Source organism: Streptomyces hydrogenans (genome assembly GCF_014656075.1).
Classification (GTDB): Bacteria; Actinomycetota; Actinomycetes; order Streptomycetales; family Streptomycetaceae; genus Streptomyces; species Streptomyces hydrogenans.
This window is the reverse complement of sequence record NZ_BNBS01000073.1, coordinates 1-41,597: the sequence shown is the minus strand read 5'-3', so window position 1 is coordinate 41,597 and position 41,597 is coordinate 1. Positions and strand designations below refer to the sequence as shown.

45 protein-coding genes and 1 other RNA gene are annotated in these 41,597 nt (G+C 74.2%); 21 read left to right on the top strand and 25 right to left on the bottom strand.

All coding sequences use genetic code 11. The features are described 5' to 3' along the window. Window positions 1-815 (top strand): bifunctional RNase H/acid phosphatase (locus tag IE321_RS26750; RefSeq protein WP_190224836.1); only part of this gene is annotated, 815 nt, incomplete at its 5' end. Between the two features lie 167 nt (window positions 816-982). Then, the gene (locus IE321_RS26745) at window positions 983-1,795 is read left to right on the top strand and encodes a GNAT family N-acetyltransferase (RefSeq protein WP_190224835.1); all 813 of its coding nucleotides are present in this window, start codon (window positions 983-985) and stop codon (window positions 1,793-1,795) included. On the opposite strand, the gene eda is transcribed toward IE321_RS26745, so the two are convergent. Together eda and yaaA are read right to left on the bottom strand one after the other, a co-directional pair. Next, window positions 1,770-2,429, bottom strand: coding sequence for a bifunctional 4-hydroxy-2-oxoglutarate aldolase/2-dehydro-3-deoxy-phosphogluconate aldolase (eda, locus tag IE321_RS26740; RefSeq protein WP_190224834.1), 660 nt, complete (start codon window positions 2,427-2,429; stop codon window positions 1,770-1,772). The two genes, IE321_RS26745 and eda, sit on opposite strands and share 26 nt — an antisense overlap. Before the next feature lie 63 nt (window positions 2,430-2,492). Next, complete coding sequence (yaaA, locus tag IE321_RS26735; RefSeq protein WP_190224833.1) at window positions 2,493-3,260, bottom strand: peroxide stress protein YaaA; 768 nt, start codon at window positions 3,258-3,260, stop codon at window positions 2,493-2,495. Window positions 3,261-3,398: 138 nt separating this feature from the next. Here yaaA and IE321_RS26730 point away from each other — a divergent pair, with 138 nt between their 5' ends. Continuing rightward, window positions 3,399-4,847, top strand: coding sequence for an RNB domain-containing ribonuclease (locus tag IE321_RS26730; protein ID WP_190224832.1), 1,449 nt, complete (start codon window positions 3,399-3,401; stop codon window positions 4,845-4,847). On the opposite strand, the gene IE321_RS26725 is transcribed toward IE321_RS26730, so the two are convergent. Together IE321_RS26725 and IE321_RS26720 are read right to left on the bottom strand one after the other, a co-directional pair. Next, a complete protein-coding gene (locus IE321_RS26725) occupies window positions 4,792-5,655 on the bottom strand; it encodes a hypothetical protein (RefSeq protein WP_229916552.1) in 864 nt (287 codons plus the stop codon). The two genes, IE321_RS26730 and IE321_RS26725, sit on opposite strands and share 56 nt — an antisense overlap. Continuing rightward, entirely contained in the window at window positions 5,642-6,418 is a 777-nt protein-coding gene (locus tag IE321_RS26720; RefSeq protein WP_190224830.1) for a MerR family transcriptional regulator, read from the bottom strand. Before IE321_RS26720 ends, IE321_RS26725 begins: the two co-directional genes overlap by 14 nt. An 88-nt stretch (window positions 6,419-6,506) precedes the next feature. Here IE321_RS26720 and rnpB point away from each other — a divergent pair. Continuing rightward, window positions 6,507-6,905: RNase P RNA component class A (gene rnpB / locus IE321_RS26715), an RNA gene on the top strand. 68 nt (window positions 6,906-6,973) lie between these two features. Here the strand turns inward: rnpB and IE321_RS26710 are convergent. The 5 genes from IE321_RS26710 to IE321_RS26690 all read right to left on the bottom strand — a co-directional run bounded on the left by IE321_RS26710 (window position 6,974) and on the right by IE321_RS26690 (window position 9,955). Further along, a complete protein-coding gene (locus IE321_RS26710) occupies window positions 6,974-7,267 on the bottom strand; it encodes a DUF6087 family protein (protein ID WP_190224829.1) in 294 nt (97 codons plus the stop codon). Window positions 7,268-7,284: 17 nt separating this feature from the next. Continuing rightward, window positions 7,285-8,448, bottom strand: coding sequence for an ATP-grasp peptide maturase system methyltransferase (gene tgmC / locus IE321_RS26705; RefSeq protein ID WP_190224828.1), 1,164 nt, complete (start codon window positions 8,446-8,448; stop codon window positions 7,285-7,287). Beyond that, window positions 8,445-9,404, bottom strand: coding sequence for an ATP-grasp ribosomal peptide maturase (gene tgmB, locus IE321_RS26700; protein ID WP_190224838.1), 960 nt, complete (start codon window positions 9,402-9,404; stop codon window positions 8,445-8,447). Before tgmB ends, tgmC begins: the two co-directional genes overlap by 4 nt. A 5-nt stretch (window positions 9,405-9,409) precedes the next feature. Further along, on the bottom strand, window positions 9,410-9,670 hold the full coding sequence (tgmA, locus tag IE321_RS26695) for a putative ATP-grasp-modified RiPP (RefSeq protein WP_190224827.1): 261 nt from the start codon (window positions 9,668-9,670) through the stop codon (window positions 9,410-9,412). A 78-nt stretch (window positions 9,671-9,748) separates the two neighbouring features. Continuing rightward, window positions 9,749-9,955: a hypothetical protein gene (locus IE321_RS26690; RefSeq protein WP_190224826.1), complete on the bottom strand. Its 207-nt coding sequence runs from the start codon at window positions 9,953-9,955 to the stop codon at window positions 9,749-9,751. A 347-nt stretch (window positions 9,956-10,302) separates the two neighbouring features. On the opposite strand from IE321_RS26690, the gene IE321_RS26685 reads away from it, so the two are divergent. The 3 genes from IE321_RS26685 to IE321_RS26675 are packed head-to-tail and all read left to right on the top strand — an operon-like array spanning window position 10,303 to window position 13,670. Continuing rightward, window positions 10,303-11,559 (top strand): helix-turn-helix domain-containing protein, encoded by a 1,257-nt coding sequence (locus tag IE321_RS26685; protein ID WP_190224825.1) that lies wholly within the window; start codon window positions 10,303-10,305, stop codon window positions 11,557-11,559. A gap of 16 nt (window positions 11,560-11,575) precedes the next feature. Next, window positions 11,576-11,929: a hypothetical protein gene (locus IE321_RS26680; protein WP_190224837.1), complete on the top strand. Its 354-nt coding sequence runs from the start codon at window positions 11,576-11,578 to the stop codon at window positions 11,927-11,929. Next, window positions 11,847-13,670 carry a serine/threonine-protein kinase gene (locus tag IE321_RS26675; protein ID WP_226651664.1) on the top strand — a complete coding sequence of 608 codons (1,824 nt, stop codon included), beginning with the start codon at window positions 11,847-11,849 and terminating at the stop codon, window positions 13,668-13,670. Before IE321_RS26680 ends, IE321_RS26675 begins: the two co-directional genes overlap by 83 nt. A 12-nt stretch (window positions 13,671-13,682) precedes the next feature. On the opposite strand, the gene IE321_RS26670 is transcribed toward IE321_RS26675, so the two are convergent. Further along, complete coding sequence (locus IE321_RS26670) at window positions 13,683-14,120, bottom strand: ricin-type beta-trefoil lectin domain protein (protein ID WP_043230603.1); 438 nt, start codon at window positions 14,118-14,120, stop codon at window positions 13,683-13,685. A gap of 149 nt (window positions 14,121-14,269) precedes the next feature. Here IE321_RS26670 and IE321_RS26665 point away from each other — a divergent pair, with 149 nt between their 5' ends. After that, on the top strand, window positions 14,270-14,602 hold the full coding sequence (locus IE321_RS26665) for a nuclear transport factor 2-like protein (protein WP_043230604.1): 333 nt from the start codon (window positions 14,270-14,272) through the stop codon (window positions 14,600-14,602). A gap of 259 nt (window positions 14,603-14,861) precedes the next feature. Here IE321_RS26665 and IE321_RS26660 read toward each other — a convergent pair whose 3' ends face one another. Beyond that, window positions 14,862-15,605, bottom strand: coding sequence for an SDR family oxidoreductase (locus IE321_RS26660; protein WP_190224823.1), 744 nt, complete (start codon window positions 15,603-15,605; stop codon window positions 14,862-14,864). Window positions 15,606-15,771: 166 nt separating this feature from the next. Here IE321_RS26660 and IE321_RS26655 point away from each other — a divergent pair, with 166 nt between their 5' ends. Then, on the top strand, window positions 15,772-17,403 hold the full coding sequence (locus tag IE321_RS26655) for an alkaline phosphatase D family protein (protein WP_190224822.1): 1,632 nt from the start codon (window positions 15,772-15,774) through the stop codon (window positions 17,401-17,403). On the opposite strand, the gene IE321_RS26650 is transcribed toward IE321_RS26655, so the two are convergent. Beyond that, window positions 17,390-18,391 carry a Gfo/Idh/MocA family protein gene (locus IE321_RS26650; RefSeq protein ID WP_190224821.1) on the bottom strand — a complete coding sequence of 334 codons (1,002 nt, stop codon included), beginning with the start codon at window positions 18,389-18,391 and terminating at the stop codon, window positions 17,390-17,392. The two genes, IE321_RS26655 and IE321_RS26650, sit on opposite strands and share 14 nt — an antisense overlap. 78 nt (window positions 18,392-18,469) lie before the next feature. Between IE321_RS26650 and IE321_RS26645 the strand changes: the two genes are divergently transcribed. From IE321_RS26645 to IE321_RS26635, 3 genes are read left to right on the top strand one after another with little or no spacing between them, the layout of a single operon-like run. Continuing rightward, window positions 18,470-19,768 carry a Bcr/CflA family multidrug efflux MFS transporter gene (locus IE321_RS26645; RefSeq protein WP_190224820.1) on the top strand — a complete coding sequence of 433 codons (1,299 nt, stop codon included), beginning with the start codon at window positions 18,470-18,472 and terminating at the stop codon, window positions 19,766-19,768. A gap of 15 nt (window positions 19,769-19,783) precedes the next feature. Continuing rightward, complete coding sequence (locus IE321_RS26640) at window positions 19,784-20,272, top strand: hemerythrin domain-containing protein (protein ID WP_190224819.1); 489 nt, start codon at window positions 19,784-19,786, stop codon at window positions 20,270-20,272. A 9-nt stretch (window positions 20,273-20,281) separates the two neighbouring features. Then, entirely contained in the window at window positions 20,282-21,265 is a 984-nt protein-coding gene (locus IE321_RS26635) for a small ribosomal subunit Rsm22 family protein (RefSeq protein ID WP_190224818.1), read from the top strand. A 3-nt stretch (window positions 21,266-21,268) separates the two neighbouring features. On the opposite strand, the gene ddaH is transcribed toward IE321_RS26635, so the two are convergent. Beyond that, the gene (gene ddaH / locus IE321_RS26630; protein WP_350812866.1) at window positions 21,269-22,099 is read right to left on the bottom strand and encodes a dimethylargininase; all 831 of its coding nucleotides are present in this window, start codon (window positions 22,097-22,099) and stop codon (window positions 21,269-21,271) included. 180 nt (window positions 22,100-22,279) lie between these two features. Here ddaH and IE321_RS26625 point away from each other — a divergent pair, with 180 nt between their 5' ends. Together IE321_RS26625 and IE321_RS26620 are read left to right on the top strand one after the other, a co-directional pair. After that, complete coding sequence (locus IE321_RS26625; protein ID WP_190224817.1) at window positions 22,280-22,903, top strand: TetR/AcrR family transcriptional regulator; 624 nt, start codon at window positions 22,280-22,282, stop codon at window positions 22,901-22,903. A 112-nt stretch (window positions 22,904-23,015) separates the two neighbouring features. Then, window positions 23,016-23,792, top strand: a complete 777-nt coding sequence (locus IE321_RS26620; protein ID WP_043230626.1) for a bifunctional DNA primase/polymerase — start codon at window positions 23,016-23,018, stop codon at window positions 23,790-23,792. 25 nt (window positions 23,793-23,817) lie between these two features. On the opposite strand, the gene IE321_RS26615 is transcribed toward IE321_RS26620, so the two are convergent. The 7 genes from IE321_RS26615 to IE321_RS26585 all read right to left on the bottom strand — a co-directional run bounded on the left by IE321_RS26615 (window position 23,818) and on the right by IE321_RS26585 (window position 31,247). Beyond that, the gene (locus IE321_RS26615; RefSeq protein WP_190224816.1) at window positions 23,818-24,846 is read right to left on the bottom strand and encodes an SCO2278 family lipoprotein; all 1,029 of its coding nucleotides are present in this window, start codon (window positions 24,844-24,846) and stop codon (window positions 23,818-23,820) included. Next, window positions 24,806-25,684 (bottom strand): iron uptake transporter permease EfeU, encoded by an 879-nt coding sequence (gene efeU / locus IE321_RS26610; RefSeq protein WP_043230629.1) that lies wholly within the window; start codon window positions 25,682-25,684, stop codon window positions 24,806-24,808. The genes IE321_RS26615 and efeU overlap by 41 nt, the downstream gene beginning before the upstream one ends. A gap of 18 nt (window positions 25,685-25,702) precedes the next feature. After that, the gene (gene efeB / locus IE321_RS26605; protein WP_190224815.1) at window positions 25,703-26,956 is read right to left on the bottom strand and encodes an iron uptake transporter deferrochelatase/peroxidase subunit; all 1,254 of its coding nucleotides are present in this window, start codon (window positions 26,954-26,956) and stop codon (window positions 25,703-25,705) included. Continuing rightward, window positions 26,953-28,110 carry an iron uptake system protein EfeO gene (gene efeO, locus IE321_RS26600; RefSeq protein WP_190224814.1) on the bottom strand — a complete coding sequence of 386 codons (1,158 nt, stop codon included), beginning with the start codon at window positions 28,108-28,110 and terminating at the stop codon, window positions 26,953-26,955. The genes efeB and efeO overlap by 4 nt, the downstream gene beginning before the upstream one ends. A 175-nt stretch (window positions 28,111-28,285) precedes the next feature. Then, window positions 28,286-29,158 (bottom strand): heme ABC transporter ATP-binding protein, encoded by an 873-nt coding sequence (locus IE321_RS26595; RefSeq protein ID WP_190224813.1) that lies wholly within the window; start codon window positions 29,156-29,158, stop codon window positions 28,286-28,288. After that, entirely contained in the window at window positions 29,155-30,246 is a 1,092-nt protein-coding gene (locus IE321_RS26590; protein ID WP_190224812.1) for a FecCD family ABC transporter permease, read from the bottom strand. The genes IE321_RS26595 and IE321_RS26590 overlap by 4 nt, the downstream gene beginning before the upstream one ends. Then, window positions 30,243-31,247 carry a heme/hemin ABC transporter substrate-binding protein gene (locus tag IE321_RS26585; protein ID WP_190224811.1) on the bottom strand — a complete coding sequence of 335 codons (1,005 nt, stop codon included), beginning with the start codon at window positions 31,245-31,247 and terminating at the stop codon, window positions 30,243-30,245. The genes IE321_RS26590 and IE321_RS26585 overlap by 4 nt, the downstream gene beginning before the upstream one ends. A gap of 137 nt (window positions 31,248-31,384) precedes the next feature. Between IE321_RS26585 and IE321_RS26580 the strand changes: the two genes are divergently transcribed. The 3 genes from IE321_RS26580 to IE321_RS26570 all read left to right on the top strand — a co-directional run bounded on the left by IE321_RS26580 (window position 31,385) and on the right by IE321_RS26570 (window position 35,321). Next, the gene (locus IE321_RS26580; protein ID WP_190224810.1) at window positions 31,385-32,806 is read left to right on the top strand and encodes an HtaA domain-containing protein; all 1,422 of its coding nucleotides are present in this window, start codon (window positions 31,385-31,387) and stop codon (window positions 32,804-32,806) included. A gap of 132 nt (window positions 32,807-32,938) precedes the next feature. After that, window positions 32,939-34,555 carry an HtaA domain-containing protein gene (locus tag IE321_RS26575; protein ID WP_190224809.1) on the top strand — a complete coding sequence of 539 codons (1,617 nt, stop codon included), beginning with the start codon at window positions 32,939-32,941 and terminating at the stop codon, window positions 34,553-34,555. Between the two features lie 88 nt (window positions 34,556-34,643). After that, on the top strand, window positions 34,644-35,321 hold the full coding sequence (locus IE321_RS26570; RefSeq protein ID WP_043229866.1) for a PhzF family phenazine biosynthesis protein: 678 nt from the start codon (window positions 34,644-34,646) through the stop codon (window positions 35,319-35,321). A 9-nt stretch (window positions 35,322-35,330) separates the two neighbouring features. Here IE321_RS26570 and IE321_RS26565 read toward each other — a convergent pair whose 3' ends face one another. Both IE321_RS26565 and map read right to left on the bottom strand, forming a co-directional pair. Then, window positions 35,331-35,981, bottom strand: coding sequence for a biliverdin-producing heme oxygenase (locus tag IE321_RS26565; RefSeq protein WP_043229865.1), 651 nt, complete (start codon window positions 35,979-35,981; stop codon window positions 35,331-35,333). 117 nt (window positions 35,982-36,098) lie between these two features. Continuing rightward, entirely contained in the window at window positions 36,099-36,956 is an 858-nt protein-coding gene (map, locus tag IE321_RS26560; RefSeq protein ID WP_043229863.1) for a type I methionyl aminopeptidase, read from the bottom strand. A 61-nt stretch (window positions 36,957-37,017) separates the two neighbouring features. On the opposite strand from map, the gene IE321_RS26555 reads away from it, so the two are divergent. After that, entirely contained in the window at window positions 37,018-37,248 is a 231-nt protein-coding gene (locus IE321_RS26555; protein ID WP_190224808.1) for a hypothetical protein, read from the top strand. 22 nt (window positions 37,249-37,270) lie between these two features. Here the strand turns inward: IE321_RS26555 and IE321_RS26550 are convergent, their stop codons facing one another. Next, window positions 37,271-38,581 carry an MFS transporter gene (locus IE321_RS26550; RefSeq protein ID WP_051842676.1) on the bottom strand — a complete coding sequence of 437 codons (1,311 nt, stop codon included), beginning with the start codon at window positions 38,579-38,581 and terminating at the stop codon, window positions 37,271-37,273. 66 nt (window positions 38,582-38,647) lie between these two features. Then, window positions 38,648-39,247: a hypothetical protein gene (locus tag IE321_RS26545; protein ID WP_043229861.1), complete on the bottom strand. Its 600-nt coding sequence runs from the start codon at window positions 39,245-39,247 to the stop codon at window positions 38,648-38,650. Between the two features lie 92 nt (window positions 39,248-39,339). Here IE321_RS26545 and npdG point away from each other — a divergent pair, with 92 nt between their 5' ends. Together npdG and IE321_RS26535 are read left to right on the top strand one after the other, a co-directional pair. Next, window positions 39,340-40,038: an NADPH-dependent F420 reductase gene (npdG, locus tag IE321_RS26540; protein WP_190224807.1), complete on the top strand. Its 699-nt coding sequence runs from the start codon at window positions 39,340-39,342 to the stop codon at window positions 40,036-40,038. A gap of 101 nt (window positions 40,039-40,139) precedes the next feature. Beyond that, entirely contained in the window at window positions 40,140-40,325 is a 186-nt protein-coding gene (locus IE321_RS26535; RefSeq protein ID WP_043229859.1) for a hypothetical protein, read from the top strand. Window positions 40,326-40,342: 17 nt separating this feature from the next. On the opposite strand, the gene IE321_RS26530 is transcribed toward IE321_RS26535, so the two are convergent. Beyond that, window positions 40,343-41,137 carry a site-2 protease family protein gene (locus IE321_RS26530; RefSeq protein WP_190224806.1) on the bottom strand — a complete coding sequence of 265 codons (795 nt, stop codon included), beginning with the start codon at window positions 41,135-41,137 and terminating at the stop codon, window positions 40,343-40,345. Between the two features lie 124 nt (window positions 41,138-41,261). On the opposite strand from IE321_RS26530, the gene IE321_RS42240 reads away from it, so the two are divergent. Further along, on the top strand, window positions 41,262-41,597 hold a 336-nt coding region (locus tag IE321_RS42240), incomplete at its 3' end, for an AfsR/SARP family transcriptional regulator (protein ID WP_229916550.1).

Here is a 41,597-nt window from a genome sequence, read left to right as displayed (position 1 = left end):
CCCTGGCGGGCACGGGCGCCGCGCCGGCGGGGACGGGTGCGCCCGCCGCCGATCCGGTCGCTGCCACCGCTGCCACCGCTGTGCCCACGGTGCCGGACACCGGCCCCCAGGACCCGTCCGCCGCCGCGCCCGCATCCACGGCGCCCGCACCCGCAGGCTCCGCACCCGCCCGCCCCGCACCTGACATGGCCGCCCCGGCCACGTTCGTGCTGCTCCGGCACGGAGAGACCGCGCTCACTCCCGAGAAGCGCTTCTCGGGCAGCGGCGGGAGCGACCCGGAGCTGTCCGAGGCCGGCCACCGCCAGGCCGCCGCCGTCGCCGACGCGCTCGCCGCGCGGGGCACGATCCGGCACATCGTCAGCTCCCCGCTCACCCGCTGCCGCCAGACCGCCGAGACCGTCGCCGCCCGCCTCGGGCTCGACGTGGTGATCGAACCGGGGCTGCGCGAGACCGACTTCGGCGCCTGGGAGGGCCTGACCTTCGGCGAGGTCAGGGAGCGGTACCCGGAGGACATGGACGCCTGGCTGGCCTCCGCGAAGGCGGCCCCCACCGGCGGGGGCGAGAGCTTCACCGCCGTGGCCCGCCGCGTCGCCGCCGCCCGCGACCGGCTGACCGCCGCCCACGCGGGCCGCACGGTCCTCCTCGTCAGCCACGTCACGCCCATCAAGACCCTGGTCAGACTGGCGCTCGGCGCCCCGCCGGAGTCGCTGTTCAAGATGGAGCTGTCCGCCGCCTCGCTCTCCGCCGTCGCCTACTACGCCGACGGCAACGCCTCCGTACGCCTCCTCAACGACACCTCGCACCTCCGGCGCTGACCGCGAGGGCCGGGAAAGCGCGAGGCCGGGAAGAACCGCGCGGACCGGGCAGGACCGCGAGGGCCGGGCAGGACCGCGAGGGCCGGGAAGAACCGCCCGGACCGGCTGGGACCGCGCGGCCCTCAAAAGGGTGGCGGGCGGCCCGTCGGGTGGCCCACCATCCAGCCATGAGCTGGCACTTCACCTCCGACCCCGCCGTCCTCCGCGCCGCCGCCGGGCCGCACCTCGCCGCCGACCCGGTCCGGAACACCGCCGTGCTGACGCTGATGGAGTCGTCCCCGCGGCTCGGCTGGTGGACGGAGCCGGACGGCCGGGTCACCGGCGTCGTCGCCGTCCCGCGCCCCGGGCTCCCGTCCCTCGGGGTGACCACCGAGGCGGCGGCCCGCGCGCTGGTCCTGCCGGACGGCACCCCGCCGAGGGAACTGCGCGGCGAGACGGCCGCGGTGGAGGCGTACCGGGAGGCCGCCGGCCGCACCGGGACGGTCCTCGCCCGCACGCGGCTCTTCCGGCTCGGCGAGCCGGTCCCGCCGGACCCGGTGCCGCACGGCCGCGCCCGCCTCGCCACCGCGGCGGACCTCCCGCTCCTGCGCGACTGGACCACCGGCTTCGCCCGTGCCATCGGCGAGGAGCCCGAGGACGACTACACCGGCTTCCTCACCGCGCGCGTCACCGAGGCCCGCCTCCACCTCTGGGAGACGCCCGACGGCCGCCCGGTGTCGATGGCCGCCGTCTCCCGCACCGTCGGGGGCCAGGCCCGCGTCCACCTCGTGTACACCCCGCCCGCGGACCGGGGCCACGGCTATGCCGCCGGTGTCACCGACGCCGTCGGCCGGGCCGCGCTCGACGCGGGCGCCGCCCACGTCCTGCTCTTCACCGACCTCGCCAACCCCACCAGCAACGCCCTCTACCGGCGCCTCGGCTACCGCCCGGTGACCGACCACCTCGGCATCCGCTTCACCGGTCCGACACCCCGGCCGTAGGCGCCCGCAGCCCCGCCGCCTCCCGCGCCAGGGCCTCCACCCGGCCCCAGTCGCGGGCGGCCAGCGCGTCCGGCGGCAGCATCCACGTGCCGCCGACGCAGGCCACGTTCGGCAGGGCGAGGTAGGCGGGGGCGGAGGCGGCCGAGACGCCGCCGGTCGGGCAGAAACGGGCCTGCGGCAGCGGGCCCGCCAGCGACCTCAGGTACGGGACGCCGCCCGCCGCCTCCGCCGGGAAGAACTTCAGCTCCGTGACGCCCTCCTCCAGGAGGGCCAGCACCTCGGAGGCGGTCGAGACGCCCGGCAGGAACGGCACGCCCGACTCCCGCAGCGCCCCGAGCAGCCGCCCCGAGCACCCGGGGCTCACCAGGAACCGCGCCCCGGCCCGCACCGCGTCCGCGACACCGGCCGCGGAGACCACCGTCCCCGCGCCGACCACCGCCTCCGGCACCTCGGCCGCGACCGCCCGCACCGCGTCGAGCGCGGCGGGGGTGCGCAGGGTGATCTCGATCAGCGGCAGCCCGCCGGCCACCAGGGCCCGTGCCAGCGGCACGGCGTCGGCGGCGTCCTCGACCACCACGACGGGGACGACGGGAGCGTGCGGGGCGAGCGCGAAGGGACCGGGGGTGCGGGACATGACCTCATCCTGACCGGCACCACCAGTCCACGCAACGACCGTTGCGCACCGTGCAACGAATGGTCAGTGGATCTCGTCCACCAGCACGTCCAGGGCCCCCGCCCTCGCGCCCGTCTCCACGACGTACCCGAGGTCCCGCAGCGCCTCCACCAGCTCCGCCGGCGTGCCCGGAGCCGCGTCCGCCTCCAGCAGGCTGCGGACGATCCGGCCCTTGGTCGCCTTGTTGAAGTGGCTGACCACCTTCCGGGTCGGCGCGTGCAGCACCCGTACCGTCGCGGTCCGCGCCGCCGTCTCGCCCCTGGGCTTCCACGCCGTCGCGTACGCCGCCGAGCGCAGGTCGAGCACCAGCCCGTCGCCGGCCGCCTCCGGCAGCACGGAGGCCATCGCGCCCCGCCAGTGGGCGCCCAGGGCGCCGAGCCCCGGCAGCTTCACCCCCATCGAGCAGCGGTACGACGGGATCCGGTCCGTCACCCGCACCGCGCCCCAGAGCCCCGAGAAGACCAGCAGCGAGGACCCCGCGCGCTTCCGGGCCGCCGCGTCCAGCGTGGCCAGGCCCAGCGCGTCGTACAGCACGCCGGTGTAGACCTCCCCGGCCGGCCGGGCGCCCGCCGTGCGCAGCTCGACGTTCTTCGCGACCTCGCCGCGCAGTCCCTCGCTCAGGCCCAGCACCTCGCGCGCCTTCTCCTCGTCGGCGGCGCACAGCTCGACCAGCTCGTCCAGCACCGCGGCCCGCGCCTCCGCGAGCCCCGGCAGCGACAGCGACTCCGGCTTGAGCGGCGCCCCGCGCCCGGAGGACGCCTTGCCTTCGGAGGGCGGCAGCAGCACGAGCACGGTGGTTCTCCTTCATACGGACCGGGAAGGGGGATGCGGCCCCGGATGCCAGCGTACGAGGTCCGGGCCGGGGTCCCGCCCCGCCGGGCGCCGGCCCACGACGTGCCGCCCCCCGCCGCCCGCCCTACGCTCGGTTCCATGCCCCGCCGCCACATTCACGTGACCGGCGCAGCCGAGGCTCCGCTGCGGGCCGCCCTGCGCGCACTGAGGACCGAGCTCGCGGTGCCCGAGGGCTTTCCGCCCGCCGTGCTCGCCGAGGCCGAGGCGGCCGCGAAGAACCCGCGCCTGCCCGCGTACGACGCCACCGACCTGCCGTTCCTCACCATCGACCCGCCCACCTCCACCGACCTCGACCAGGCCATGCACCTGGCCCGGCGGGCCGACGGCGGCTACCGCGTGCACTACGCCATCGCCGACGTCGCCGCCTTCGTCACGCCCGGCGGGGCGCTCGACGCCGAGGCCCACCGGCGAGTCCTCACCCTCTACTTCCCCGACGGCAAGGTCCCTCTCCACCCGCCGGTCCTCTCCGAGGGCGCCGCCAGCCTGCTGCCCGGCGAGCCCCGCCCGGCCCTCCTCTGGCGGATCGACCTCGACTCCGAGGGCCGCAGGGTCGCCACCGACCTGCGCCGCGCCCTGGTCCGCAGCCGCGCCAAGCTCGACTACGCGAGCGTCCAGAAGGTCATCGACTCCGGCACCGCCGAGGAACCCCTCGCCCTGCTCCGCGACATCGGCCGGCTCCGCGAGGAGCGGGAGGTCGAGCGCGGCGGCATCTCCCTGGACGTCCCCGAGCAGGAGGTCGTCGAGGTCCCCGGGGACCACACCTACACCCTCGCCTACCGGGCCCCCGTCCCCGCCGAGAGCTGGAACGCGCAGATCTCCCTGCTCACCGGCATGGCCGCCGCCGACCTCATGACCGCCGCGGGCACCGGCATCCTGCGCACCCTGCCGACCGCCCCCGACGGGGCCGTCGCCCGGCTGCGCCGCTCCGCCGAGGCCCTCGGCGTCGCCTGGCCGCACCACGTGCCGTACGCGGAGGTGGTCCGGCACGCCGACCCCACCGACCCCCGCCAGGCCGCCTTCCTCCAGGAGTGCACCACCCTGCTGCGCGGCGCCGGCTACACCGTCTTCACCGACGGCCGGCTGCCCGACCCCGCCGTCCACGCGGCCGTCGCCGACGAGTACACCCACTGCACCGCCCCGCTGCGCCGCCTCGTCGACCGGTACGCCTCCGAGCTGTGCGTGGCGGCGGTCGCCGGGACCGAGCCGCCCGAGTGGGTGCGGGCCGCACTGCCCGGCCTGCCCGACACCATGGCGGCGGGCTCGCGCCGGGCCAACACCGTGGAGCGGGAGAGCGTCGACATCGTGGAGGCGGCGCTGCTCAGCGGCCGGGTCGGCGAGCTCTTCGACGCGTACGTGATCGACGTCAAGGAGCGCGAGCCGTCCGTCGGCACCGTCCACCTCGACACCCCGGCGGTCGTCGCCCGGGTCGAGGGCGGCACCTCCGCGCTGCCGCTGGGGGAGTGGCTGCGGGTCAGGCTGTCGGAAGCGGATCCTGGCCGGGCGAAGGTGCTGTTCGCGCCCGCGTGACGGCGACGGCGTCCCGGACGGCCTCGTACAGCGCCTTCGGGTCGTCGGCGTGCAGCCGGACCGTGGTCACCGGCCGGACCCGCCCGAGCAGCCCCACGACGTCCACGGGCCCGCTCAGCTCCAGGGTGACGGAGGTCTGCGAGCCGACGGCCAGGTTCAGCTCGCCGTCGGCCTTCTCGTGGGTGAAGCGGTTCTCGCGGCGGACGGCGGCGATCCGCTCCAGCGGCACGGCCACGTCGACGTGGGCGGCCTGACGGACCCGCAGCCGCCCGTCGGCGAGCACGTGCGGCCGGGTCACGGCGGCCGCGTGCAGCCCGAGGACGAACAGCACCGTGTACACGTCGAGGACCAGCACGACCGCGTGCACGACCGGCCAGCCGGCCAGCAGCCACGACATCCCGACGGTCTCGACGAGACAGACGAACGCGAAGCCGTACATGAGGGCGGCCTGGTCCCGCGCGTGCGGGAACACGCCCGCCGCGCCCCCGGTCCCGTGCGGCCGCCGCGCGACCCACCGCCCGAGGCTCGCCATCAGCCGCAGCTCGTGCCCGATCAGCCGCAGCACCCGCTCCGGTACGAGCTCCGCCAGCGCCTCCCGCCGCGAGAGCCCCCGCCGCCGCAGCCGCACCCACACGACCGCCTCGGCGGCGAGCAGCCCGGCCGTCACCAGCTCCGCGCCGACCCACACGCCCCCGGGGATCCGCACCCCGCCGAGCAGCAGTGTGAGGAGCACCAGCTCGGCGGGGAGCGCCGCGTAGGCGACCGCCCGCAGCACCCGCAGCACCGGCCCCCGCTCAGTCCCGGTCACGCCCGTCACGTCCGCCCCTTCCGTCGATCCGCTCCGACACCAGCACCAGCGCGCGGCGCACGACGGCCGCCTGGGCGGGCGCCAGCTCCGCGAAGAACACGTCGGCGAGCCCGCCCGCCCCCTCGGCCGGCAGCTCGAAGCCGCCGATCCCGTCCGGCAGCGCCCCGGCGAGCGCCCGCGCGGCCTCCTCGACCCGGGGATCGTCCACCGGGGCGTCGACGAGCGCGTCGAGGAGTCCGTACACCTGCCCGGCACTCGCGGACACCTCGTGCATCAGTCCCATCAGCCGCGCCCGCTCATCGGCCGGCACGACCGTGTCGAGCAGGGTGAGGATCTCCCGGTCCTTCACGGCCATCGGCGAGTCCGGCAGCTCGCCGACCCCCGCGAGCAGCGCGGCCAGCTCCGGCGACACGGGCCCCTCGGCGATGAGCCGCCCGTCCCGCGCCGCGTCGAGCAGCCCCGCCAGCCGCGCCCGCCGCTCCCGGACGACCGCCTCCTGCCGGGCGAGGTCGGCGTCCAGCTCCTCCAGCACCTCCACGAGCTCCCGCCCCGCGTCCTCGGCGAGCACGTCCCGCACCTCGTCGAGGCCGAGTCCCAGCTCGGTCAGCCGCCGCACCCGGGCGAGCAGCACCGCGTCCCGGATGCCGTACTCCCGGTAGCCGTTGGCCAGCCGGGCGGGCTCGGGCAGCAGCCCCAGATGGTGGTAGTGCCGCACCGCGCGGGGCGTGACCCCGACGAGCGCGGCGATCTCGCCGATGCGCATGCCCTCAGTAGAAACCCTGACGTCGCGGCAAGGTCAAGCGCCGTCCACCCGGCTCCGTCCCGCCAGGTAGCATGGTCGGCACGGCAGACGAGCCGGGCGGGCGGCCGCGTGGAGATCCTCGGATCTCCCCGAGGAACGTCCGGGCTCCACAGAGCAGGGTGATGGCTAACGGCCACCCGGGGTGACCCGCGGGACAGTGCCACAGAAAACAGACCGCCGTGGGCCTCGGCCCGCGGTAAGGGTGAAACGGTGGTGTAAGAGACCACCAGCGCCTGAGGTGACTCAGGCGGCTAGGTAAACCCCACCCGGAGCAAGGTCAAGAGGGGACACCCCGGTGTCCCTGCGCGAATGTTCGAGGGCTGCTCGCCCGAGTTCGCGGGTAGACCGCACGAGGCCGGTGGCAACGCCGGCCCTAGATGGATGGCCGTCACCCCGACGACCGCGAGGTCCCGGGGAACAGAACCCGGCGTACAGCCCGACTCGTCTGCCCCTCAGGCTTCTGACCTGCGATATCGCAGGTCAGGGGCCTTTTCTCGTGGAATCGTGGGCATTGCGTCAGGGAGCCGGAGGTTTCCGATGTCTGCCGGTCCCGGGACCGAGCCTCGGTGACGCCTCAGGAGTGGCGGCAGCCTCGGCGTGGGGAAACAGGATGCGCCGTGCTTCCGCGAGGTTCGCCGCGAAGCCGTACGCCTCCCACAGATGGCCGTTCCACCGCTGGATCGCACGGGGCGCATCGGGGTTCAGATGCGAAGCCCTCGGGCCGTCGCCGGTCACGAGGGGCACGGCGCGAAGCTGCCCGATCCTCGCGTCGCGACGCTCGGCCCACTGGGAGAGCGGTTCGTCGTCCATGGCCGGAGCGTAGTGGTTCAGGTGATCCGGTGTTCCCAGCGCAGGGAGGGGACCTGGTCGATCCAGTACCGGTGGGACGCGGGCGTCACACGGAGCCGTACGGAGTCGATCCCCGGTGCCCCGGCGTCCTGCCAGGCGACGAGAGAACGCTCCACGTCGTCCCACAGGGCCACCGGGCCGCCCTGGCGAACGGTCCAGCTCTCGCCGTCGGCGAGGAACTCGGCGAACGACTCCTTATCCGGATCGAACAGGTACAGCATGGGCGACCCGTCACCGTCCATCGCGCGGACGAACTGAGCGCCGGGCGCGGCCAGCTGTGCCAGGAAGGCGGGCATCCATTCCTCAAGGACCGTAGGGGACATCAGAGCGGGCCGCTCACTGTCCGCGTACGCGGTCCGGGCGGAGAGATCGCCGGCCACGGGGGCCACTGCTTGGGCCCGCGCCTGCATGAAGGAGGAACGCCCGACGATCGGGCCTTCGGCGGTGCCGTCATCGCCGACGGCCAGTCTCGCGAGGCCGGTTCCCCACGGCCACGAGCCGACCGTGCCGAGGACGACGCCTCCGGGTCTCGTCTGCCTGATCCACGCGTACGGGATGCGGTGGACCGCGCAGGTGGCGATGACCCGGTCGTACGGTGCCCGGCACGGGTGGCCGAGGAGGCCGTCGCCCGTCACCGTCCACGTCGAGAAGCCGGCGACTTCGAGAGCGACATCGGCTCGGGTGGCCACCTGTGTGTCCACCTCGACCGTGGTGACGTTGTCCTCGCCGAGATAGTGGCACATCAGGGCTGTGGAGTAGCCGGTGCCTGTGCCGATCTCCAGGACTCGGTGGCCCCTCGCGAGGTCCAGGGTCTCGATCATGCCGACGACGGTGGCCGGGTCGGTCGAGGAGGACGTGGGCACGCCCACGACGGGTTCGCCGGCCTGGTCGGCGGTGAGGTGGCCGTCGAGCTGGGTGGTGAGGGTGTCGACGCTGTATGCGATCTTCAGCCAATCGTCCGGATCCGTGTCCGCGGCGGTGACGGGCCGCCAGGTCCGCCCCTCGTTCAGGAACACTCCCGGGTGGAGGAACCGCTCGCGGGAGACGGTCTCGACGGCCGCACGCAGCCAGGGGGACCTCAGGACGCCTTTGTTCACGAGGACGGTCGCCATGCGGCGTCGCTCGTATGCGGGGTCGGTCATCGGTGGTCTCCTCGTACGAGCAGGTCGGCGAAGGCGGCGGACATCGGGAGGCCGGTCTCGGTCTCCAGCCACCCCCACTGTCCGTTGGGATTCAGTTCCAGCCACCAGTAGTCCCCGGCGCGGTCGACCGCGAGGTCGAAGCTTCCCGACATCAGGTCCAGCCGGTCCAGGTAGGCGTGCAGTGCCTGGTCCACCCGGTCGGGCAGGTGCTCCACGGTGTAGGCCAGGGCGCTGTAGTCCTTGCGCCAGTCCAGGAGGTCGGAGTCGATGCGCACGGCGAACGTATGCCGACCTACGAGCAGTACGCGGACGTCGGCGACCTTGTCCACGCGGGCCTGGAACAGGTGGGGCGTGACCCGAACGCTGTCGTCGATCTCCTCTGGGGTGACGGGGGCAGCCCACCCCGTCACCGGTACGCCCTCACGCGTGTAGGGGGTCCATCGCAGCGTCTTGAAGATCGCCTGCCTCTGAGCCTGGACGAACTCGCGCGCCTCGTACGGGTCGTTGGTGACAAGGGTGGGAGGGATGGTGAAGCCGAGTTGCTGGGCGAGAACGAGCTGCGCGGGTTTGTAGTCGGCCGCGGCAACGCGCAGGGGGTGGTTGACCCAGAGCGGGGCGCCCAGGGCGTAGAGGGTGCCACCGAGTCCGTAGCGGACCTGCGCCGCCGCGAACCGGGAGTCATCAGCGGACAGGTGGGGAAACGTGGGCCATTCCGGGCGGCGCCAGTACACCGACCGGACCCGGGTCACATCAGCGGTTCTCGACGGGGTGCGCACCTGCCCGACCACCGGGGCCGGGCAGGTACCGAACCTAGCCGAGACCGTGAGGCTTTCGCCGATGTCGGCGGGGTTGAACCGGACCACCGGCACATCGCGCCGGTTGAGTTCGGCGATCACCATGTCGGCGGTGATGTCGTCCGCCTCGGTGGCCACCAGAACCGGCCTCTCCTCGCTCATGGTCATCAGTCCTGGTTGCTGTCCTGGTCGTGACCCTGGTCGTTCCGGGAGTCCGCGTTCGTCGTCGTGGAGGTCTCGGTGCCGGAGCTGGTGCCGTGCTTGCCCATCTCGATCACCTGCCCGGCACCGTCTCGGAACACTCCGAGCTGTGTCGTGGGGTCGATGGCGACCGTGGAGTGGGGTCGGCGGATGACCGTCGGGTAGGGCGCGAGTCGGCCCGCACCCCACGGCCGCGTGGGGGAGAGGAGTGCGACAGAGGTGGTCATGAGACTCCTTGGGCTGAAGGGGGTGGTGCGGGAAACCGCCTGCGCGGGGCGCGTGGACGGCGATCTGCGGGCCGCGACTCAGAGGCGAGCGGCCTGGATGTTGTCGGCCGCGGTCGTCCACTCGACTCCGGACGCGGGCCGGATGTGTGCGATGCGGATCGTGCCGTGGCTGTGGAGCTCGTGGGTGACGGCGACGAGCACACCCACCCCACGCGAGGCGATGTCACGGACACGCGTGTCCAGGAGCGGGTGATGCTCGTAGCCGTCGGAACCGACCGGGTTCACTCCTCCGGCTCCTTCCGGAACTCGACGCGGCGCATGAACCTCTCCCAGCCGCCGGCCGCCCGTACCCGCAGAGCCCGGCTCGGCGCACCCGGTCGGGGCTCCGGCGGCGTGTACGTACGGCCACTGGCGCCAGGGTTCCTGCGGGGCGGTCCGAAAGGTGTCACGTGGTCGCTCCTCTTCGTGGAGAGCTGTTCGGAGGATCCTTCGACCTCCGGACGGTGTGTGACCAGTGAACGACGATCCGTTACCTTCTCCCAGAGCGAGCCATGCGCAATATCCAGGCGTTTTACAGGCGTTGGCGCGTGGCGGGCATGAGCGCGTGAAAGGGTTCTCGTGAGGGGAGACCTATGACGTCGAGGCGTAAGCGATTCGCGGAACGGCGCGCGGCCCGGGGTTACTCTCAGGAGGAATGCGCAGAAGCGCTTTCGGTGGCCGCGTCCACCGTGGTTCGTTGGGAAAGCGGTCGCGCCACCCCGCGTCCCCACCAACGGCCGAAGCTCGCAGCGCTGTTGGGAGTGACCCTCCCCGAGCTGGAAGCCCTTCTCTCCGACGAGCAGCCGGCCGAGACCGCCGGGCTCTCCGCTGCCCCATCCCTCCTCCATGGTGATGATGACGACATGAAGCGCCGCGAAGTCCTGGGTCTGCTCGCCGTCACGGGCGCGCTGGTGGCTCTTCCCGATCCCTGTGAAGCCGCCCGAGGGCGGGCTGCGTCGACACGCTCGGATACCGGGGAGGCCCTCCACCGCAGCCTCTGGCAGGTCTACGCGCTGTCGGACTCCAAGCAGGTCGTCTTCCCCGCGGTGCGCGCGCAGCTCGACGTACTGGCGAAAGGACTGACCGAGCCCCGCACTGCTGCGGAGCGGTCCCGACTGTGCCGGATGGCGGCAGACCTCTACCAGCTCGTCGGTGAGCTGTTCTTCGACGCCAACCGGTACACCGACGCCGCCCAGTGCTACACACTGGCCGCCAACGCGGCCTACACCGGTGGTGACCACGACCTGTGGGCCTGTGCCATGACCCGCCATGCATACGTCGAGCTGTACGCGCGCCGCGCGCACGCCGCCCAACCCCTGCTCGATGCGGCGTTCCGCATCGCTCGGAGGGGCGACGACACTCTCTCCACCCGTCACTGGGTCGCGGCCGTCCAGGCTCAGGCGTACGCGGCTGTGGGCGAGCTCGACGCGTGCAACCGGGCGCTGGACGAAGCCGAGAAGGTGCACGCCCTCGATGGCGCTCACTCCCACAACGGAGGCTGGCTCCGTTTCGACGGCTCCCGCCTTTCCGAGGAGAGAGGAGCCTGTTACCTCCAACTGGGCCGCCCTGATCTCGCCGAGGAAGCGCTCACCGCAGCCCTTGCCCAGCCTTTGTCCCTGCGTCGACGCGCTGCTGTTCTGAGCGACCTCGCCGTGCTCGGGGCGTACAGGCGGGACATCGACCAGGTCGTGCACTACGCGGAGCAAGCACTCGGACTGGCCGACCGGTCGCATTCGGGATTCATCGGCAAGAAACTGGACGGGCTTCGGGGGCGTATTGCCCCGCTCATGTCCGATGACCGAGTCTCGACTCTTGATCACCGAATCGCGGCGCTTCCGCGCACCGCATGACGAGAGGGACACGCGCATGAATGACGGCCGGATCTTCCGCGAGGCGTGGATCGACGGTGTGAACAGGCACTATCCCGGCGAGCCGAAGCCCGGCTATGTCACGCCGTGGGACGAGACGCCCGCGTGGGAGCGTGAAGCCGCCGCCGCCGTGTACGGGCAGGTACGCGACTTCATCGAGATCAGCGGCGGATACGCGGCCCGGCTCACCCGCGAGCAGAAGGGCCGGTTCGTCGCGATCTGCTGGACCGCCCAGATGTTCAGGCACTTCGAAGACCCGAAGCCCGGATATGTCGCCGACTGGTCCGACCTGCCGGCCTGGCAGCGGGAGACGGACGCGGACATCTTCGAACGCATCGAGGGGACCGCCTGATCTCGTGAGCCACGATGGCCTCGTCCGGCCGACCCGGGCGGGGACGTCGTGTCGCTTGGCCGCCGAAGCAGCCACTGGAGGACCCTCTCCCTCCCGCAACCCGCCCGCCCCGCGCCGACGTTGGCCGTGGGGCGCTATCGTCTGCGTGCGCCGGAGGAGGGTGGGGGACGTGTGGGATCTGGGGGAGGGCGATCCGACGGAGATCGGGTCGTTCCGGTTGGTCGCGCGGCTCGGGAGCGGGGGGATGGGGAACGTCTACCTCGCCACCCAGGACGGGCGGGACGGGCACGTCGCCGTCAAGACGATCAGGAGCGAGTACGCGCAGGAGGACGGCTTCCGGCGGCGGTTCACCCGGGAGGCCGCGGCGGCCAGTTCGGTGCGGAGCCCGTACACCGTGCGGGTGGTCGGGTTCGACACGCGGGCGCGTGAGCCCTGGCTCGCCACCGAGTACGTGGAGGGGCTCTCGCTCCGCGACCACGTGCGGCGGCACGGGCCGCTGGCGCGCGCCGAGGCGGTCGAGATGGGGCTCGGGCTCTCCTTCGGGCTGGCCTCCATCCACCGGGCCGGCCTCGTCCACCGGGACCTGAAGCCGGCGAACGTGCTGCTCACCGACGGCGGACCCAAGATCATCGACTTCGGGCTCGCCTACGCCACCGACTTCAGCCACGCCACCCAGTCCGGCGCCGTCCTCGGCACGCCCGGGTACTTCTCGCCCGAACAGGTGCAGGGCCTGCCGGTCAGCGCCGCCTCCGACGTCTTCGCCCTCGGCGCCGTCCTGACCTTCGCCGCCTCCGGCGACCACGCCTTCCGGGCCTCCACGCCCGTCACCGCCCAGTACCACGTGGTCCACGAGGAACCCCGGCTCGCGGACGTGCCCGAGGAACTGCGGGAGCTCATCGCCGCCTGCATGCGGAAGGACCCGCAGGAGCGGCCCGCCCTGAGCGACGTCCTCGCCCACCTGACCACCCTGCGGTCCTACGGGCACAAGGAGACCGCCGCCGCCTTCCGCCGGTCCCCCCGGACCCTGCTGCGCAGGGCGGCGAAGGGCGGAGAGAGCGTGGAGGCCGCCGCCCCGGCGCGCCCCGACCGCACCGGGAACCGGATCGTCCTCGGCGCCTCCGCCGTCCTCCTGCTGGTCGCCGGAGCCGCCGCCGGGGTGGCGCTCTCGCCCACGCTGGACGCGATGGCCGGACCGGTCCCCGGGCCGCGGGCGTCCGCCGCGCCGGGGGCGTGGACCTCCCCGTCGCCGGACGACGCCCGGCCGGGGCGCCCGTGGGAGGCGAACCAGTACAACGCGAACCTGATCGACTCCCTCTCCTACAGCCCGGACATCCGGCGCTGCGTGATGGACGAGGGGGTGGGCGTGGACGCCAGCTCCCCGGGCTTCGGCATCTCGGTGTCCGAAGGGGCGTACCGGCACGGCTATCCCACCCGGGCCGTCGTCAGGATCACCGTCGACCGCGCGCAGGTCGGCGACCTCCAGCAGCCCGTCGTCCACCTGAAGCTGCCGGGCGACGCGGGGATCGTCTCGCTCACCGTCCCCCGCGGCCAGGACACCTGGACCTTCCGCTGGCCCGACGTCCTGAGGACCGCGTCGCGCGCCGAGATGCCGCAGCGGTACGAGGACCTGGCCCCGGAGGCGCTCCGGGGCCCCTACACGGTGACGCTCGTCCACTACTCCGTCATGGCCTGCGACGGCTTCATGGGCGATCCCCGGGGCGCGGCGGCCTCCCCGCCCTGACCGGCCCTCCCCTCAGATCAGCACCTCCACCGTCCAGTGCGGCTCGCGGTCGTCCGTGCGGATGACGACCGGCTTCGGGTCCGGGGAGCGGTCCTCGAAGAGGTCGCGGCCGAGGGCGAGGCCGTTCTGGGTGATGACGTACGTGCCGGTGGTGAGGGTGGCGAGGGAGCGCACGGGCGTGATGCCGTCGGGCGTGACGCGGTGCAGGCGCCAGACCGAGGCGGGGGTGGCGTCCGGGCGGACCAGGGCCTGGGCGCGGTCGGTGCCGGGGGCGGTGACGGTGTCCTCGGTGCCCTTGACCGTGAGGCGGTAGCCGCCGCCGTCCGCCTCGCCGAGCGCCCACTCGGCGCTGCGGTGCTCGTCGACCGGGAAGCCGACCAGCCTCCCCTCGTGGACCCCGACCGGGGCCCCCTTCGCGTACAGCTTGACGATCCGGTCGTGCTCCGACATCGCTCCTCCAGCGGGGAAGGGGGCCTGGTGCCCCCGATACTGCCCGGGGTGGACGCCCGGCCGCCGGAGGCTGTCGCGGGGCTCGCCCGACTGGCCCATCCCCGGCGCCGGAGCGGGGCGCGGGGGCGGCCGCCGGGTACGGCTGGGCCATGACCCTTCCTGTGGACCGGCTCAGCGAGCCCACCGTGCGCGCCTTCGTCACCGCGCTGAACGCCAACGACCGCGACGCCTTCTTCGGCCTCCTCGCCCCCGGGGCGACCATGTCCGACGACGGGTCCGAGCGGGACCTGCGGGAGTGGACCGAGCGGGAGGTGTTCGCGTCGCACGGGCGGATGGTGGTGGAGAGCGAGGACGACGGCGGCCTCGTCCTCGTCGCCACCTACAGCAACGACACGTGGGGGGCCATGCGGACGGACTGGCGGTTCACCGTGGAGGACGGGAAGGTCACCCGCTTCGAGACGGGACAGGCCGCCGCGGAGTGACCCCCCGGACCCGCGCCGCTCCCTGACACCGCGGACGGGGGACGTGGCGGCCCGTCGGCGGGGGAGTCGATCCGTCCGCCGGGAAGCGGTCCCGTCGGTGGGGGAGCCGCCACGTCCGCCGGGAAACGGCCCCGCAGGTGGGGAGTCGCCACGTCCGCCGGGAAGCGGTCCCGTCGGCGGGGGCGCCGGCCCGTCCGCCTCAGCCCCCGTCCCCTCGGCGGCCTCCCTCAGCCCCCGCCCCTCGGCCGCTCCCCCCGCCTCAACCCCGCCCGATGTACGGCATCGTCGTCGCCATCACCGTCGCGAACTGCACGTTCGCCTCCAGGGGCAGGGCCGCCATGTGGACGACGGTCGCGGCCACGTCCGCCGCGGCCATCACCGGCTCGGGCGCCAGGTCGCCGTTGGCCTGGAGGATGCCGGACTGCATGCGGGCCGTCATGTCCGTGGCCGCGTTGCCGATGTCGATCTGGCCGCAGGCGACGCGGTACGGACGCCCGTCCAGCGACAGGGACTTCGTCAGGCCCGTCATCGCGTGCTTGGTCGCCGTGTACGCGATCGAGTGCGGGCGCGGCACATGGGCGGAGATCGAGCCGTTGTTGATGATGCGGCCGCCCTGGGGGTCCTGCTCCTTCATGGCGCGGAAGGCGGCCTGGGCGCAGAGGAAGGCGCCGGTGAGGTTGACGTCGACGACCGCGCGCCAGGTGTCGTAGGACAGCTCCTCGACCGGGGTGCCGCCGCCCGCGAACGTACCGGCGTTGTTGAAGAGCAGGTCGACGCGGCCGAAGCGCGCGCGGACCGCGTCGAAGAGGGCCGTCACCTCCGCGGGTGAGGTCACGTCCGTCGGGGCGAGGAGGGTACGGGCGTCCGCCAGGCCCTCCGCCGTCTCTTCCAGGGGTGCGAGCCGCCGGCCCGCGAGGGCCACCGACCAGCCCGCCTCCGCGAGGGCCCGTGCCACGCTCCGGCCGATGCCCGAACCCGCTCCCGTCACCACTGCGACGCCCATGCCGAACCAGCCTTCCAGCTACGTGTCGCCCCCGGCCGGGAGCGTACGCCAGACGCGTGCCCCATGAACTCATCCGTCCGACACGTGGATGACCTGTCCTCGACAAGGCGATGTCGCCCCCGCCCCCTCGAATACCGACGGACACCAACCGTCAGGGGAGGGGCACATGACGCCCATATCGCAGCACAGCGACGAATTCCGCGCCGCCGCACGCCACTTCGGCCGCCGCCGGTTCCTCACCACGGCCGGCGCCGCCGCCGCGCTCGCCTTCGCCACCCAGCTGCCCGCCGCCGGCGCGGCCGCCGCGGCGGAGCTGGACGGGCGCCGGATCACCGAGGACCCGTTCACCCTGGGCGTCGCCTCCGGCGACCCGCTGCCCGGATCGGTCCTGCTGTGGACCCGGCTCGCCCCCCGCCCCTTCGAGCCGGGCGGCGGCCTGCCCGCCGAGCGCGTCTCCGTCCACTGGGAGCTGGCCCGCGACGAGCGCTTCGCCCGGACCGTGCGGCGCGGACGCGCCACCGCCCACCCGGAGTTCAGCCACACGGTGCACGTCGAGGTCGAGCACCTGGAGCCGGGGCGGGAGTTCTACTACCGCTTCCGCGCGGGCGACTGGACCAGCCCCGTCGGCCGCACCCGCACCGCCCCCGCCCCCTGGGCCCGCCCGGCGGAGCTGCGGATCGGCGCGGTGTCCTGCCAGGCGTACCACGACGGGTACTTCACGGCCTACCGCCACCTCGCCGACGAGGACCTCGACGTCGTCCTGCACCTCGGCGACTACCTGTACGAGTACGCCGTCAACGCCACCGGCGGCGCCCGCGCCTACACCGACCGCACCCTCCCGGCCGTCTTCAACCGCGAGACGGTCACCCTGGAGGACTACCGGCTGCGCTACGGCCTCTACAAGTCGGACCCCGACCTGCGGGCCGCGCACGCCGCGCACCCCTTCGTCGTCACCTGGGACGACCACGAGACCGAGAACAACTACGCGGGCGGCACCCCCGAGAACGGCGTCCCGCCCGAGGAGTTCCTGCTCCGCCGCGCCGCCGCCTACCGCGCCTACTGGGAGCACCAGCCGCTGCGCGCGCCCCAGCGCCCCGAGGGCCCGGACATGCGGCTGTACCGGCGGCTGCGCTTCGGGCGGCTCGCGCAGTTCGACGTCCTCGACACCCGCCAGTACCGCTCCGACCAGGCGTACGGCGACGGCTGGCAGGTGCCGGGGCCGCTGTCCGAGGACCCGGCCCGCACGATGACGGGCGCCGCCCAGGAGCGGTGGCTCCTCGACGGCTGGCGCGCCTCCGACGCCCGCTGGAACGTCCTGCCGCAGCAGGTCGTCCTCGCCGAGCGCCGGGACCGCTCCACCGCCGACTTCAAGCTGTCGATGGACTCCTGGGACGGCTACCCGGCCTCGCGGCAGCGGATCCTGGCGGGTGCCGAGTCCGCCGGGGTGGAGAACCTGATGGTCCTCACCGGGGACGTGCACGTCGGCTACGGCTTCGACCTCAAGGCCGACTTCCGCGACCCGGCCTCCCGCACCCTCGGCACCGAGATCGTCGCCACCTCGATCGCCAGCGGCAAGGACGGCGCCGACCGCCCGTCGAACTACGACAAGCTCCTGCAGGCCAACCCGCACCTGCGGTTCTTCAACGGGCGGCGCGGCTACGTCACGGTGGCCTTCGGCGAGGAGAGCGCCCGCGCCGACTTCCGTACGGTCCCGTACGTGACGACGCCGGGCGCCCCGGTCGCCACCGCCGGCTCCTTCGTGACGGAGGCCGGGAACCCGGGGCTCACGCCCGCGTGAGCGCGGCCTCCTGGGGGTAGCGGACGCCGACGCGGTCCCGCACCGCGTCGAGCGTCCGCATCACCGCGAGCGTGCCGTCGAGCGGGACCACCGCCGACTCGGTCGCGCCGGCCCGCAGGCAGCGCATCACCTCGGCGGCCTCGTGCCGCATCGAGTGCGGGTCGTCGGTGTTGGTGAACTCCTCGGGCTCGGCGCCCTCGCGCACCAGCGTGAACCGCTCGGGGAAGAAGAAGCCCCGGGGCACGTCGATCCGGCCCTTCGTGCCCGTCACCGAGGCGGTCAGCGGGGTGTCGGCCTCCAGCGAGCAGGACAGCAGCGCGGAGGCGCCCGAGTCCCAGCCGAGGAGCATGCCCGTGTTCAGGTCGACGCCCTCCGGGGAGATCCGCGCGTGCGCCTGCACCGAGTCCGGCTCGCCGAGCAGCAGCTGCGCGAAGGCCACCGGGTACACGCCCAGGTCGAGCAGCGCCCCGCCGCCGACCGCGGGGTCCCGCAGCCGGTGGTCGGGGCCGAAGGGTCCGGCCAGGCCGAAGTCCGCCTGGACGGTCCGCACCTCTCCGATCGCCCCGTCCCGGACCAGCGCGGCGAGCGTGCGGACCAGCGGGTTGCAGTACATCCACATGGCCTCCATGAGGAAGAGGCCGCGGTCCCGGGCGAGGCCGACCAGCTCCTCGGCCTCCCGGGCGTTCAGGGTGAACGCCTTCTCGCAGAGGACCGGCTTCCCCGCCTCCAGGGCGCGGCCGGCCGCCTCCCGGTGGGCGTGGTGCGGGGTGGCGACGTAGACCACGTCGACGTCCGGGTCGGCGAAGAGGCCGTCCCAGTCGCCGTAGGCCCGGTCGATCCCGAACCGGTCGGCGAAGGCCCGCGCCGACGCCTCGGTGCGGGACGCCACCGCCACCACCTCGGCGCCGTCCAGCTCCGCCAGATCCGTCGCGAACCGCTCGGCTATGCCGCCGGTCGCGAGAACGCCCCACCGCACCACGTCGTTCATGTCTGTCCACCCCAAGGGTCTCGATCCGCCCCGCCGAGCTGAGAGCATAGGCAAGGTTTCAACGAAACGGAGCAGTCGATGCCGGAAAGCGGCCAGAAAACAACACAAGGACACATAGCCGGACCGCCGTCGGTCGCCCCCGGCGCCGTTTCCGTCCCGGCCGCCCGGCGGGCCGGACTGCTCGTCACCCTCGTCCTCGGCGGACTCACGGCCCTCCCGCCGCTGTCCATGGACATGTACCTGCCGGCGCTGCCGGACGTCACCCGCTCGCTCACCGCCCCCGCGGCCACCGTCCAGCTCACCCTCACCGCCTGCCTCGCCGGCATGGCCCTCGGCCAGCTCGTCGTCGGCCCCATGAGCGACAAGTGGGGCCGCCGCCGGCCCCTCCTCGTCGGCATGGTCGTCTACGTCCTCGCCACCGCCGTCTGCGCCTTCGCCCCCAGCGCCGAGCTCCTCATCGCCTTCCGGCTCCTCCAGGGCCTGGCCGGCGCCGCCGGCATCGTCATCGCCCGGGCCGTCGTCCGCGACCTCTACGACGGCGTCGAGATGGCCCGCTTCTTCTCCACCCTCATGCTGATCTCCGGCGTGGCGCCGATCATCGCGCCGCTCATCGGCGGACAGATCCTGCGGATCACCGACTGGCGGGGCGTCTTCCACGTCCTCGCCGTCATCGGCGTCCTCCTCACCCTCGTCGTGTGGCGCTTCCTGCACGAGACGCTGCCCCCGGAGCGGCGCCAGGAGGGCGGCGTCGGCCAGGCCCTGCGGACCATGCGCGGACTGCTCGCAGACCGCGTCTTCACCGGCTACATGCTGGCCGGCGGCCTCGCCTTCGCGGCCCTCTTCGCCTACATCTCGGCGTCCCCGTTCGTCGTCCAGGAGATCTACGGCGCCTCCCCGCAGACCTTCAGCCTCCTCTTCGGCCTCAACTCCGTCGGGCTCGTCGCCGTCGGCCAGGTCAACGGCAAGCTGCTCGTCGGACGGGTCAGCCTCGACAAGGCCCTCGGCGTGGGCCTCTCCGTGATCCTCCTCGCCTCGACGGCGCTGCTCCTGATGACCACGGGCGTCTTCGGCGAGGTCGGACTGGTCCCGATCGCCGCCGGCCTCTTCGTCCTGATGTCCGCGATGGGCCTGGCGATGCCGAACACCAACGCGCAGGCCCTCATGCGCACCCCGCACGCGGCCGGCTCCGCCTCCGCGCTGCTCGGCACCTCCTCCTTCCTCATCGGCGCGGTGGCCTCGCCGCTCGTCGGCATCGCGGGCGAGCGGACCGCCGTCCCCATGGCCGTCGTCCAGGTCTCCTGCGCCGCCGCCGCCCTCGCCTGCTTCCTGCTGCTGTGCCGCCCGTGGCGCGTCGCCCGGGAGAGGACCGCGCCCTGATGTGACGATCCCGGGATGTGCCACTACTGCGGTTGCCGCGACATCCCGCTGATCAAGGAGTTCATCGCCGAGCACGAGGCCGTCACCGACCTCGGCGGCGACGCGGTCCGCGCGCTCGACGCGGGCGACCGCGCGAGGGCCGCGGCCCTCGCCGGAGAGATGGCGGTGCGGCTGCGCGGCCACTGGGCCGGCGAGGAGGCGGGCCTCTTCCGGGTCATGGCCGAGAACGAGGAGTACGCGGGGTACGTCTCCGCGCTCGTCGCCGAGCACCGCGAACTCGACGCCTTCCTCACCGCCCTCGACCTGGACGACCCCGCCCAGCGGACCGCCTTCGTCCGCGCCGTCGACGAGCTCCACGAGCACATCGCCAAGGAGGAGGACGGACTCTTCCCCGCCTCCCTCACCGAACTCACCGGCGACCAGTGGGACCTGGCGATGTCGGCCTGGAGCACGGTGCACGGCCGCCCGGTCGCCCCGGCCGGGACGACCGACGCCGGCGCCTAGACTGGGTCGGTGAACGTCTCCTCCGCCTCCGCCGAGTCCCTGCGCGCCGCCCTCGCCGGGCTGCTGGACGGGCTGCCGCCCTCGCAGACCACGAAGGCCGTGGACCGGCTGATCGCGCACTACCGGGGGACGACCCCGACCGACGCGCCCGTGCTGCGGGACCGGTCGGACGTGGCCGCGTACGCCGCCTACCGGATGCCCGCCACCTTCGAGGCCGCCCGGGGCGCCCTGGAGGCGCTGTGGGCGGCCGCCCCGGAGTGGACGCCCGGCACCCACACGGACGTCGGCGGCGGGACCGGGGCCGCGAGCTGGGCCGTCGCCGACGTGTGGGAGGGCGGGCCGCGCAGCACCGTCCTCGACTGGGCCGAGCCCGCGCTCGCGCTCGGCCGGGAGCTGGCCGACGGGGTCCTGGACGCCGCGTGGCGGCGCGAGCGGATCGGCACCGCGCTGCGGCTCGACGAGACCGACCTGGTCACCGTGTCGTACGTGCTCAAGGAGCTGACCGAGGGCGACCGGACCGCGCTCGTCGCGGAGGCCGCCCGCGCCGCGCGCGGCGCCGTCGTCGTCGTCGAGCCCGGCACCCCCGACGGCTACGAGCGGATCATCGCCGCCCGGTCCGTGCTGATCGACGCCGGCCTCACCGTCGCCGCGCCCTGCCCGCACAGCGGCGCCTGCCCGATCGAGCCCGGCACCGACTGGTGCCACTTCTCGGCGCGGGTCAGCCGCTCCTCGCTGCACCGGAAGGTCAAGGGCGGCTCGCTGCCCTACGAGGACGAGAAGTACGCGTACGTCGCCGCCACCCGCTTCCCCGTGCGCCCGGCGCCCGGCCGCGTCGTCCGCAGGCCGCAGATCCGCAAGGGCCTCGTCCTGCTCGACCTCTGCGCCCCGGAGGGACTCGGCCGCGAGACCGTCACCAAGCGCCACGGACCCCTGTACAAGCGGGCCCGCGACGCCGAGTGGGGCGACTCCTGGCCGCCCGCCGGCCAGGACTAGGGCCTAGGGCCGCAGCTCCTGGGTGCAGCACTTCACGCTGCCGCCGCCCTTGAGGAGTTCGCCGAGGTCCATGCCGAGCGGCTCGAAGCCGCGGTCCCGCAGCGGGCCGAAGAGGCCCGTCGCCGTCTGCGGGAGCAGCACGTGGCGGCCGTCGCTGACCGCGTTGAGCCCGAGGGCCGCCGCGTCCTCCTCGGTCGCCAGGAGGGCGTCGGGGAAGAGCCGGGCGAGGACGGCCCTGCTGCCGGGGGAGAAGGCGCCGGGGAAGTACATGACCTCGTCGGCCGCCTCGTCGAGGACGGACAGCGCCGTGTCCAGGTGGTAGTAGCGCGGGTCCACCAGCTCCAGGCCGATCACGGGCCGGCCGAAGAACTCCTGGGCCTCGCCGTGCGACAGCGGGCTGGAGCGGAAGCCGGTGCCGGCCAGGATCCAGGAGGCGGTCACGGCGAAGTCGCCCTCGCCCTCGTTGACGTGCAGCGGGAGCCCCAGGTCCTCCTCGGCCCAGCCGTTGCGGCGGAACCACGCGAGGTGCGCGTCGGCCTCGGCGGTCCGCTCCGGGTGGGCGAAACGGGCGCCGAGCACCCGGCCGCCGACGACGGTCGCGCCGTTGGCCGCGAAGACCATGTCCGGCAGTGCCGGGTCGGGGTCGAGGAGTTCGACGGTGTGCCCGAGGGCCAGATAGCGGTCGCGGAGGTCCTCCCACTGGGCGAGGGCGAGCGGCAGGTCGACGGGTTTCGTCGGGTCCATCCACGGGTTGATGGAGTACGTCACCGTGAAGTGCGCGGGTGGGCACATCAGGTAGCGGCGGGGCGAGGACTCGCGCGGAGTGGAGCGCAATCGGGCCTCCTCACGGACGGTGGCCCGCCGGGGCGGGCCGTGGATCGGTGGAGCCATGGTCCGCTCTCGCGGGCCCGCGCGCAGTGGACCGTTCGGGTGGTTCGTCCTGCGCACACCCGATCGACTTCCGGACGCCCACTGACGAGACGACCCGTCTCGCCCGATGGTAGATTCGGCGCCATGCCCGAGCCCAAGGCCCCCGACGCCTCCCGCCGCAGCGAGCGCTCCCGCCGCGCCATCTTCGACGCCGCCCTCGCCCTCGTCTCCGAGACCGGCTACGCGAAGACCACCGTCGAGGGCATCGCCGCCCGCGCCGGCGTCGGCAAGCAGACCATCTACCGCTGGTGGCCCTCCAAGGCCGCCGTCCTCCTCGACGCCTTCCTCGACCTCGCCGCCCGCGCCGCCGAGGAGGCCGGCGCCACCGGGGGACAGACCGAGCTGCCCGACACCGGCGACCTCGCCGCCGACCTCCGGCTCGTCCTGCGCGCCACCGTCGACGAACTCAACAACCCGCTCTACGACGCCCCCACCCGCGCGCTCGCCGCCGAGGGCTCCACCGACCCCGAGCTCGGCGCCCGCTTCACCGCCGCCCTCCTCGAACCCCAGCTCCAGGTCTTCGGCCGCCGCATCGAGGCCGCCCAGGCCGCAGGCCAGGCCGATCCGGCCGTCGACCCCCGGCTCGCCACCGAACTCCTCGTCGGCCCGCTCCACCACCGCTGGCTCCACCGCACCGGACCCCTCGACCACGCCTACGCCGACGCCCTCGTCGAGCACGCCCTGCGCGGTCTCACGCCCCGCCCGTGACGAGCGTGAGCGTCGTCACCGGCCCCCGGTTCCCCACTCCGGTCACCCGGGGAGCAGGATGGTGGGACCATGGGCAGAGCCGAACGGGCGAGCATGAGCTGTGAGGGGATAGATGGGCGACGGCATCGGCCGCTACCGCGGCACGGAGAGCAAACTCGCACAGTGGCTGCGCAGGCGCCCGAAACGCACCGCGGCCGACGACGGGAACACCCGCGAGACGCTGCTCCTGGCCGTCGCCGCCGCCGGACTGCCCCTGGCCCCCGCCGCCTATCCCGTCGGCTACAGCTGTTCCTGTGAGCGGATCGGCTGTCCGACCCCCGCCCGGCACCCGGTCTCCTTCGCCTGGCAGACCCAGTCGACCACCGACCGCGCCCAGATCGAGCGCTGGGCGCGCAACGAGCCCGAGGCCAACTTCATCACCGCCACCGGCATGGTCCACGACGTCCTCGACGTGCCGCTGGCCGCCGGCCGCTCCGCCCTCGAACGGCTCCTCGCCGAGGGCGTCGAGGTGGGACCGGTCGCCGAGTCCGCGGACAGCACCGGCGACGGCGGCCGGATGCTCTTCTTCACCGCCACCCGGGGCACCCCCGAGGACGAGGACGAGTGGTGGCCCTGCGAGCTCGACTGCCATCCCGAGACCATGGACGAGCATCCCGGCCTGCGCTGGCACTGCCGCGGCAGCTACGTCCTCGTGCCGCCCGCCCGGCTCCCCGGTGACGAGGCCGGCCACCCGGTCGTCGGCTGGGTCCGCGGCCCCGAGCACGCGCTGCCCGACCCGCTGAACCTCCTGGAGACCCTCACCGACGCCTGCGCCCGGCACGCCGCCGAGCGCGCGGCCGAGGGCGACGAGCACGCCGCCCACGCCGTCGCCTGGCCGCTCACCCGCTGAGCGCCGCCCCCGGCCGGGGGCGGGGTCAGGAGCCCTCGACGGAGACGACGCCCTGGAGGCGTCCGGCGAAGGTGACCGCGTCCTTCTCCGTGCCGGCGGGCTTCACCAGGACGACCTGGCTCGACATCCACTCCTTGGTCACCGTGTTCACGACCTCGCCCTTCATCAGGGCCTTGAGCTCCGGGCCCACCTTCGGGCGGTAGCCCTTGGCGGTCGTCTGGCGCTCGTAGTGGCGGCTGGCGAAGAAGACCAGCGCCCCGCCGTCCTTCGTCGCCAGCGCCAGCGGCGCGAAGTCGCCCGTGTCGGCGGGCCGGTCGATCCACTGGGTCGCCAGGCCCGGCCGCTGGGCCGTGCGGGCCCGCTTCTCGCGCCACTGGCTGGTGTGCGCGCCCGCCGCGAAGGAGCCCGTACCGCCGTCCTTGAGATAGTCGGCGTACCGCTCGCTCAGCTCCTCCGGCGCGATCGCCGTCGCCTTCGAGGCGGCCGGGAGCGGCACCTCGTCGCCCCGCTCCTCGGCGAACTCGGGCATCGCGTCCGGGCCGACGATCGCCAGGTGGGCCGCCTTCCACGGCCGGTCCGGGCCGTCCTTGAGGAAGGCGACGAGCCAGCGGTTCCCCGCCTGCGGGGTGCCGTCGTCGCGGCTGGCGTCGGCGTCCGCGACGAACCAGCGCGGCCAGCCCGCCTTCGCGGGGACCAGGAAGCGGGCGTCGCGCAGCTCCAGCGGCTGGTGCTTCGGGTTTCCCCCCGGCTGGGTCACCGACTTCGACTTGAGGCCGGCCTGGTTGATCGCCCCCAGTGGGCCGGTCACCTGAGCGGCGTCGAGCGTCGGGTCGTTGGCCTTGTCGGCCCGGTTGAACGCGGTGACGAAGGCGGCCAGCGCCGCCGACGCCTCGTCGGGCGTAGCCCCCGGCACGACCGCGGTCTCACCGTGGACGGTCACACAGCCGCTCGCCGTCAGCGCCACGACGGTCGCCGCGGCGAGGGCCGCCGGGGCCCCGCCGCGACGGGGCCTCTCAGACCGCCGGGTCTGCCGCTCCAGCCTCAGCCTTCTCATCGGTCGCCTTCTGCTTCTCCACGCGCACGGACGGACCCGACCCTATCGGGGCGAGGAAGAGCGCGAGCGTCGGGATCAGATACAGCGCCCACACCGTGACCTGAAGGACCGTCGGGTCGGGCTGGAAGTTGAACACGCCCTTGAGGAGCGTGCCGTACCAGCTGTCCGGCGGGACCGTCGCCGAGATGTCGAACGCCTTGTCGGCGAGCCCGCCGAGGAAGCGCGCCTCCTGGAGGTCGTGCACGCCGTACGCGAGGACGCCCGCCGCGACCACGACCAGCATCCCGCCGGTCCAGGTGAAGAACTTCGCCAGGTTGATCCGCAGCGCGCCCCGGTAGAACAGCCAGCCCAGCAGCACCGCCGTCAGCAGGCCCAGGACCACGCCGAGCAGCGGCGCGTGGCTGCCGTCGGAGGAGGCCCGTACCGACGCCCACACGAAGAGCGCGGTCTCCAGGCCCTCCCGGCCCACCGCCAGGAAGGCGGTGGCGACCAGCGCGCCGGTGCCCATGGCCAGGGCCGCGTCCAGCTTGCCGTGCAGCTCCGCCCGCAGGTGCCGGGCGGTCTTCTTCATCCAGAAGACCATCCAGGTCACCAGGACCACGGCGAGGATGGACAGCGAGCCGCCGAGCAGCTCCTGCGCCTCGAAGGTCAGCTCCTGGGAGCCGAACTCCAGGCCGGCGCCGAAGGCGAGCGCGATGCCGACGGCCACGCCGATGCCGGCCCAGATCGGCTTCAGCGCGTCCCGCCGGCCGGTCTTCACCAGATAGGCGATGAGGATGCAGACGACGAGGCTGGCCTCCAGCCCCTCGCGCAGGCCGATCAGATAGTTGCCGAACACGGCGGATACCTCCCAGGGTTACGAGAAAAGGCCGCGGCCCCACCAGTCGTCCGCGTCGCGGACGCCCGGCGGGACGGCGAAGACCGCCGAACCGACGTGCTGGATGTACTCGTTGAGCGCGTCCGCCTTGGCCAGCGCGGTCTGCACCGGGACGAAGCCGGACCGGACGTCCCGCTGGTAGGCGAGGAAGAACAGGCCCGCGTCGAGCCGGCCGAGGCCGTCCGTGCCGTCGGTGAAGGAGTAGCCGCGGCGCAGCAGGTGCGCCCCGCCGTTGGCGTCCGGGTGGGCGAGCCGGACGTGCGAGTCCGGCTTCATCGCCTTGAGGAACGGCTCGTCGTGCTCCTTCGCCTTCCCGACGGGCGCGCCCTCCTTCTTGTCCCGGCCGAAGATGTCCTCCTGCTCGGCGAGCGGGGTGCGGTCCCAGGTCTCGACGTTCATCCGGATCCGGCGGGCGACCAGGTAGGAGCCGCCTGCCATCCAGGCGCCGCCGCCGGTGGCCTCCTTCGCGCCGACCCAGACGTGCCGGTCGAGGGCGGCGGTGTCGGTGCCGGCGACGTTGCGGGTGCCGTCCTTGAAGCCGAAGAGGTTGCGCGGGGTCTGCGCGTCCGGGGTGGTCGAGGACGTCTTGCCGAAGCCCAGCTGGGACCAGCGGACCGCGACCGTGCCGAAGCCGATCCGGGCGAGGTTGCGGATGGCGTGCACCGCGACCTGGGGGTCGTCGGCGCACGCCTGCACGCACAGGTCGCCGCCGCTGCGCGCCGGATCGAGGTTGTCGCCCGGGAACCTGGGCAGCTCCACCAGGGCCCCGGGCCGCTTGTCCTTCAGCCCGAAGCGCCCGTCGAAGAGCGAGGGGCCGAAGCCGATGGTGAGGGTGAGGCGGGACGGCTTGAGGCCGAGGGCCTCACCGGTGTCGTCCGGCGGCGCCTCCGGGAGGCCGCCGTAGGCGCCCTCGCCGACCTCGCGTCCCGCGGTCATCCGCTCGGCGGCCCGGGTCCACTCCCGCAGGAGCTTCTCCAGCTTCTCGCGGTCGTCGGTGGTGACGTCGAAGGCGGCGAAGTGCAGCCGGTCCTGGACGGCGGTGGCGATGCCGGCCTGGTGCGGCCCGTGGAAGGGCACGGCGGCACCGCTGTCCGCGACGGGCGCGGTGGCGTCCCCGTCGCGGGTCAGCGCCGCGGCGCCGCCGGCCACGGCGGCACCGAGGGCGAGGCCGCCGCCGCCGGCGAGGACGGTGCGGCGGGCGGGGCCGCCCCCGGGGGTCGGTTCGGGCGTCACTTGACGACCGCCGCGGCGAGCTTGGAGAGCGGCTCGGCCAGCGCGTTGACGCCGTCCGACAGTTCCTTGCGCGCCGGGTCGCCGACCTTGTCGTAGGAGGTGAAGTCGTAACCGGCCTTGTCGGCGCGGTACTTGTCGAGCAGCGTGTTCAGCGCGGCGAACTGCTTGTCGAGTTCGGCGACGAGCGCGGCGTCGTTCTTGGTGGCGACCGGCCGGAGCAGGTCGAAGGACTTCTGCGCGCCCTCGACGTTGGCCTTGAAGTCGACCAGGTCGGTGTGGGAGTAGCGCTCCTCCTCGCCGGTGACCTTGCCGGTGGCGACCTCGTCGAGGAGCTCCTTGGCGCCGTTGGCCATCGAGGTGGGGGTGATCTCGGCGGTGCCGACGCGCTTCACCCAGTCCGCGAGGTCCTTGTCGAGGAGGTCGGCGAGCTGCTTCTCGCGGGCGGTGATCTTCTTGTCCTGCCAGAGCGCCTTCTCCAGGCGGTGCCAGCCGGTCCAGTCCTTCGCCGGGTCCTGGCCCTCCTCCAGGCCGTCCTCGCGGACGTCGACCTTCGGGTCGATGTCGCCGAAGGACTCGGCGACCGGCTCGGTGCGCTCCCAGCCGATGCGGGAGGGGGCGTAGGCCTTCTTCGCGGCCTCCAGGTCGCCGGCGCGGACGGCGTCGGTGAAGACCTTCACCTTCGGCAGCGTCTCCTCGGCCTGGGCCTGGACGTACTGGCGGTAGGCGGCGACGGCGGCGTCCATCTCGGCGGAGCGCTTCGGGGCGGCGGCGTCGCCGCCGGTGAGGGTGACGGCCTGGCGGATGCCGGCGCCGGTCATGCCGGGCTTGCAGACGATCGCGTACGAGCCGGCCTTGATCTCGGCGGTGAGCGTGGCCTTGGTGCCGGGGCCGATGTTCTCGCGCTCGGTGACGATCCGGTCGTCCGGGTAGAGGACGTAGACCTCGGTGATCTTGGAGCCGCGGTTCTCCACGTTCAGGGTGACGTGGCCGGCCGGGAACTCCTTCTTCGACACCTCGCAGGAGTCGTCCTTGGCGGTGACGGTGACGCCGTCGCCCTCCGCCTTGGCGTCGCTCTTCGCGGTGCATCCGGTGACGGCGGCCAGGACGGCGGCGCCCGCCAGGGCGGTGACGGCGGTGGTGCGGACGGCTCGCATGAAGGCTCCAGGACGGGGGGACGGGACGGGTGTGCCACTGAGGCGGACCTAACTTAACCGAGGCTTACCTCAGTCAAACCCGCCCGTCCAGTGATGTGACTCTCACGTCCGGCGGATCGGACACAGCGCGGTCACAGGTGCGCCATGACCGCCCCATCCCCGGGTCAAGCACCGGTCAAGCAGGGTGGTTTGCCCCGCTCTGCACCGCCTCCGCGTCCCGCCGGGGAACGACCTGCGGGACGCCCGTCCGCGGGTGCGGGAAGACCTCCACCGGCTGCCGGTAGACCCGGCTCAGCAGCTCCTCGCCGAACACCCCGGCGGGCGGCCCGTCGGCCGCCACCCCGCCCCCGTGGACGACCCCCACCCGGTCCGCGTGCGCCGCCGCGAGCCCCAGGTCGTGCAGCACGACCACCACCGCGTCCCCGGCCGCCGCCCGCTCCCGGCAGACCCGCAGCACCAGTTCCTGGTGGCGCAGGTCGAGCGCGGCCGTCGGCTCGTCGAGCAGCAGCAGCCCGGCCCGCTGGGCCAGCACACGGGCCAGCGCCACCCGGGCCCGCTCCCCGCCGGAGAGCGCGGAGAAGGGGCGCGCGGCGAACTCCGCCACCTCGGTCGCGGCCATCGCCTCCGCCACCGCCGCCTCGTCCTGGGCCTCCCGCTCCGTCCCCGCCCACGGCGCCCGGCCCATCCGGACCACCTCCGCGACCGGGAAGGGGAAGGACAGCTCGGCGGTCTGCGGCAGCACGGCCCGGCGCAGCGCCAGTTCGGGCGCGCTCCAGTCGCCGGCGGCCCGTCCCCCGATCCGTACCGTCCCCGCCGCGGGCGCGAGGTCCCCGGCGAGCACGGACAGCAGCGTCGACTTCCCGGCGCCGTTCGGGCCCACCAGGGCCAGCACCTCGCCGGCGCGCACCTCGATCCCGGCCCCGTCGAGGACGGCCCGGCGGCCCCGCACCACCCGCACCCCGTCCGCCGCCGCCACGACCGCGCCGCGCTCCGCCGTCGCCGGCAGCTCCCGGGTACGCCTCCTGAACACGCCGGTCACGCCCTTCACGCCCAACCACCCTGCTTCCGACGGGTCCTTCTGAGCAGCCAGAAGAAGAACGGGCTGCCGATGAGGGCGGTGAGGACGCCCAGGGGGAGTTCGGCGGGGGCCGCGAGGGTGCGGGCCGCCAGGTCGCCCGCGGTGAGCGCGACCGCGCCGCCGAGCGCGCTGCCGGGGATCAGGAAGCGGTGCCCGGGCCCGTTCGCCATCCGCAGCACGTGCGGGACGACCAGGCCCACGAAGGTGACGATGCCGGAGACCGCGACCGCCGCCGCCGTGAGCAGCGCCACCACCAGGATCAGCGCGATCCGCAGCCGCTCCACCTCCACGCCCAGGTGCCGGGCCGGCCCCTCGCCGAGCGCGAGCAGGTCGAGCCGGCGGGCGTACAGCGGGGCGACGGCCAGGCCGAGCAGGGCGCACGGCAGCACCGCGAGCACCTTCGGCCAGGTGGCCTGCGCCAGCGAACCGAGCTGCCAGAAGGTGATCTGGCTGATCTGCGCGTTGTCCGCGAAGAAGATGAAGAGCCCGATGAGCGCGCCCGCGAAGGCGGTCACCGCGATGCCGGTGAGGATCAGCGTGACGACCTCCGTCCGGCCGCCCGAGCGGGACATCGCGTACACCGCCACCACCGTGACCAGGCCGCCCGCGAAGGCGAAGACGGTGACCGTCCAGGTGCCGAGGAAGCCCGCGCCGAGCACGATCGCGCCGACCGCGCCGACGGCCGCGCCGGAGGAGACGCCGATGACGCCGGGTTCGGCGAGCGGGTTGCCGAAGACGCCCTGCATCAGCGCGCCGGCGCAGCCGAGGGAGGCGCCGACGAGGAGGGCGAGGACCACCCGGGGCAGCCGGATGTTCCACAGCACGCTCTCGGCGGTCCGGTCCAGCGCGTGCCCGCCGAGGCCGGTGCGGTGCTGGACGGAGGCGAGGACGTCGCCGAGCGGGATGTCGTACGCGCCGACGCCCGCGGACAGCAGGGCGAGCAGCAGCAGCGCGGCGAGCAGCCCGCCGGTGAGCAGCGCGGCGCGGCCGTGGCGGGGCGGCGGCGGGGCCGCCGCCAGCGCCGCGGGGAGCACCGGGCGTTCCCGTACGGCCGTCACTTCCCCTCCCCGTACAGCTGGTCCACGAGCGAGGCGAGCACGCGGTCGGTGCGCGGCCCGTAGTTGAGGAGGACGCCGTCGTCGACGGAGACCACCCGGCGCGCGGCGCCGGCCGGGGTCTCGGCGACGCCCGGGATCTTCACGAGTCCGTCGATCCCGCCGACGGACTCCAGGCCCTTGGACATGACGAGGATCGCGTCCGGCGCGGCGGCGGCGAGGGCCTCGCTGGTGATCGGGGTGAAGTCCTTCTCCAGTCCGGACTCCTTGCCCGCGTCGACCGCGCCGGCCGCCTCCAGGAGGGAGCTCGCCCCGGACCCGGCGCCGCCGAGGAGGTAGACGGCGGCGGAGCCGCGCACGTAGAGGAAGGCGACGCGCGGCCGGTCGGCGTGGGCGGGGATCTTCTCCCGTACGGCGTCGAGCCGTTCGGCGGTCCGCTCGCGCAGGGCGGTGCCGGAGGCGGGGACGCCGAGCGCGGCGGCCACGTCGTCGATGCGGGTGCCGACGTCGTCGAGGTCCTCGGCGGCCGGGACGACGACGAGCGGGACGCCCGCGTCGCGGATCTGGGCGACGGCCTCGGCGGGTCCGGTGGTGGACTCGGCGAGGACGAGGGTCGGCCTGAGGGAGAGGACGCTCTCGGCGGAGACGTCGTGGGCGCGGGTCACCACCGGCAGTTCCGCGGCCTGTTCGAAGGTGGCGGTGACGTCCCGGGCCACGACCCGGTCGCCGAGGCCGAGGGTGAAGACGATCTCGCTGAGCGAGCCGCTGAGCGGCACGATCCGCTCGGCCGAGTCGACGGTCACCCGCCGGCCGTCGGCGGAGGCGACGGTGACGGGCAGTCGGGGGGAGCCGGGGGAGGGGAGCGGTTCGACCCGGTCGGGGGCGGCCGCCGGGTGCGCCGCCGCGGAGGGGGCGGCCGGGGTGTTCCCGCCGCCGCACCCGGTCGCCGTGAGGGCGAGGGCGATTACTGCTGTCAGCGCTCCCGCGAGGCGAGTTCTGCGCACCGGGCACCGTCCTGTCGTTCCGCTGGGGGGAGTTCGTCGCCCGGCCGGGTCGGTTCTCGGGAGGAGGGTTCCGGCCGGGACGGGATGTAGCTTAGGTTAGCCTTACCTCACCTGCTAGCCCCTCGGAGGGGTGCTCCATGCTGCTGTCCAGACCCTGCCGCGCACTCGCCGTGACCCTGTTCGCGGCGCTGCTCGCCGCCCTCGTCCCGGCCGCCGCCGCCCACGCGGAGAGCCGCCCGGTGCAGGGCGGACGGCTGGACTGGGGCATCAAGTCCTCCTTCCAGAGCTACGTCACCGGGCCCGTCGCGCACGGCGGCTGGAGCCTCACCGGCGGCGCCGCCACGGTCGGCTCCCAGTACCGCTTCCACTCCGCGCGGGGCTCGTACGACCCCGTCACCGGCGCCTTCGAAGCCGCCTTCTCCGGCGGCGTCCACTTCACCGGACACCGCAAGGCCGACGGCACGAACGAACTCGACCTCACCATCAGCCGCCCACGGATCCGGATCCAGGGCGGCGCCGGAACCCTCTACGCCGACATGGCGAGCAAGGCCAAGGGCAGCGGCCGGACCACCGTCAGCTCCCAGGTCCCGCTCGCCACGCTCGGCCTCGGCGGCGTCGACATGCGCGGCGGGGCAGGTCCCGTCTCCCTCGCGAACGTCCCCGTCACCCTCACCGCCCAGGGCGCCGGCGCCTTCGCCGGCTACTACCCGGCCGGCACCGCGCTCGACCCGGTCAGCCTCACGGTCGACGTCGAGGCGGCGGCCCCCGCCGCCTCCCCGACGACCGCACCGGCGGCGACCCCGAGCACCACCCCGACGACGACCCCGAAGCCGAAGGCGACCGCCGGAGCCTTCCGCACCGCCGCCGTCGACTGGGGCGTCCGCCGCACCTTCCGCGAGTACGTCACCGGCGCCATCGCCCAGGGGAAGTGGACCCTCGCCGACGGAGCCCAGGACGGCGGGGCCCTCTTCCGCTTCCCCTCCGGCACCGGCCGCTACGACCCCGCCGCGGGCACCCTCGACGCCGCCTTCGCCGGCAGCGTCCGCTTCACCGGCAGCCACCTCGACCTCACCCTCGCCCGGGTCACCGTCACCGTGACCGGCGGCACCGGCACCCTCGCCGCCGACGTCACCAGCGCCGGGAAAACCGAACGGGCCGTCCCCCTCGTCACCTTCGCCGCCGGCCGCCTCGCCCCGGTGAACGGCCTCGCGGCCGTCACCGAGGCCCCCGCCGAGCTCACCGAGGGCGGCGCCCGCGCCTTCGGCGGGATGTACAGGGCCGGCACCGCGATGGACCCGGTCTCCCTCGCCGTCTCCGTCGACCCGGCCGCCGCGCTCCCCGCCCTGCCCGACCTCGGCAGCGCCCCCACGGACCCGCCCGCCGCCACGCCGTCCGCGAAGCCGTCGGCCTCCGCCGCACCCGTGACCGCCGCCGCCTCCACGGACTCCGGCACCCCCGCCGTCGTCTACGCCGGGATCGGCGCGGGCCTCCTGGCCGCCGCCGTCGTCGCGTACGCCCTCCTCCTCCGCCGCCGCACCGGGGCGACGCCCACCGACTGACCCACCCCCCCCTCGCCTCCCGTACGGGCCGTGCCTGACGCCCGCGCGGCGGCCCGCCACACCCTCGTACACCCCGAAGAACCCCCCCCGAAGCCCCCCGAACCCCCCGTTCCCGCCGAGGAGACACCCGACATGCCCACCCGCACGCGCCGCCCCGCCCTCCTGGCCGCCGCCGTCACCACGGCCGCCGCCCTGGGGGCCGGCGCCCTCACCCTCGCGCTCCCCGCGGCCGCCGCCGACACCGCCGCCCCGCCGATCCCCCTCGTGGAGGGCACCCTGGACTGGGGCATCAAGCAGTCCTTCCGCTCCTACCTCGCGCAGCCCTTCTCCAAGGGGAGGACGACGGTCGAGGGCGGCGCCACGCAGGCCGCCGGCAACGGCGTCTTCACCTTCGTCGACGGCACCGGCACCTACGACACGAGCGGCCACGGCACCGCCACCGCCTTCAAGGGCGGCGTCCACTTCGAGGCACACGAGGGCGTCCTCGACATCCGGATCTCCGACGTCCGCCTGAAGACCGCCGGTTCGGCCGCGCCCACCGGCGAGATCACCGCCGACGTCGTCACCAAGGAGAAGGACGGCACCTTCACCACCCGCGACGACGTCTCCTTCGCCGCGCTCGACATGAGCGGCGTCCGCCCCGGCCAGGGCGCCGGCGGCGCGATGGTCTTCAAGGACATACCCGCGAAGCTCACCGAGGACGGCGCCGCGGCCTTCGCCGGCTTCTACAAGGCGGGCGACGCCCTCGACGCCGCCACCCTCACCGTGAAGCAGGGCGCCGCCCCCACCACGCCGCCCACCACGCCCCCGACCACCCCGCCGACCACGCCCCCCACCACCCCGCCCACCACACCCCCGACCACCCCGCCGACGACGGCCCCGACGACGGCCCCCACCACCACCGCCCCCACCACGCCGGCGCCGACCACCACCGCCCCGAGCCCGACGGCGACTGCCACCACGCCCGCCGAGGACCCCGGCGTCGTCGCCGGGCGGCTCACCTGGGGCGTCCTGGAGCGCTGGCGGGTGTACGTCGCCGAGCGCTGCGACGGCACCGTCACCCCGGCCGCCGGAGCGGTCGCGTCCGGCTCCGGGTACGCCTTCCGGGTCGACGAGGCCGCCCTCGACGCGGACGCCCGCACCCTCACCGCCGCCTTCACCGGCCGGGTCGACTTCGTCTGCGCCGCGCACGGCATCGACTTGCGGATCGGCGGCCTGAAGCTCACCGCGAGCGGCACCACGGGCACCCTCACCGCCGACGTCACCACCGCCTCCGGCACCCGCCGGGACGTGCGCTTCGCCGAGCTCGACCTCACCAAGGCCGACTGGACCCCGAAGAAGGACGTCGTCACCCTCGCCGCGCTGCCCGCGAAGCTGACCGCCGACGGCGCCGCCCTGTTCGCCGCCCCCGGCGGAGCCTCGTACTACGACGCGGGCCTCGCCCTCGACCCGGTGACCGTCTCCCTCGCCCTCGACGAGGACGCCACCCTCCCCTCCGCGACCACCGGCTCGACCGGCACCGCGGGCTCGACCGGCTCCACCGGCTCCGGCACCACCGGCGCCGGCACGGTCGGCGGCGCGGGCACGGTCGGCGGTGCCGGGACCGTCGGAGACTCCGGAACGCTCGCCGCCACCGGCTCCTCCACCCCGACCGGCCTGCTGGCCGGCGCCGCCGCGCTCGTCGTCGCCGCGGGCGGGGCCGTCGTCGTCGCCGCCCGCCGCCGCACCACCGACGGCACCGAGGCCTGACCGGCCGCCACCCGAAAAAACGGCAGGGCCGCACCCCGGAAATCGAGGTGCGGCCCTGCCGCCTGCGCTCGGATGGTTCAATTCCGCCATGAACACGACTGGGGTGACCGGCACCGAGATCGACGTCCTGCGGGTCTTCTGCGCGGGCGACGGCCGCCACGGCAACGCCCTCGGCGTCGTCCGCGACGGACGCACCCACCCCGACGAGTCGTCCCGGCAGGCGCTCGCCAAGGAGCTCGGCTTCAGCGAGACCGTGTTCGTCGACGACCCCGAGCGCGGGATCGTCGACATCTACACCCCGGGCCTGCGGCTGCCCTTCGCCGGGCACCCGCTCGTCGGCACCGCCTGGCTGCTCGACCTGGAGGTCGTCCGCCCGCCCGCCGGAGAGGTGTGGGTGCGCGGCGACGGCGAGTTCACCTGGATCGAGGCCCGCGCCGAGTGGGCCCCGCCGCGCACCCTGCGCCAGTACGGCTCCGCCGCCGAGGTGGACGCCCTGGAGGTGCCCGAGCCGGGGGAGTGGATCTACGCCTGGGCGTGGGAGGAGGAGGCCGCCGGACGGATCCGGGCGCGCGCCTTCCCCGGCCGCGGCGACGGCGTCGACGAGGACGAGGCCACCGGCGCGGCGGCCCTGCTCCTCACCGACCTGCTGGGCCGGGCCCTGAACATCACGCAGGGCCGGGGGTCGCAGCTGCTCACCGCCCCCGGCCCTGACGGCATCGTGGAGTTGGGCGGACGGGTCCGCCTGGAGGGCACCCTCACCCGGTGAGGGGCCCGGTCACGCGCTGAGCGGGAACTCGCCGCCCAGCTCGCGGAAGACGCCGGTGTTGAAGGCGAAGGCCCGCTTGCACTCGTCGACGATCCGCTGCTTCTCCAGGTCGTCCGCGTTCACCCCGTCGAGGAGTTCGCGGTAGGCCCGCTTGAAGGCCGCCGGATTGCCGATCGCGTCGAAGACGTAGAACCGCACGCCGTCGCCCTTGCGCTCGAAGCCCCAGGTCCGCTCGGCCTTGTCGCGGATGATCTGACCGCCCGACAGGTCGCCCAGGTAGCGGGTGTAGTGGTGGGCGACGTAGCCCGCGGGCCAGCTGCGGGCGCACTCGGCGACCCGCGCCGCGTACGCCTCCGTGGCGGGCAGCGCCGAGGCCCCGGCGCGCCAGCCGGGCCCGCGCAGATGGGCCAGGTCGGCCTCCAGGGCGGCCGTGCGGAAGAGCTCGGGCTGTATGAACGGCCCGGCGACCGGGTCCTCCCGCAGCGCCTCCGCACCCTCCTCCAGGGCCCGGTACACGAACCAGAGCTGCTCCGTGTAGCGGGCGTAGGCGTCCACACCCAGGCGTCCGCCGAGGAGGTCGCCCATGAAGGACGAGGTCTCCGCCTCGGTGTGCTGCTCGTGCGAGGCCGTGCGGATCAGGGTGGAGAAGGGGGTGTCCAAGGCGTGCCTCCGGGACCGATGGGGCGGGAACCAGTGACCTGATGGTGCCAAGTTAGGCTTACCTAAGTCAACTGGTTCCCGACGACCTGTCGGTAAAGGCTGTACCCCGAAGGGGGCTCAGGGCAACGTCAGGATCTCCGCCCCCGTCTCGGTCACCACCAGGGTGTGCTCGAACTGGGCGGTCCGCTTGCGGTCCTTGGTCACCACGGTCCAGCCGTCGTCCCACATGTCGTACTCGTGGGTGCCGAGGGTCAGCATCGGCTCGATCGTGAAGGTCATGCCGGGCTGGATGACGGTGGTGTGGTGGGGCGAGTCGTAGTGCGGCACGATCAGGCCGGAGTGGAACGACGTGTTGATGCCGTGCCCGGTGAAGTCCCGCACCACGCCGTAGCCGAAGCGCTTGGCGTACGACTCGATGACCCGGCCGATGATGTTGATCTGCCGGCCCGGCTTCACGGCCTTGATCGCGCGGTTCAGCGACTCCCGGGTCCGCTCCACCAGCAGGCGCGACTCCTCGTCGACGTCGCCGCACAGGTAGGTGGCGTTGTTGTCGCCGTGCACCCCGCCGATGTACGCCGTGACGTCCAGGTTCACGATGTCGCCGTCGCGCAGCACCGTGGAGTCGGGGATGCCGTGGCAGATGACCTCGTTGACCGAGGCGCACAGCGACTTGGGGAAGCCCCGGTAGCCCAGCGTCGAGGGGTAGGCGCCGTGGTCGCACATGAACTCGTGCGCGACCCGGTCGAGCTCGTCGGTGGTGACGCCCGGGGCGATGTGCTTGGCGGCCTCCTCCATCGCCTGCGCGGCGATGCGGCCGGCGATCCGCATCCGTTCGACGGTGTCGGAGTCCTGCACCTCCGGCCCTGTGTAGGGGGTGGGAGCGGGCTTTCCGACGTACTCGGGGCGGCGGATCGAGCCGGGTACGGAGCGGGCGGGGGAGAGCTCCCCCGGTACGAGAAGCGACTGGCCAGACATGCCAGCGAGTCTAACGACCGCGTCTGGGGCAGCATGGTCCCGAGGGAAGGAGCCGACGACCATGGCCCTGTTCAAGAAGCGCACGGCCGGAAAGCCGGGCGAGTGGTACTACTGCCTGGAACACAAGAAGGTCGAGGAAGGGCCCGAATGCCCGGCGAAGAACCGATTCGGCCCCTACGCCACCCGTGAGGAGGCCTCCCACGCCATGGAGACCGCCCGCGAGCGCAACCTGGAGTGGGAGACCGACCCCCGCTGGCACGACCAGCCGAGGCCGGACGAGGACCAGGGCTGACGGCGGGCGGCCGGGAGCCGGATCACCCGGCCCCGGCCGCCGCCGTCTCCTGCTGGGCCTTGCGGCGCAGCGCGTCCTCGTCGGTGGCGGAGTCGTACCGCAGCAGCTTCGGCAGCGCCAGGCACAGCAGGCCCACGGACGCCACGCACGCCACCCCGCCCGCCCACACGGCGGTACGGGTCCCGGTCCAGCCCGCCATCACGCCCGCCCGCACCTGCCCGAGCTGCGGGCCCACGCTGTACGACAGCACCTCGATGCCCGCAAGCCGACCCCGCAGCTCCTCCGGGATCGTCTGGTTCCAGATCGTCGAGCGGCCCAGCCCGCTCAGCATGTCGCCGGCGCCCGCGAAGGCCAGGCACAGCAGCACCAGCCACACGTTCCCGAACCAGCCCGCGCCCGCGATCGCCAGCCCCCAGCCCGCCGCGCCGCCCGCCACCAGCAGCCCGTGCCGCCGCACCTTCGACGTCCAGCCGCTGGTCAGCCCCAGCACCAGGGAGCCGACCGAGCCGGCCGCGTACATCAGGCCCAGCGACCACGGCGCGTCCAGCTCGTCCGCGAGGAACGGGAAGACCGCGTTCGGGAAGGCGAAGACCATCGCCGCCAGGTCGATCGCGTACGTGCCCAGCAGCACCGGCCGCGACCAGGCGTACCGCGCGCCCTCCGCGATCGACCGCAGCGAGGGCTTCTCCGCGTCGTGCGCGGGCGGCGCGGGCGAGAGCCGGCGGCACATCAGCACCGACGCCGCGAACCCGGCCAGCGTCACCGCGTACGCCGGCGCGTGGCCCGCGTAGGCCACCACCACGCCCGCCAGCGACGGTCCCGCGATCGCCCCCAGCTGCCACCGCAGCGAGTTCAGGGCGGCCGCCGCCGTCTGCTGCTCGTGCGGCACGATCCGGGCCAGCAGCGAGTCCAGCGCCGGCCGCTGGAGTCCGGCCAGCGCCGACACCCCCGCCGCGACCACGTACAGCGGCCACAGCAGCGGCTCGTCCAGCAGCGCGTTGCCGAGCAGCAGCAGCGCCAGCAGCCCGAGCCCCGCCTCCGTCGCGACGATCACCCGCCGCCGGTCCACCGCGTCCGCCAGCGCCCCGCCGTACAGCCCGAACACCACCAGCGGCACCAGCTCCACCGCGCCCATCGCGCCCACCGCGAGCGGCGAGTCGGTCAGCTCCTTGATCTGGAGCGGCAGCGCCACCATCGCCATGGCACTGGCGAAGTAGGTGACGAGCCCCTGACCCCACAGCAGGCGGAAGTCACGGGAGGACCGCCACGGGGCGGTGTCGGGAAGCACGGCGGCGAGCCGGGCGCGGAGCGTGGAGGGCGCGGGGGAGGACACGAGGAGCCATGTTCCGTCCGCCGGTCGCCCCGGGCAACCGAATTCCGGTGCCCCCCGGCCCCGCCCTCACCAGCGCGCCGGCGGCGGCGACGTCAGACGGTCGGCCAGCAGGGAGAGCCGGTCGCGCAGGCGGCGGCCCCGCGGCGCGGGCAGGCTGTTCTCGCCCGCCGCCGCGCCCACCAGGTGCTGCACCGTGTCCAGGTCCACCTCCGCCCCCTCCGCGACGCTCAGCGCCTCGTGCGCGAGCCCCCGCACCTCCGGGTCGCCGCCGTCCAGCGAGAGGACCGTCGCGCCCGCCCGCCGCGCGTCGTGCACCCGCTGGAGCAGCCCCTCCTCCGGCCGCTCCGGCGCCACCACCAGCAGCGTCGCCCCCCGGCCCGCCGCCTCCAGGCGCTCCGGACCCACCGCCAGGTGCGCCGGGTCCCCCGGCCGCGCCCGGTGCCGCACCAGCGTCGGAGCCAGCTCCGGCAGCCCCGACCAGGCAGCCTCGTCCACCAGGTGCGCCGCCAGGTGCCAGGGCTCGTACGCCTCCGTGCCCACCAGCAGCAGCCCGCCCCGCCGCGGCACCACCGACGCCCGCAGCGTCCCGGCGAAGCGACGGGAGGCCGCCGGCCACTCCGTCCCGGCGAGCACTTCCCGCAGCAACGCGACCCGTACGGCATCCATGGCGCCGCATCCTGCCCCAGCGGACGCCCGCGCGCGGCCCGTTGTCCCCGATCCACCCGAACGGGGCCCGGACCGCTCGGTAGGGTCGGCCCATGACTTCCTCGACTTCCCCCCGCCCCGCCAAGGACCCCTGGGACCTCCCCGACGTCTCCGGGCTCGTCGTCGGCGTCCTCGGCGGCACCGGCGACCAGGGCCGCGGCCTCGCCTACCGCCTCGCCGCCGCCGGCCAGCAGGTGATCATCGGCTCCCGCGCCGCCGACCGCGCCGAGGCCGTCGCCGCCGAGATCGGCCACGGCGTCGAGGGCGCCGACAACGCCGAGTGCGCCCGCCGCAGCGACGTCGTCATCGTCGCCGTGCCCTGGGACGGCCACGCCAAGACCCTGGAGTCGCTGCGCGGGGAACTCGCCGGCAAGCTCGTCGTGGACTGCGTCAACCCGCTCGGCTTCGACAAGAAGGGCGCCTACGCCCTCAAGCCCGAGGAGGGCTCCGCCGCCGAGCAGGCCGCCGCGCTGCTCCCCGACTCCCGGGTCGCCGCCGCCTTCCACCACCTCTCCGCCGTCCTCCTCAAGGACACCTCGATCGCCGAGATCGACACCGACGTCATGGTCCTCGGCGAGGAGCGCGCCGACGTCGAGATCGTGCAGGCACTGGCCGGCCGCATCCCCGGCATGCGCGGCGTCTTCGCCGGCCGGCTGCGCAACGCCCACCAGGTCGAGTCGCTGGTCGCCAACCTGATCTCGGTGAACCGCCGCTACAAGGCCCACGCGGGCCTGCGCGTCACCGACATCTGAGCGGTCCTCCCGCCCCGGGGCGGAGCCGGAGAACGGACGCTTCGGGGCATGGGGGACACTGGTCGGGCACCGTCAGCCGTACCCGACAGGAGCCGACCCCCATGCCCCGTCTCGCCCTCTACGCCCTCGTGGTCTGCGCCCTGGCCGTCGCCGCCGCCGTGATCTCCTTCGTGAACGGCAGCTTCATCGGCGTCGTCTGGGTCCTCCTCGCCGGCCTCTCCTCCAACATGGCCTGGTACTACGTCCGCCGCGCCAGGGCCGAGCGGGCCGAGACCGCCGGGGTCTAGGGGCCGCCGCCGGGGGGCTAGATCGGGCAGTACTCCGGCGTCCCCTCCCAGAAGCGGAACAGCTCGGAGCCGCAGTAGCGGGTCAGGTCGTCGACCCCCAGCGACCGCATCAGGGCGTCGACCGCGTCGAAGAAGGCGCCGTTCACGACCGGCACGAAGAGCAGCGCGATCACGACGAAGAAGCCGTACGGCGCGTACGGCTCGATCTGCCGCTTCACCCGGTACGACAGCCAGGGCTCCACGATGCCGTAGCCGTCGAGCCCCGGCACCGGCAGCAGGTTCAGCAGCGCGGCCGTCACCTGGAGGAACGCCAGGAACGCCAGCGCGTACCGGAACGCCGCCGGCACCCCGTCGAGCATGCCCAGCCAGAACGGGGCCGTGCACACCACCGCGAACAGTACGTTCGCCAGCGGGCCCGCCGCCGAGACCAGGCTGTGCTTCCAGCGGCCCTTGATCCGGCCCTGCTCGATGAAGACGGCCCCGCCGGGCAGACCGATCCCGCCCATGATCACGAACAGCACCGGCAGGACCACGCTCAGGACGGCGTGGGTGTACGCGAAGGGGTTCAGGGTCAGATAGCCCTTGGCACCCACCGTGATGTCCCCGCCGTGCAGGGCCGTGCGGGCGTGCGCGTACTCGTGCAGACAGAGCGAGACGATCCACGCCGAGGTGACGAAGAGGAAGACCGCCACCCCGGGCAGGGCGGCGAAGTCCGTCCACACCGCCCATCCGGTGACCGCCATGACGGCGAGCACCGCCAGGAAGACGGGGCTGATCCGGCGCTCCTGGCGGCGGACGGCGGCCGAACTCATCACGGGCTCCCCCGGGGGCGTGCCCCGCACGGGTCGCGCGGGCTGTGTGCGGGAGAACGTACCGCCCCGCCCCCGGGTTCCCCCGGCGCGCGGCGGGCGACGGACCCTCACGGAGAATGGGGGAGTGCGTTACTGCCTCCTGGGACCGACCCGAGTGCTGACCGCCGACGGCAGCGAGCTGCCCGTCGGCGGCCCGCGCGTCCGCGCCCTGCTCACCGCCCTCGCCCTCCGGCCCGGCCGGGCGCTGCCCGTGGCCGCGCTCGTCGACGAGGTCTGGCACGGCGACGAGCCGCCCGCCGACGCCGTCGCCGCGCTCCAGGCCCTGGCCGGACGGCTCCGGAAGGCGCTCGGACGGGACCGGGTCCCCTCCGCCGAGGGCGGCGGCTACCGCCTCGGCGCCACCCGCGAGGACGTCGACCTCTTCCGCTTCGAACGGCTCGCCGCCGAGGGAACCGCCGCG

Coding starts and splice junctions, on each gene's coding strand:
- IE321_RS26555 (WP_190224808.1), top strand. CDS start 37,018: ATGGCCCTGTTCAAGAAGCGCACGGCCGGAAAGCCGGGCGAGTGGTAC.
- IE321_RS26680 (WP_190224837.1), top strand. CDS start 11,576: ATGAATGACGGCCGGATCTTCCGCGAGGCGTGGATCGACGGTGTGAAC.
- tgmC (WP_190224828.1), bottom strand. CDS start 8,448: ATGACCGACCCCGCATACGAGCGACGCCGCATGGCGACCGTCCTCGTG.
- eda (WP_190224834.1), bottom strand. CDS start 2,429: ATGTCCCGCACCCCCGGTCCCTTCGCGCTCGCCCCGCACGCTCCCGTC.
- IE321_RS26645 (WP_190224820.1), top strand. CDS start 18,470: ATGCCGGAAAGCGGCCAGAAAACAACACAAGGACACATAGCCGGACCG.
- IE321_RS26575 (WP_190224809.1), top strand. CDS start 32,939: ATGCCCACCCGCACGCGCCGCCCCGCCCTCCTGGCCGCCGCCGTCACC.
- IE321_RS26660 (WP_190224823.1), bottom strand. CDS start 15,605: ATGGGCGTCGCAGTGGTGACGGGAGCGGGTTCGGGCATCGGCCGGAGC.
- IE321_RS26720 (WP_190224830.1), bottom strand. CDS start 6,418: ATGCGCATCGGCGAGATCGCCGCGCTCGTCGGGGTCACGCCCCGCGCG.
- IE321_RS26545 (WP_043229861.1), bottom strand. CDS start 39,247: ATGGATGCCGTACGGGTCGCGTTGCTGCGGGAAGTGCTCGCCGGGACG.
- IE321_RS26730 (WP_190224832.1), top strand. CDS start 3,399: ATGCCCCGCCGCCACATTCACGTGACCGGCGCAGCCGAGGCTCCGCTG.
- IE321_RS26625 (WP_190224817.1), top strand. CDS start 22,280: ATGCCCGAGCCCAAGGCCCCCGACGCCTCCCGCCGCAGCGAGCGCTCC.
- IE321_RS26685 (WP_190224825.1), top strand. CDS start 10,303: ATGACGTCGAGGCGTAAGCGATTCGCGGAACGGCGCGCGGCCCGGGGT.
- IE321_RS26580 (WP_190224810.1), top strand. CDS start 31,385: ATGCTGCTGTCCAGACCCTGCCGCGCACTCGCCGTGACCCTGTTCGCG.
- IE321_RS26640 (WP_190224819.1), top strand. CDS start 19,784: ATGTGCCACTACTGCGGTTGCCGCGACATCCCGCTGATCAAGGAGTTC.
- IE321_RS26650 (WP_190224821.1), bottom strand. CDS start 18,391: ATGAACGACGTGGTGCGGTGGGGCGTTCTCGCGACCGGCGGCATAGCC.
- tgmB (WP_190224838.1), bottom strand. CDS start 9,404: ATGAGCGAGGAGAGGCCGGTTCTGGTGGCCACCGAGGCGGACGACATC.
- IE321_RS26535 (WP_043229859.1), top strand. CDS start 40,140: ATGCCCCGTCTCGCCCTCTACGCCCTCGTGGTCTGCGCCCTGGCCGTC.
- map (WP_043229863.1), bottom strand. CDS start 36,956: ATGTCTGGCCAGTCGCTTCTCGTACCGGGGGAGCTCTCCCCCGCCCGC.
- tgmA (WP_190224827.1), bottom strand. CDS start 9,670: ATGACCACCTCTGTCGCACTCCTCTCCCCCACGCGGCCGTGGGGTGCG.
- IE321_RS26530 (WP_190224806.1), bottom strand. CDS start 41,137: ATGAGTTCGGCCGCCGTCCGCCGCCAGGAGCGCCGGATCAGCCCCGTC.
- IE321_RS26615 (WP_190224816.1), bottom strand. CDS start 24,846: ATGAGAAGGCTGAGGCTGGAGCGGCAGACCCGGCGGTCTGAGAGGCCC.
- IE321_RS26710 (WP_190224829.1), bottom strand. CDS start 7,267: ATGGACGACGAACCGCTCTCCCAGTGGGCCGAGCGTCGCGACGCGAGG.
- IE321_RS26670 (WP_043230603.1), bottom strand. CDS start 14,120: ATGTCGGAGCACGACCGGATCGTCAAGCTGTACGCGAAGGGGGCCCCG.
- npdG (WP_190224807.1), top strand. CDS start 39,340: ATGACTTCCTCGACTTCCCCCCGCCCCGCCAAGGACCCCTGGGACCTC.
- IE321_RS26655 (WP_190224822.1), top strand. CDS start 15,772: ATGACGCCCATATCGCAGCACAGCGACGAATTCCGCGCCGCCGCACGC.
- IE321_RS26620 (WP_043230626.1), top strand. CDS start 23,016: ATGGGCGACGGCATCGGCCGCTACCGCGGCACGGAGAGCAAACTCGCA.
- IE321_RS26665 (WP_043230604.1), top strand. CDS start 14,270: ATGACCCTTCCTGTGGACCGGCTCAGCGAGCCCACCGTGCGCGCCTTC.
- efeO (WP_190224814.1), bottom strand. CDS start 28,110: ATGCGAGCCGTCCGCACCACCGCCGTCACCGCCCTGGCGGGCGCCGCC.
- IE321_RS26745 (WP_190224835.1), top strand. CDS start 983: ATGAGCTGGCACTTCACCTCCGACCCCGCCGTCCTCCGCGCCGCCGCC.
- IE321_RS26675 (WP_226651664.1), top strand. CDS start 11,847: ATGTCGCCGACTGGTCCGACCTGCCGGCCTGGCAGCGGGAGACGGACG.
- IE321_RS26570 (WP_043229866.1), top strand. CDS start 34,644: ATGAACACGACTGGGGTGACCGGCACCGAGATCGACGTCCTGCGGGTC.